Consider the following 56,379-nt stretch of genomic DNA (forward strand, 5'->3'; position numbering starts at 1 on the left):
GCGCAGGCGCTGGTCGCCCTGCTGCGCCACGGTCTCAGGCGCAACGTCGCCGAAACGCTCGAGGCGGAAACGCTGGCCCTGACGCTGGTTCGCCGCTCGCTCGGCGAGCGCACCTCGCATGCGGCCGGCGCCAGCCTCGGCCGGCAGAAACTCGTCGACCGGGCAAAGCTGGTGCTTTCCTCCGATCTCGCGCGACGCTGGACGCTCGCGGAAATCGCTTGGGAAGTCGGCGTTTCCCCTGTTTACCTCACCCAGGTCTTCCAGCAGGTCGAGGCCACGCCGCTCTATCGCTATCAGCTGAGGCTGCGGCTTGCCCGGGCGCTCGATCTGCTCGGCCAGTATGACGATCTGACCTCACTCGGCCTCGATCTCGGTTTTTCCAGCCACAGTCATTTCAGCGCTTCTTTCAAACAGGCCTTCGGTCAGACTCCGGCCGAATTTCAGCGCTCGGCGCAACTGCGGCGCCGACCCTAATCCCGATTGATCGCTAAAGTTTTCGACAGCGGTGATGCGGTCTTCGATGCTCTTATGACGCTGTCCCGATCCGGGGACGATCAATTGAGGATTACCCGATGAAGAAGACCACATGCGCTGCCTGCGACTGCGAACTCGGCGCCGAGACCATCACCGTCAAGCTCGGCGGCAAGACCGTCGAAGTCTGCTGTCAGGAATGCGCCGAGGCGCTCAACGAGGCGGAAGCGTCGACGTCGGCCGCTCAGAGCAGCAAGGAATAGAGGGCAATCGACAGAGGCCGCGCCAGGAAGCGCGGCTTCCACGTCTCAGGCGGGCAGAAGCCCGTATCGCCAGCCGCGGCGCCTGGCATTCTCAGACAGCACCAGCAGGGCAAGCACCACCATGCCTGCCTCGGCAAAAACAGGCACCATCCAGATTCCCTGCTCGCCGAAGACGAAGGGCAGCAGGAAGGTGAGAGGCAGGGTGAGAAGATAGGGTCGCGACAGACCGAAGATCGCCGCGCGCGGCGCATCGCCGATCGACTGGAAATAGGACGACAGGATCAGCATCTGCCCGAACAGAAAATAGGCGCCGATCGTCCAGGGCAGAATTCGCCTGACCTCGGCGATAATGGCGGGATCGCCGACGAAGGCGGCGCCGATGCGACCAGCCAGCAGTTCCACCGTGATCTCCACCAGGCTGCAATAGACCAGCGCCGAGAGCATGGCGATCTGCAGGCTGCGGCCGACGCGCAACCCAAGGCCGGCGCCGTGATTGTTGCCGGCGATCGTCTGCAGGGCGATGCTGAGACCAAGCAGCGGCAGATAGGTGAAGGTCAGGATACGGGTGATGATGCCGTAGGCGGCAATGGTGGCGGTATAATCACGCGTGCTCCAGAGCGAGACGTTGACCAGAATCGCGGCCGAGGCAAGCGATATGCCGATGAAACCGAGGCTCATGGGCGCGCCCAAGGCGACGATGCCGCGCCATTCGACAAGGGCGAATGTGGGAGAAGGCCTGAGCGTCGCCGGCCGGCGCCAGCGATAGACGAGCACGGCGGCGAGACAGACGAATTGCGAAGCGATGGAGCCTGCGGCCGAACCGAGCACGCCCCAATGCATCACTGCCATGAACAGCCAGTTGGCGAGGATGTTGAGCAGCGAGGCCGAGGCCGTGACCGCCGTCATGAAACCGATCCTGCCTTCACAGCGCAGCCCATCGAGATGCAGTGACAGGAGAAAACTCACTGGCGTCGAGGCGATCATCGCGCCCATGAAAAGCATGGCGCCCTCGGCCACGGCGGTGTTGCCGGCGGCGGCATCGATGATCCGCCCGCCGAGGCCCCAGTAGACTATGATGAGGATCACAATGACGGCGAGCGCCAGCGTATGGGCGCCGGAAAATACCCGGCGCGCGCCCTGGCGATCGCCGGCACCGAGCCGACGGGCGAGGATGCTTCCCATGCCGTTCGAGACGAGCGATTGCACGGCGACCAGCAGCATAAGCCCTGGGAAGATCAGGCTGACGGCTGAGAGCGCATCGGGGCCGACATAGGCGCCCAGGAAATAGGCGTCGACGACAGCAAAGAGGCCGTTGACGGTGGTGATCGCGACGATCGGCGCCGCAGTCCTGATGAATACGCCCGGCAGCCAGCCGGTGAGGAAAGCATTGCCTTTGGAAGGATTGGTCATGGGGAAATCCGTGCGATATCGGGCGACATCCGCTGCGGCTTGAACAAAGCGCATGCGGGCAGCCTGGAAAGGATGAGGAGCAAATCAGAGATCGAGCACCAGATGAGGCACGCCGTTCGAGGTCTTCCTGGGGGAGACGCCGTCGCCATCGATCTGCGCAGTCACGCGCCGCCGAAAGGCTGAAAAGCTCTCGAAGGTGACCACGTCAAGCGCTTCGTCGAAATGGATGGTGATCCGGTGGAGGCCGCCCGGCAGGGCCGAAAGCGAGATGATTTCGCCAGTGAACGGCTGATTGAGATAGCGGCCGCGAATATGGGCGCCGACGAAGAGCGGCGTCTTCGCAGCCGCATTGGGCTTTGCCGCCAGAGCGGCCAGCGTGTTCCAGTCACGCACGCCATGCTGGCGGGCGATCATTTCCAAGGCCGCACTGTGGGTCAGCGCGGTGCCGCGATCGTTCATCGCCTGGCGCAGGCGCTTAGCCTGGGCCTTCAGTTCTTCAATGCCGGGATAGGTCGTCATGGAGTGAGCCTTCGCAAGGCATGCTCTTCGACTGTCAATGGGAGCTCGCATTGCCGTCAGTCAGCATGCACAAGGGGCCGTGACCATGATCGCGAGGGCTTCACCATGGATTTTCATCCGCGAGCGGCCGGTGCCTCGAACCGGGGTTTTGTATGCGCGATCGCCGTCTGCATGTCAAGAATGACGCGGCTGCCCGCGGAATTGCGCGAATTTGGAGCAGATCTGGCCGAAATCGGTGCGATTTCCAGCGATTCTTGGCAACAGCCTTCAATCTTAGCGATGATCTTCAGCAATCGTCAGCACTCTTGCATTATTCTCTGCCTACGATGAGCGGAGGCTAAAAGGGCCTTTCAGATGCACCTCGACACAGAACACCCCAAGCCGGAACGTGCTTACCGGGAATTCAATCTCGACAGGCCGGGCAATATCATCTTCGTCGGCCACCACCTCAGCACCGGTACGCAGGTACGCTGCCTGATCCGCACGATCACACTTGCCGGCGCGGTGCTGGAAGTCAGTCCAAGCCTGGAGATGCCGAGTCATTTCTTTCTCGAGATACTCGGCATCCATGACGAAATCGGCGCCACCTTGGTCAAGCGCGAAGACGAACTGGTGACGATCAGCTTCAACATGCTGCTCAATCCGGAATTCCTCCACCACGTGCTACGACTGAGCTTCGAAAACTGAGGCCGCCTCCAGTTGCCGCCCGATCGGGGCGCAGCCTCCTCGTCTCGCCTCTTCTTGCCGAGAGATGCGCGATGATCGGTATGATCCAGAGAAGTCCGCGCCATTCCGGGCCATCGAGCGGATCGGCCATGGGATCGCGGCGCATCCGGTAATTGCGGGACGCGACTTCGTTGAAGAGAACTACCCAGTTGAGAAGCATTGCCTATCCTCCATCTATTGCTGGAGTAGTTGAGCTAGGCCTTCACGCGCCCGCTATGTAGAGGCATGGAGGAAAGGGGGTTTTCATCCATGAAAGAGGCGAGCTGGGACGATCTGCAGCTTTTCTTCCATGTCGCGACCGGCGGCGGGCTTTCGGCGGCGGCGGCGCGGACGGGGCTCAGTGCGCCGACGATCGGCCGGCGCATGCTGGGGCTCGAACGGGTGACCGGCCGGTCGCTGTTCAACCGCGGCCCCACAGGCTACCTGCTTGCCAAGGACGGCCAGGAGCTGCTCGATCGCGTCCGGCTGATGCAGGATGCGGCGCGGGCGATCTCCGACTGGCGCGGTGAGGTTCTGACGCTGCCGATTGTGTCGACGGTTGTCGACAGCTGGACGTCGCGCTTCATTGCCGACCACCTGGCCAGCGTCTGGACGCCGAAAGACTGCTTTCGCATGTGCTACAAGACCCGTGACGCGAGTGTCGATTTCACCTATCGCGAGGCGCATATCGCCATTCGCCACAGCCGGCCGGACAGCGGCAACGTCGCGATCCGCCGTTCAGTCAAGGTGGCGCATGCGGTTTATCAGGCGGCCGATTATGACGAGACAAATTGCAACTGGATCTCACTCGGAACGGACATCGCCATCACACCGGCGGACAAGTGGACTTTCGAACAGCCGGATTATTGGATCACCAGCTGGACCAACACGCCGCATATGCTCTTTTACCTGATCCGAGGCGGCGCCGGCCGCGGCGTGCTGCCCTGTTTCATCGGCGACCAGGAGCGCAAGCTCGTCCGCGCCGGGCCTGTCATCGATGAATTGACCTACGAGATGTGGATCGTCGCGCATGACGACGAGCGGCAAAGGCCGGAAGTCAGGACGGTCATCGATCGCCTGGCCACACTGTTTGCCGATCATGAAGATCTGTTTGCCGGAGAGAGACCGTCGGTCTGAAGCGCACAAGAAACGCGGGCCAACGGGCCCGCGTTAGCTCACCGGTTGGTTTCATCACGCGGCGAGATGCCGTTCGATCTCATCGATCGGCAGATTGGTATAGTCCTTCGCCAATTCCGCCGATATCGCCGCCTGCGTCTCGGCGCTCAGCGCCGGCCGGAGGGTGCCGAGCGCCTTCGGCGGCGCGATGAGGACGATACGGCGCGCGTCCTTTGCCTGGGTCAGCTCGTCCATTCGCTCCGCCACGTGCTTCAGAAATTGCGCTTCGGCCTGCTCCTGCCAGCTGGTCTCTTCGACAGCGCTGCGGCTCCATCCATCAGCGGCATGGCTGCGGCCAGGCTTGTCGGTGCCGAGCTCGCGATCGGGCTCGTTCGGCTGCGTCAGGGTTTCCAACACCTTCAGGTTCATCAGCTGGGCATCGCCGGCATTCTGCATGATCAGGGCCTTGGCTCCATTGCAGACTACGACCCATGATTTCCCGGGGATTCTGATGTCGGTCATCTTCAACTCCTCGCTGTCGTCATCGAAGCGCCCTCGCTTCATCGATCGAAAGCGCGTCGCAATCTTTCAGATTCGCTCCTTACGCTTTCGGTGTTTGTTTTTACGCATGTCATTACCGCAAAACCGCTGACACTTTTGCGCGACATGCTTCAGGCAGAACGCCCGGCCATTGAAAGAGTTCGGGAAAACTGCGCCGAAATCGGTCGGGGCACAGTCCGTAATGCGTTTTGGCAGCACAGTCTGCGTGCCGATTGTGAACGTTCGGCGTCCCGCATGGAAACAAAATTTGAACTCGTTAAAATTGTCTTTTTATATTTGACGAATGTGCAAAACATTCATGTGACCGTGGCTGAAGCAAGATCAGCTTGCTCCAGAGCAAGAACCCCCAATTGTGCCCTGCCTGACGGAGAATGTAAGATGACTATGCTCCGCGCCACACACCTTGCAACGGTCAAGTCCGCCATTTACGACCTGCGCTGGGAAGAGTTCAACGTCAAGCGCCCGGCCCGTATCGTCGCCGTCCGGCCGTGCCTCACCGGCGTCTCGATGCGAAGCGCCGAGATCATCGACATATCGCAAGGCGGTGCGACCTTCATCGTCTCGACCACCGCCGGTCTGCCGAAACATTATTATCTCAACATTCTCGGCCTGGCCTATCGCATCGGCTGTGCCGAGGTCTATCGCAATAAGGAACGCATCGGCGTAAGGTTCATCAACCTCCTGGACCCCGAGGTTCTGCGCCGCGTCGTGCGCGCCGATTTCCTTGTCGGCAATATGGAAGCGATCGACGCCCGGCGTGCACCGATGTTCCGCGAGACGAGGCCGGCGGCCAGTCTCGCATAAGTCGTCGATCGAAGACGAAATCAGGCGGAGATTCAAAGCGCTACGCCGTCCCTGCCGCGTTTGAATAGGCGGGCCGGGCTGCTGCGGTTGCGGAATAATCTTGCTTGCCTTGGCCGTGCCCGGGCCTATTGTTGCGCCTGATTTCAACATGTCCGGGAAACCCCTTTCGCATGTCCGCCTTCTCGCGCTTCACGCCCCTCATCAGCGCCCTGCCCTCCACAGTTCCCTTTGTCGGCCCCGAGGCCATCGAACGCCACCGCGGACGTGCCGTACTGGCGCGCATCGGCGCCAATGAGAACGGCTTCGGCCCGGCCCCCTCCGTGCTTGCCGCGATGCGCGAAGAGGCACGCGACATCTGGAAATACAACGACCCGGAAAATTTCGCGCTGAGGGAAGCGCTTGGCGCGCATCTTGGTGTGACGGCCGCCAATATCGCCATCGCCGGCGGCATTGACGAATTGCTCGGCCAGATCGTCCGGCTGGTGATCGAGCCGGGGGCGCCCGTCATTACCTCGCTCGGCGCCTATCCGACATTCAATTTCCATGTCGCCGGTTTTGGCGGCCGGCTGGTGACCGTCCCCTACGCAAACGACCGCGAGGATCTCGACGGGCTGCTCGACGCGGTCAGGCGCGAGAATGCGCCCCTCGTCTATTTCGCCAATCCCGACAATCCGATGGGAAGCTGGTGGGACGCCGACAGCATTGTCGCTTTCGCCCGGGCGCTGCCCGAGACCACGATGATGGTGCTGGACGAAGCCTATAGCGAAACCGGGCCGGCACATTCGCTGCCGTCGATCGCTTCGCTCATCGAGTTGCCGAACATCGTGCGCACCCGCACCTTTTCCAAGGCTTACGGGCTTGCCGGCTCCCGCACCGGCTACGTGATCTCGACCTCAGGCACGGCACAGGCCTTCGACAAGATCCGCAATCATTTCGGCATGAACCGGCTGGCGACGGCCGCAGCGCTGGCCGCGCTCAAGGACCAGGCCTATCTGGCCGAGGTGGTCGGGAAAATCCATGCAGCACGGGAGCGGATCGGCCGCATCGCCCGGGCAAACGGTCTTGAGCCGCTGCCCTCGGCGACGAATTTCGTGGCGATCGATACCGGCCGCGACGGCGCCCATGCGCGGGCGATCGTCGATGGCCTGATGGAGCACGGCATCTTCATCCGCATGCCGGGCGTTGCGCCGCTCAATCGCTGCATCCGCGTCAGCGTCGGACCGGAGGCTGAGATGGCGCTGTTCGAGGAAGCGCTGCCGCAGGTCCTGAAAACGCTCGCCTGAGGTTGTCATTCTGCCAGATCGCCGACATGGTCAGGTCTTCGGCATTTGCCTGCGTATTGCGTCAGCTGAGTTCCTGGGCGAGGCCGATCAGAATCCCTTCAGGTCCGCGGATATAGCAGAGCCGATAGGCGTCCTTATATTGAACGACCTCCCCTACGAGCTGCGCGCCGCGCCTGCGGAGCCTTTCAAGCGTCTCGTCAATGTCATCCACTGCGAACATGACGCGGAGGTAGCCGAGGGCGTTGACCGGAGCATTCCGGTGATCTGCGACGACATCAAGCGCCAGGAAGCGGGAGAGCTCGAGCCGGCTGTGGCCGTCCGGTGTGCGCATCATGGCAATCTCGACACGCTGATCGCCCAGTCCGGTGATACGTCCGGCCCATTCGCCTTCGACTGTTGCCCGTCCTTCGAACTCGAGGCCGAGTTCGCGAAAGAAATCAATCGCCTCTCCGAGGTCTTCGACGACGATTCCCACATTGTCCATTCGCTTGAGCGCCATGTTTTGATCCCCAAGGTGTCGTTGCAATCGACCAGGTCTTGCCTCGTCTAACGAAGGACGTCTGAGGCGTCCCAACACCGACAACCTCAGAAATTTGAATCATGGACCCGCTCAAATCGCCATTCCGATTTCGAACGTCTGTTGGAGCGCCGTGCGTCCTTGGACACGCGGCGCTCCAACACGTCGAGTTGAGGTATCGTTCTGTCCGGAATCGTTTCAGATTTTCGGTCGACGCGTTAGTGAACCGTCATCCATTCGCGGGCAGCGCGCAGTGCTTCCACGAGCTGCATCTTGTTCATAGCGGCGGCCACGTCGGCGCGAAGCTCGGCGGCGCGGTCGTTGCCCTTGATCGCGGCGATGTTCAGCCACTTGTGGGCGGCAACGAGATCGACGGCGCAGCCGCGGCCGGTTGCGTACATCAGACCCATTTCGCAGAAGACATCGGCGCTGTTGTTGTCGCCACCCATGGTGGCCGTTTCAGCATTGTGCATTTCAAAGCGTGCCATCGGTTTTATCCCTGTTAGCCTGTTTACGACTTACCCTGTTTTACCTTCGGACCCTGCCGTCTATCGCGGCTTTGCGGCCCTTCCGGTCCGGCGGGTTTGGCCCCGCTCGTCTGATGGCTTGACTATGCCAAAGGGCTTTCAAAAAACGCCTAAAATGCATGATTAATTTGAGACAAACAAACTGCAAACGCTTGGTAAAATTGGTTTTTTGTTAAACATCGGATTCCCTGGGATTTAAGCATCTTCGCTCAAATTTTACAAAAGATTCAGATTCCCAAGTAAACGGATCATTCATCATGAAATCAGCAGGTGACGGGTTTAAAAGCTCTACGGTCGGCTTTTCGGCTGCGTTCAGCTAGCGGCGAACGGACAGCCGGCTCTATTTACCTTTACGTTCGCGTCAGTTATTTTTGCGACCGGTCAGAGGACATCAAGGAGGAAAAGATGATCCGCAGTCTCATTCTTGCCGGCGCTATCGCCGTGATCGCGGGTACAGCCCATGCCGAGGAACCTATCGTCGGCAAGTGGAAGACGGCTTCCGGCGAAACGGCGGTGATTGCCGCCTGCGGCGGGAGTTATTGCGTGACGCTGAAAACCGGCAAATATACCGGCCGCAAGATCGGCACCCTCGCCGGGACCGGCGGCAGCTATGCCGGTGAGATCACCGACCCCGCCGCCGACAAGACCTATAGCGGCTCAGGAAAGATTTCCGGCAATTCACTGAAGATGCAGGGCTGCGTGATGAATATCCTCTGCAAGACGCAGACCTGGACGCGGCTCTGACGCGCTAAGGCCGACGCAACAATCATCCCAAACGTATAATCATGCCGGCCGAAATGCCGGCGTGCCTCAAAGCCTTCTCCGGCTTGCCGATCCTCACTGCAATCGCCCGAACTGCCCCGCAAGCTGAACGGCGGATGAACCGGCATCTCAGCACTCGTTCAGCCGAGGTGTGGCAAAACTCATGTCACGGTTAGGTTGCGTATCGGGGGCCTGGGATGAACTTCTATATTCTGGCAAGACGTTTCACCATCATCACGCTGTTCGCGGCGATCTTCGCCGTCACATTTTCGGCGGTCGTCGTGCACAATGGCGGCGGCGGCACGCAGTCGCATTTCGGTGCGAGCTATACCTGCCTGGAGAGAAGCGGAACCTTCTGCGCACCCACGGTGCGGTGACCGGCATCAGACTCGCGAGAAGATAAAAAATCGGATTCCGCCGGCGCGCGTCGTTTGCTTGTCAAAAACAACTCTCTATAATGCGTCATGAACAAACGAATCTCCCCTCTGTCGCCCCTCGACATATCCTCTCCGCCTCCTTTCCAGCCCGAGAGTTTCGATGATCCGGCCAAGGCCGTCGAGACGCTGACAGCGCTTTATGAACGCAATACGGCGTTCCTGATCCAGAGCTTCACCGACCTTGCCCAGGGCGCTCCGATCGCCTCGCGCTACCGCGCCTTCTATCCGCAGGTCAGCATCGAGACGACGAGCTTCGGCCATGTCGATTCGCGCCTCTCCTACGGCCATGTCACGGCGCCCGGCATCTACACGACGACGGTCACCCGGCCGAAGCTCTTCAAGCATTACCTGAAGGAGCAGCTGTCGCTTTTGATACGGAGCCACAATGTTCCGATCGTCGTCTCGGAATCCTCGACGCCCATTCCGCTGCACTTCGCCTTCGGCGAGGGCGCGCATGTCGAAGCATCGGCCTCAGCCTTCGTCGACGTTCCAATGCGCGATATCTTCGACACACCCGACCTCAACACCACCGACGACGAGATCGCCAACGGCGAATATATCCCGCCGCCGGGAGAGCCCTCGCCGCTTGCGCCATTCACCGCGCAGCGCATCGACTATTCCCTCGCCCGGCTGTCGCATTATACGGCGACGCATGCCGAGCATTTCCAAAATTTCGTTCTGTTTACGAACTACCAGTTCTATATCGACGAATTCTGCAGCTGGGCGCGCAAGCTGATGGCGGAGGGCGGCGATGGCTACACGGCCTTCGTCGAGCCCGGCAACATCGTCACCCTGCCCGGCTCGAGCGTGCCGCAAACGGATGCTACACTGACCCGCCTGCCGCAGATGCCAGCCTATCATCTGAAGAAAAAGGGCCATGCCGGGATCACCATGATCAATATCGGCGTCGGCCCCTCCAACGCCAAGACGATCACCGACCACGTCGCCGTGCTGCGCCCGCATGCCTGGCTGATGCTCGGCCACTGCGCCGGCCTGCGCAACAGCCAGCGGCTCGGCGATTACGTTCTCGCCCATGCCTATATGCGCGAGGACCATGTTCTCGACGACGACCTGCCGGTCTGGGTGCCGATTCCGGCGCTGGCCGAAGTGCAGGTGGCGCTGGAAGCGGCCGTGGCCGAAATCACCGGTTACGAGGGTTTCGAGCTGAAGCGCATCATGCGCACCGGCACAGTCGGCACGATCGACAACCGCAACTGGGAACTGCGCGACCAGCGCGGGCCGGTGAAGCGGCTCTCCCAGGCGCGCGCGATCGCGCTCGACATGGAATCGGCCACGATCGCCGCCAACGGCTTCCGCTTTCGTGTGCCCTACGGCACGCTGCTCTGCGTCTCCGACAAACCGCTGCACGGCGAGTTGAAGCTGCCTGGCATGGCGACGGCCTTCTACCGCACGCAGGTGAACCAGCATCTTCAGATCGGCATCCGTGCCGTCCAGAAGCTGGCCGCCATGCCGAAGGAAGCGCTGCATTCGCGCAAACTTCGCAGCTTTTTTGAAACGGCCTTCCAATAGGCCGTTTCTTCATCGGCCGGTCAGGGCAGGCGCCGAACTCTGGGCAGGCATTTGCGGCCTGCCGACAGCAACGTTCAGCCCTGCAATCAACATGGTAAAAGCGACGAAGACGAAAGCGACGCGCAGAAGGACCTTCAGCCCACCGCTTTCGTCGAATGCCAACGCGCGCTTCTCATGGCGTCGCGCCCAGATCTGGCTTGCCAGTGCGATTTCAAGAATACTCATTGCCATTCTCCTCGACAGGTTTCGACGAAGCCTTGTCGAGTGCTGTCTTGCGATTTCGACGCCGGACCGGCACAAAAGATTTTTTCCGCCGCTGTCGAAATGCGTGCGGCTCGGTCGTCCAGGGTTGTTGAACACGCACAAGGAGGCTGTCCGCGATGAAATATCTCTGTCAGGTCTGGTTCGATGGCGCAGTGCTCGGCGCCAGGACGAAAGAGGAAAAGGCCGAACTCGGCACGGCCTCACTCAACTATGACAAGGCGCTTGCCGAAAGCGGGCATCTGATCGTCGCCCATGCGCTGCAGCCGCCGACATCGGCGGTGACCGTCCGGGTACGAAGCGGTGAGACGTCAGTGACGGACGGTCCTTTCGCCGAGACGAAGGAAGCGCTCGGCGGCTTCATCCTGATCGAGGCCAAGGATCTCAATGAAGCAATCCTCGTTGCGGCCGGCATCCCGCTCGCTAAGCTCGGCGCTATCGAAGTGCGGCCAATACACGAATTCGGCTGAGGAGGTCATATCATGAAGTTTCTGGGTCAGATCTGGTTCGATACCGAAAAGAGCAAACGTGTCACCCGTGAGGAGTGGGAGGCCGTTACGCAGGAATGCATCGTCAGTGACGACCACTGGCGCGACAGCGGTCATATGTTGAGCGCGCTGGCGCTCTATGAGCCGGAACAGGCCGTGACGCTTAGGGTTCGCAACGGCTCCGTCGCCGCCACAGATGGTCCCTTCGCCGAAACCAAGGAGCATCTCGGCGGCTTCGTGGTGATCGAGGCCAAGAATATGGCGGAAGCACAGTCGATCATTTCCACCTTCCCGATCCTCAAATATGCATCGATCGAAATCCGGCCGGCCTATTCGATCAAGGATGGGAAATAGCCATGCGCTTCGTCTGCCTCATCTATAATCCCGCCGACGCGGACAGCACACTCAGCCAGGCCGAGGGCGATGAGCTCGTGAGGGCGCATTTCCGCTATGACGAGGAGCTCGAGCACAAAGGCATCATGATCCATTCCGATGCATTGGAAGGTCCTGACAGTGCCTCGGTGCTGAGAGTGCGCCATGGCATTCTGTCTTCGACCGACGGCCCCTATGTCGAGACAAAGGAACATCTGGCCGGCATCTACATCATCGAGGCCGCCGATCTCGAAGAGGCGCGCAAAGTCGTCGCGGGCATTCCAAGCGTCCGGGTCGGGGCGATCGAATTGCGGCCGGTGAGAACGCTCACCCTGCCACAGTGAGGATAGGCACTTGGAACGGGTGATCGAGGACCTCTATCGACAGCATTCGCGCCGGGTGCTGGCGACGCTAATCCGCCTGCTCGGAGATTTCGATCGGGCGGAGGAAGCGCTTCAGGATGCCTTTGCCGCGGCCGCCCGGACATGGCCGACGGATGGCATCCCCGGTAACCCGTTCGCCTGGCTCGTCTCAACGGGACGTTTCAAGGCGATCGACACCATCCGGCGGCGAGCGCGCTTCGATGCCTCGCAGCAGCACATCGAGGACAGCCTCTACAGCGTCGACGAAACGGAGATCGGCGATATGGAAGCGATCGAAGACGACATGCTGCGGCTGATTTTCACCTGCTGTCATCCCGCTATCCCCTCCGATGCCCAGATGGCGATGGCGCTTCGGGAAATCTGCGGATTGACCACCGAAGAGATCGCCCATGCCTTTCTCGTTCCGGCGCCGACGGTCGCCCAGCGGATCGTGCGCGCCAAGGACAGGATACGGTCGGCGAAGATCCCCTACGAAGTGCCGGACCGCGACGCACTGCCTCAGCGGCTCGATCAGGTGCTGCACGTCATCTATCTCGTCTTCAACGAGGGTTATTCCGCCTCGTCAGGTGGAGACGTGGTTCGCGCCGACCTGACCGCCGAGGCGATTAGGCTGGCGCGGCTGCTTCTGACGCTGCTGCCACATCCCGACGCAAGCGGTCTGCTGGCGCTGATGCTGCTGCAGGATTCCCGCCGCCTGGCACGCAGCAAGGAGCAGGGGTCGCTGGTGCTGCTTGCCGACCAGGACCGCTCGCTCTGGGACCGTGCTAAAATTGCGGAAGGCCTGGCGCTGCTCGCCGAGGCGATGCGGGCGGCAGAGATCGGCGCCTATACGGTGCAGGCAGCGATCGCTGCCGAGCACGCCAGGGCGCCGACCGCCGAAAAGACCAACTGGCGGCGGATCGCGTTCTACTACGATCTGCTGCTGGCGGCGCAGCCATCGCCGATCGTGGAACTCAACCGTGCCGTTGCAATCGCCATGGCGGAAGGGCCGGCAAAGGGACTGGATCTGATCGATGCCATTCTTGGGCGCCAGGAACTCAAGGCCTATCACCTCGTCCATTCGGCGCGCGCCGATTTCCTGCGCAGGCTCGATCGCACCGAAGAGGCGATCGCGGCCTATCAAACGGCGCTGTCGCTCTGCCGGCAGGAGCCGGAGCAGGTCTTTCTGCGAAAACGGATTTCAGAGCTTGCCGCGGCGCCCGAGCGGCAGTGAGATCGCCGTACCTGTCAGCGCCGATACGATGATCAAGAGATGCGCATTGACGCTTGCCTGCGCCAGCGCGGCCAGAGCCATCCGCTCGCTCGAGGCTCCGAGCGCAATGGCGCCGGCGGTGATGCCGGCCGGATAGGTGCCGACGCCGCCCGGCGCGTGCACCGGCAGAACGGAGGAGAGTTCGCCGCCGAGCGCGCCGCCGAAGCTTGCCGCCATCGGCAGCACCCCCATCAGGCCGAGCGCCCATGCGAGCACGATCACTTTCACCAGCCAATTGACGATGGTCATCACCCAGGCGCGCGCAAAGGCCGCGGCATCGAGCGGCAGACCGTTTTCGATCTCGACGACAAATTTCTGCGCCTTATCAGGCAACAGCCTGGCGGCGAGCCGGAACAGCGGCTTGCGCGCGGCGAAAGCTGCGACCGGCAGCAGCAGGAAGACTGCCCAAAGCGACCATGCGACAAGTGCATCGGCCGCGGCGAGCGCAAAGCCGATACCCGCGGCAGCCAGCAGGGCGTGCAGGTCGAGCAGCCGCATCACCAGGAGCGCCGAGGTTCCGCGGGTCAGCGGGATGCCGAACTCGGTGCGCATCAGCAGCGGAAAGCTGGTCTCGCCGGTGCGGAAGGGCAGCATGATGTTCAGGAGATTGTGGATCTGCGTGACGCGAAAGAGGGTCGCGAACCGGCCCGCAGTTTCCTTGGGAAAATAGTCGTAGATGCGCCAGGTGCGCAGGAAATAGGTGCTCGTCAACGCCACGAGCGCGCCGATCACCGGGCCTGCCCCGACATCGGCCCATTGGCTGATGATGACGGGCCAACCCCAGAACCATTGCACGAAGAGCGCATAGGCTGCGACAATTACGACCGTCAGCGCCGTCATGCGATTGCGCATAAACTGGGACTGCTGGCTTTCAACGATCGAACTCTTCATGTAGTAGGCAATCCTCGCTTGGCGTCGGCATGAGCCTCGGCTCCATTGCCAGGCGTTTTAGGAGAAATGAAGGTTGGGCACAACGGCGGAGTTGAAGCGACGGCGGCGAGATCGCTTTAAAGGCAGACAACCGCCGCGGCAGACCGACAGATCACGGCGCCTTGCCGGCTTGACTTGGAGATCGATGTTGGAGCGCATTACCAGAAACATCACGAGCGCGAGCATTTTTCTGGCAGTCTATTTCCTGCTGAACATCGTGCTCCGCATCGCATTGCCCCATACGCTCGATCTCGACGAGGCGGAACAATCGTTCTACTCGCAATATCTTCTGGCCGGCTACGGCCCGCAGCCGCCCTTCTACAACTGGATCCAATACGCCATCGTCTCGGTCACCGGGATCACGATGTGGGCGCTCTCGGTTCCGAAGAACATCATTCTCTTCGGCTGCTATCTGTTCTATGGGCTGGCTGCCCGCGAGGTGCTGAAGAGCCGTCTGCTCCCGCCCATCGCCATGCTGAGCCTGATTACCCTGCCACAGGTCGGGCTGATGGCGCAGCGCGAACTGACGCACACCGTTGCCCTGCTGTTTGCGACCTCGCTCTTCCTCTTCGGCTTTTTTCGCATACTTCGGCAGCCGACGATCGGCAGCTATCTCGTCATCGGCATCGCCACCGGCATCGGCCTCATCTCCAAATATAATTTCGCCATTCTGCCGTTTGCCGCCTTCGTCGCAGTCCTGGTGGACCGAAAGTGGCGCAGCCGTCTGATGGACTGGCGTCTGCTGCCGGCGTTCGCAATCGCCATTCTGATCGTTCTGCCGCACGCGCTCTGGCTGCCCGATAATCTCGTCAGTGCTTCGGCCCCGACCATGGAGCGGATGACCGCCGAGCACGAGGCCGCCGCTGGACTTCCCCGTATCGGACAGGGGCTGTTGTCCCTCGTCATCGCCGTCCTCGGCTTCGTCGCGTTGCCGATCGTTCTCTTCGCGGCAGCCTTCCGACGGGATTTCTTCCATGCGCTTTCCGCGTCCAGCCCGATGATCCGGGTCATCGAGCGGATGATGATCGTCAGCCTGCTTGCCTTCGTCGGTGTCGTCATCGTCGCCGGCGCAAGCGATATCCACGAGCGCTGGCTCGACCCCTGCCTGCTCGTCCTGCTGATCTATCTGTTCCTGAAGCTGGAAACTGCAGGCTTCGATCTTTCCGCCGGCCTTGCACGCTTCCGGCCTGTGGTGCCGGTCTTCATGGTCGTCATCCTGGCGATCCTTCTGCTGCGGATCGTCGCCATGCAATATACCGGCGTTTATACGAGAACGAACGTGCCCTTCTCCGGCTACGTGGCCGAACTGACCGCCACCCGCAAGCCGGTGCTCATCGTGGCGGGAACCAAGTTCGTGGCCGGCAACATGAAGCTGGAATTCCCCGACGTTCCCGTCGTGATCCCGTTCTTTCCAGGCCCCGGGGTGCCTGAATATGCGGCTGCGAAGGGTCCTGTGCTCGTCGTCTGGCGCGGAGAAACCGCAAATGACCCCACCATTTCTCCCGACTTTGCCGATGATCTCGTGAAATCGGGTATTCATCTGCAGGAGGTGAAGACGCTGACCCTTCCCTATCTTTTCGGTGACGGCAAACATACCTTCTCGATTGGTTATTCCTGGGTGGAAGGCGGCGCGAAGTAGCATTGCGGTAAGTCAGCCGATTGCGGGGAAAGCGGCATTGCCCGCTGGCAACGGCCGGACACTTCATGTAGTAGGCTTCCGCAAGCGCGGTGGCGGCAGTAAGATTGCAAGGCCGCCCGGCCTTTTGGAGATGCAAAGTTGCAGACAACGGTAGAGCCCATTCGCGGCACGAATGATCCGGTACAATCGCTCGAGCTGTCGCTGGTCGTGCCCGTTTTCAACGAAGAGGAAAGCGTCGGCCCGCTGGTCGAGCGCATCGTTGCGGCGATGGCCGACTATCCGCATCGCTGGGAACTGATCCTCGTCGACGACGGCAGCACGGATGCGACGCTCGTCAACGCCCGCAGATTCGTCGGCCGCGAGGGCCTGGCGCTCCGGATCGTCGAGCTGCAGCGCAACTTCGGCCAGACCGCCGCCATGCAGGCCGGCATCGATACCGCCCGCGGCCGGCTGATCGCGACGATGGACGGCGATCTGCAGAACGACCCGAAGGATATCCCTGCGATGGTCTCCGAGCTGGAGCGGCGCCAACTCGACCTCCTGGTCGGCTGGCGCAAGAACCGCAAGGACGGCCTGTTCCTACGCAAGATTCCGTCATGGTGCGCCAACTACCTGATCGGCCGCATCACCGGCGTCAAGCTGCATGATTACGGCTGCAGCCTGAAGATCTACCGGGCCTCGATCATCAAGCAGGTGAAGCTGATGGGTGAAATGCACCGCTTCATCCCGGCCTGGGTCGCCGGTGTCGTGCCGAGCTCACGCATCGGCGAGATGGCCGTCACCCACCATGCCCGCGAGCACGGCGTTTCGAAATACGGCATCTCGCGCACCTTCCGCGTCATCCTCGACCTGCTGTCGGTCATGTTCTTCATGCGCTACAAGGCGAGGCCCGGCCATTTCTTCGGCTCGCTCGGTCTCGGTCTCGGCGCGGTTGCCTTGTTGATCCTAATCTATCTCGGCTTCGATAAGTTCATCCTGGGCAACGATATCGGCACACGCCCGATGCTGATGGTCGGCGTCGTGCTGCTGCTTTCGTCGGTGCAGATGATCACCACCGGCATTCTGGCGGAAATGATCGCGCGCACCTATTATCGTGACGACGCCTCCCCGAACTATATCGTGCGGCAGATCTTCGACGATCAAAGCCAAGCGTAAGCCGGCAGCATGATGCTGGACCGCGCGACGAGGACGATCAGAACCGCGGCGCTGCTGCTTGCAGCCTATTTCGTGCTGAACATAGCGCTGCGATTGGCGCTTCCGCATTCGCTGGAGCTCGACGAGGCCGAGCAGTCCTTCTTCTCGCAATATTTGCTGGCGGGCTACGGTCCGCAGCCGCCCTTCTACAACTGGATGCAATATGCCGTCGTTTCGGTGACCGGCTTGTCGATGGGCGCGCTTATCATCCCGAAGAACATCCTGCTCTTCCTGTGTTACCTCTTTTACGGCCTTGCCGGGCGCGAGGCACTGAAGGACCAGAAGCTTGCAGCCGTCGGGATGATGGCGCTGATCACCCTGCCCCAGGTCTCCTATATGGCGCAGCAGGATCTGACCCATACGACGGCGCTGCTCTTTGCAAGCTCGCTCTTCCTCTACGGCTTCTTCCGAACGCTCGAGCGACCCGGCATCGGCAGCTACCTCCTGCTCGGACTCGCCACGGGCATCGGGCTGATCTCGAAATATAATTTTGCGCTGATGCCCGCCGTGGCGCTGATCGCCATCCTGCCCGATGCCGAATGGCGGCGCAGGGCGCTGGACTGGCGTATCCTGGCGGCGATCGCCGTCGCGCTCGTCATCGTGCTGCCGCATGCGATCTGGCTGCGGAGCAACCTCGAATTCGCCTCCTCCGATACTCTGGTCAAGATGGCCGCGGGCAATGAACCGGCCGACGCCTTGCGAATCGGCAAAGGCATTCTTGCCTTTCTCATCGCCATCATCGCCTTTGCAGCGCTGCCCGTCGCCATTTTCGCCGCCGCCTTCCGCCGCGATTTCCTCCGGGCGCTCTCATCCGGAAACCGCTGGACGGGGATGCTGGAGCGAATGATGCTCGCGAGCCTCGCCGGCATTCTTCTGATCGTGCTGTTCACCGGCTCCACGACGGTGCGTGAACGCTGGCTCGACCCGTTCCTGCTCGTGCTGCCGATCTACTTCCTGGCAAAGATGCAGGCGGCCGGGCTCGACCTTTCCGCCGGGCTGCGCCGCTTCCGGCCCGTCGTGCCGGTGCTGATGGCCTGCGTCCTGGTCGCGCTCGGCTTCCGCGTCGTCGGCGCCGGGCTGATCGGCACCTACAGCAGGCCTAATGTGCCGATGGCCGATCTCGCGCACGATATGACGCGGCAGGCCGAACCTGCGCTGGTGATCGCCTCGGATACCTATGTCGGCGGCAACATGCGCCTGCAGTTTCCTGACTTGCCCGTGGTGATCCCGGATTTCCCCGCACCCGGCATTCCGGCCTATGCGACATCGGACGGGCCGGTGCTCATCGTCTGGCGCGGCAAGAAGACGGCGACGGCCGCGGATGCGGTCATGCCGGAGCGATTTTCGTCGGCGCTGGCGGCGGCCGATATCGCACCGCAGGAGATCGGCGCCTTGTCGCTTCCCTATCATTTCGGCCGCCAGGGCGATAATTTCGCACTCGGTTATGCCTGGGTTCGGCCGGGAGCGAGATAGATGAGCGAGACGAGCCTTCGTGACGTCAGGTGGATTTTCATCTTGCTGGCCGCCTATTTCGTCCTTCAGATCGGTGTGAGGCTGGCGACATCGCATTCGCTCGATCTCGACGAGGCCGAGCAGGCCTTTCGCTCGCAATGGCTCGCCGCCGGTTATGGCCCGCAGCCGCCCTTCTACAATTGGCTGCAATATGCCGTCTTCCAGTTTGCCGGCGTCTCGCTTGCCGCCCTGTCCGTCGTCAAGAACCTTCTGCTGTTCACCTCCTATCTGCTGTATGGCCTGACGGCGCGGCTCGTCCTGCGCGACAAGGCGCTCGTGGCGATCGCAACACTCGGGCTGCTCACAATCCCGCAGATGGTTTTCGAGATGCAGCGGGACCTGACGCACACGGTCGCCGTCTTCTTTTCAGCCAGCATCTTCTTCTACGGCTTCGTCCGCAGCCTGAAGCAGCCAAGCCTCGCCTCCTATCTGATTGCAGGTATCGGCATCGGTTTCGGCCTGCTTGCCAAGTATAATTTCGCCATCCTGCCGGCGGCGGCCCTGATTGCCGCGCTGGCTGATGCACGCCTGCGGCCGCGGATCTTCGACCGGCGGCTAGCGCTGACCGCGGTCGTGGCGCTCGTCATCATCCTGCCGCATCTCTTCTGGCTCAAGGACAATCTCCATTTCGCAACCGCGCGCACGCTGGAGAAGATGACCGCGAGCGGCCATGCGAGTTATTCCATGCAGGTCGCCATGGGCATCGGCTCGCTCGCTCTCGCGGTCATCAGCTTCGCTGGATTGACCGTGGCGGTGTTCGCGATTGTCTTCGGCAAGAAGCTTCGCGCAGCGTTCGCCGCTCGATCGGAATGGACCGGGCTTCTCGAGCGGATGATGCTTGTCTTCGTCATCGGCATTTTGTTTTTGATCGTCTTCGGCGGCGCGGCCGGCATCAAGGATCGCTGGCTGGTGCCGATGCTCTTCATCGTGCCGCTCTATTTCTGCCTGAAGATCGAGGCCGCAGGCGTCGCGACCGGCGAGGCTTTCCGGCGTTTCATGGCGATCGTCGGCATCATCATGATCGGCGTGCCGGCGGCCCTTTACGGCAGCGTCGCGGCAGCACGCTTCACCGGTCATTACGAACGATTGAACAGACCCTATGCCACGATGCTGGAAAGCTTACGCAAACAGGCGGAACCGGCTGCGATCCTTGCCGGTGACAGCCTGCTTGCCGGCAATCTGAGGCAGGATATTCCCGGGGTGCCGGTCCTCTCCGTCGATTATCCTGGCTTCCATCCGGATCTGACCGGCCGGCGACCGCTTCTCCTTGTCTGGCTGATACCGCCGAAGGGAGGCAGCGAAGCGCTCCCGCCTGATATGGCGCAATGGCTCCAGGCCAATCTCGGCGCCTCCGCGCCTGGGACGTCGGTGATCGACGTTCCCTATTTCTACGGCCGCGGCAAGGACAGCTATCGTTTCGGCTATGCCTGGATCAACCGGCCGGGCTGAACGAAATCAGGGTTTCAGCTCCTTCCAGGCCGCATCCAACGCCAGCCTGGTGATTCTCGCCATCTCGTCCACCTGAGCGTGGCTGATGACAAGCGGTGGCGAGGCGAGCATACGATCGCCGGTGGCGCGCAGCACGAGGCCGTTCGCCAGTGCGTGGTTGCGCACGAGCGCGCCGACCTGATCGGGCTTTTCATAACGGGTGCGCGTGCTCTTGTCGGCAGTAAGCTGCAGGCCGCCCATGAGGCCGATGCTGACGGCCTCGCCGACGAGATCGTGTTCGGCGAGCGCTGCCCAGGCCTTGCCGAAATAGGGACCGATATCGTCGCGCACGCGCTCGACCAGCCTTTCCTCCTCGATGATGCGCAGATTTTCGAGAGCGGCGGCGGCGCAGACCGGATGGCCGGAATAGGTGAAGCCGTGGTTGAAGTCGCCGACCTCATTGATCAGCACATCGGCGATGCGGCCGCTGACGAGCACGCCGCCGATCGGCAGATAGCCGGAAGACAGTCCCTTGGCGATCGGCGCGAGATCGGGCTCGACGCCGAAATGCTGGTGGCCGAACCAGGCGCCGAGACGGCCGAAACCGCAGATCACCTCGTCGGTCACCAGCAGGATATTGCGCGCCTTGCAGATGCGGTCGATCTCCGGCCAATAGGTCTCGGGCGGGATGATGACGCCGGCAGCGCCCTGCACCGGTTCGGCGACGAAGGCGGCGACATTCTCCTCGCCGAGCTCGTCGATCTTCGCTTCCAGCTCACGAGCGACTTTGAGACCGAATTCGGCCGGCGAGAGATCGCCGCCCTCGCCGTACCAGTAGGGCTGGCCGATATGGACGATGCCTGGGATCGGCAGGTCGCCCTGCTCATGCATGTATTTCATGCCGCCGAGGCTGGCGCCGGCAACGGTCGAGCCGTGATAGCCGTTCTTCCTCGCGATCACGATCTTCTTCGACGGCTTGCCGACAGCGCTCCAATAGACACGGGCCATGCGGAACCAGGTGTCGTTCGCTTCCGAACCGGAGCCGGTGAAGAAGATATGGTTGAACCGTTCGCCGGCATGCGACGTAACCTTCTGCGCCAGCAGTGTCGCCGGCGTCGAGCTCGTGCCGAAGAAGGTGTTGTAATAGGGCAGCTCATTCATCTGCCTTGCGACGACCTCAGCAATCTCCCTGCGGCCGTAACCGATATTGACGCACCAGAGACCGGCGAAGCCGTCGAGATATTTCCTGCCTTGACTATCGAAGATATAGACGCCCTCACCGCGCTGAATGATGCGCGCTCCCTCGGCATTCAGCTTCTTCATGTCGGCGAAGGGGTGCAGGTGGTGCGCGGCGTCGATCGCGGCAAGGTTGGAGGGCGGGTAAGTATCGGGCATGACTGGTAAAAAACCCTCGCGGATTGAAAGGCTGCTTTCGATGAGATAGGAGCTTGGCCTTGTCCCGGAGGATTTTCAAGGTCATGGCGAGCGACAGGATGGACGGCAAGGCCGATGCGGATCCGCGTTTCGAGATCCTGATCGTCGGCATGAATGGCGAGCTGCGCGGCAAACAGCTTCCATCCGGCGCCGACGGCAAGGTCTGGGCCGGCGAGATACGCCTGCCGACCTCGACGCAATCGCTCGACATCTGGGGCGACGACAATGACGACATCACCGGTCTTTCGCTGACGATCGGCGATCCCGACGGCATGGTCGTTGCCGACCGCCGCAGCCTCGCGCCGATCCCCTGGGCGCCGGAGGGCTCCATGCAGGTGCTGGCCACCATGTGCGAATTCGACGGCACCCCAAGCTTCATGGATCCGCGCGCCATCCTTGCCTCTGTGGTCGAGCGCTACAGGCTGCGCGGGCTGACGCCGGTCGTCGCGACCGAGCTGGAATTCTACGTGATGTCGGGAGACTGGCGCGAGACCAGGCGCCCTTCTCCGCCCGAAAGCCTCACCTATCGCGGCGAACCGAACGGTTTCCAGCTCTACGACATGAGCGCCGTCGATGCGCTCGACGCCTATCTGCAGACGCTGAGGGCCTATGCGAAGGCGCAGGGGCTGCCGGCGGTTGCGACGACAGCGGAATTCGGGCCTGGTCAGTTCGAGGTCAACCTCATGCACCGCGCCAATGCGCTGGCGGCGGCCGACGACTGCCTCTATTTGAAGCGCATTGCCGAACAGGCGGCGCGCCGCCACGGGTTGAAATCGACCTGCATGGCCAAGCCCTATACCGACCATGCCGGTTCCGGCCTGCATGTGCATGTAAGCGTCATCGACGAACAGGGCCGCAACATTCTCGACGCCAAAGGCGGCGAGCCGAAGCTGCTGAAATCGGTCACCGCAGGCCTGCTCGACAGCATGCGCGAGGCGCAGTTGGTCTTCGCCCCCTTCGCTAATTCCTACCGGCGCTTTCAGCCGGGTTCCTTCGCGCCCGTCGATCTGACTTGGGGCAGCGGCCATCGCGGCACGGCGATCCGGATCCCGGACAAGGATGGGCCGGCCGCGCGTATCGAGCATCGCGTCGCCGGCGCCGACGCCAATCCTTATCTGCTGCTGGCGGCGATCCTTGGCGGCATGCTCAGAGGGCTCGACCACGACCTCGATCCCGGCGAAGAGACGACGCCGGCGCATGCGCCCGCAAATACGACCCGGCTGACACATGATTTCCTGAGTGCCGTCGACACCTTCCGCGCCTCGCCCTTCGTCGCCGATATCTTCGGCACCCGTTATCAGACGCTTTATGGCGACACCAAGCGCAAGGAAGCGCTGGCTCATCTGCGCACGGTCTCCGATTTCGACTATCGCACTTATCTGCCGCGTCTCTGAAGTCTTCGGCCCTTACGCCGCGGGTTCGCGGCGTTCGTCGGCATCGACCTGAGCCGCCAGACCCTGCTTGACGAGAACCTTCAGTTCACCGGGATGCAGGCGGATCAAGACGTCGCGTTCGAGCGGCAGCAGCTCGCCGTCCATGACGCAGTTGGCCTTGGAGCGCAGTTTCGGGAAATGCAGGCGCACTTCGGCCGGGTGCATGACCATGACATCGGCATTCTCGCGGACCTTGCCGCGCAGCATGTCGATGGCGAGGCGGGCGACACCGAGCGGTTTCAGCGGATTTGCCGTATAGAAGCCGAGCTCGCCGCTTCTCAGATTATCGGCATAAAGCAGCGCATTCTGGCCGAAGGGATTATTGGAGACAGAGACCGCAGAAACCCTGCGGCGCTCGCGCCTGCCGGCCGCTTCGAACTCGACCTCGAATTCGGGCGGGTTGAAGATCACGCCGAGAGCCGCCTTCGTGCTCGCCCTGATCTTGCCTAGCCGTGAGCGATAGCTGTAGGCGTTGCGATAGCGCACCATGCGGGCATGCAAGCCGGCGGAAAACTGGTGGATGAAGGGGCGGCCGTTGGCGCTGGCGATATCGACATTGTCGATCTCGCCTGATGCAAGCACGTCGAGCGCCTGCCAGATGTCGAGCGGCACCCGCAGCGAACGGGCAAAAAGGTTCATGGTGCCGGCCGGCACGACGCCGAGCGCGATGCCGTTTTTCCAGGCGATGGAAGCCGCTGCCGAAATCGTGCCGTCGCCGCCACCAGCGACGATGCCGTCGATATCGTCACGCTTGGCCGCCCGCTCCATGGCGGGAATGATTTCCTTGCCGGAGAAAACGATCGCGTCGAAATCGTGGCCGGCGTCGCGGAAGGCTTCCTCGGCCCGCTTCTCGTAGGCCTGCATATCGGTGGTCTTGAAGGTACCGCCGTCGCGATTGAAAAAGCCTACAAGCTTCATGAGGGCTCCCGTTCCTGGCGCGGAAATGGTCCTGCCTTGCTCCTGAGATGGTTGCGGCACCGGCGATTTCAAGCGCCGCCTCTTCACGGCAGGAAATGACAGAAAAGCAAATATAGCAGCGGACATATGCACATAACAGGACGCTGCACTGCGAAAATTGCACTCGACGCCCGCCGCCGCGTTGCGGATAGATCGGATATCGGAGAGATCGTCTCCACTTCCCGCCACTTCCCAATCGCCTCGCGGCCGACGTCAGAAGTCATTGCCAAGCAGAAAACCTTTCCACGGAGCTCTCATGAGTGAGATCGCCATCAGTGATTCCATTGGAACCCGGCCGGATGACGAACTGCCATCGGCAACGACCGTGGCTTTGGTTCAGCTCGCGCTCGCTTGCGGCGGCTTCGGCATCGGCACCGGCGAATTCGCAATCATGGGGCTGCTGCCCAATGTCGCCGATACCTTCTCGGTGACGACGCCGCAGGCGGGGTACGTCATCAGCGCCTATGCGCTCGGCGTCGTCGTCGGCGCACCCGTCATCGCCGTTCTTGCCGCGAAGATGGCGCGCCGCACGCTGCTTTTGACGCTGATGCTGGTCTTTGCCATCGGCAATATATCGAGCGCCATGGCGCCGACCTTCGAGGCCTTCACCATGCTGCGCTTCATCACCGGCCTGCCGCATGGCGCCTATTTCGGTGTCGCCGCGCTTGTGGCCGCCTCGATGGTGCCGGTTCATCGGCGGGCACGCGCTGTCGGACGCGTCATGCTCGGACTGACTGTCGCCACGCTTCTCGGCACGCCGCTGACGACGTTTTTCGGCCAATCGCTCGACTGGCAGGTGGCGTTCCTGTCGGTCGGCGTCGTCGGCCTGCTGACAGTGGTCTTGATCTGGGTCTACGTGCCAAAGGACAGGGTTTCCGAAGAGGCGAGTTTCTCACGCGAACTCGGCGCGTTCCGCCGACCGCAGGTCTGGCTGACGCTCGGCATCGCCGCCGTCGGCTATGGCGGCATGTTTGCAATGTTCAGCTATATCGCCGCGACGACGACCGAGGTGGCGATGTTGCCGGAAACAGCCGTTCCGATCATGCTGGTGCTCTTCGGCGTCGGCATGAATGCCGGCAATTTCATCGGCTCGTGGCTCGCCGACAAATCGCTGCTCGGCACGATCGGCGGCTCGCTCGTTTACAATATCGTCGTGCTGACCACCTTCTCGCTGACCGCCGCCAACCCCTATATGCTTGGCCTCTCGGTCTTCCTCGTCGGCTGCGGTTTTGCCGCCGGGCCGGCGCTGCAGACGCGGCTGATGGATGTCGCCGCCGATGCGCAGACGCTGGCCGCGGCTTCCAACCATTCGGCCTTCAACATCGCCAATGCGATCGGCGCCTGGCTCGGCGGCCTCGTCATCGCCTGGGGTTACGGTTTTGCGGCCACCGGCTATGTCGGCGCAGCATTGTCCTTCCTTGGCCTCTTCGTCTTCGCCGCCTCCGCCCGCTTGGAGCGTCGCAGCACGCAGATGGCGTAGCGATCTCCGCCTGCAACGCGCGCAGGTGCGACATTCTGGCGTTAAGCATTTAGCCGGCTTGACTTTTTCCGCGCTCGGGAACACCTAGCATACACGTGGACGGCACCTGTCGGCCACGGATTTCAACGGAGTCATCTTAGCGATGCCAAGCGACAGTAGCAGTCGATTGCCTTTGCCGTACGCGGCCGCCCTCGTGCGCTGACCGACTCCTGTCGGCTCGCCCGATCGGACGCTACGGCGGATCGACGGAAAGGCGAGCCTCATGAATATCAATCGCTTCCCTCTTCGGGCAGGCCATGCCGCCCGCTCCTTCATCAACAACAGCCGCGGCGCAACGATCGCCGAACGCGTCGACGCGTTGAACGCGCTCAGCATTCAGGACGCCGGGCGGGTGCTGTCGGGCATGCCGCTCGACTATGCCGTCAACATTCTCGACCGGCCGGAGCTTCGCAACGCCGCTGAGATCCTCGCGCTGGTCAGCGCCGAGGACGCCGCACGGCTGCTGCACGGCATGTCCAACGACCGCGTCGCCGACGTGCTGCTGGAACTCGACGGCGAGACCCGCGCCCGGCTGTTCTCCAGCCTCGACGAGCCGGTGCGCGTCGCCATCCAGCACCTGATGGGCTATCCGCCGCGCACGGCCGGCGGCATCATGACCACGGAATTCGTCAGCGTGCCGGATAGCTGGACCGTTGCCCAGACGCTCGATCATGTGCGCCAGGTGGAACGTTCGCGCGAGACCGTCTACGCCATCTACGTGCTCGATGAGATCAGCCATGCGCTGATGCACGTGGTGACGCTGCGTCGCCTGATCACCGGCGAGCCGGATGCCTCCATCCTCACGGTCGCTCAGAAAGGCGCTCCAGTTTCGGCCGATCCGCTGATGAAGCAGGAGGACGTCGCCCGGCTGATCCGCAAGCACGACCTGCTTGCCCTGCCGGTGACTGACGAACATGGGCAGGTGCTCGGCATCGTCACGGTCGACGACGTCATTGATACGATGATCTCGGACACCACGGAAGCGGCCCAGAGGTTCGGCGGCATGGAGGCGCTCGGTCAGCCCTATATGAAGATCGGCTTCGCCGGCATGATCCGCAAGCGGGCCGGCTGGCTCGCCGCCCTGTTTCTCGGCGAGATGCTGACGGCGAGCGCCATGCAGCATTTCGAAGGCGAGCTGGAAAAGGCCGTGGTGCTGACGCTGTTCATCCCGCTGATCATGAGCTCGGGCGGCAATTCCGGTTCGCAGGCGACGTCACTGATCATCCGGGCCTTAGCCCTCGGCGAGCTGAAGCTTTCGGACTGGTGGAAAGTGCTGTTCCGCGAACTGCCGACCGGCATCGTGCTCGGCGCGATCCTCGGCCTCGTCGGCTTCATCCGCATCGTCTTCTGGCAGTCGGCCGGGCTCTACAATTACGGCCCGCACTGGCCGATGGTCGCCGTCACAGTGTTTGCCGCGCTGATCGGCATCGTCACCTTCGGCTCGATCTGCGGCTCGATGCTGCCCTTCGTGCTGCAGAAACTCCGACTTGACCCGGCCAGCGCCTCGGCCCCGTTCGTCGCCACGCTGGTCGATGTCACCGGCCTCGTCATCTATTTCTCGGTGGCGCTGCTCATCCTTAGCGGGACGCTGCTGTAGCGGCTAAGACCCCTCCCCAACCCCTCCCCACAAGGGGGAGGGACTTAAACTGCCGCACCCGCATTCCAAATATCTGACCTTTCGGGAGGAGCGAGACGGTGCCCCAGGTTAGTCCCTCCCCCTTGTGGGGAGGGGTTGGGGAGGGGTTTTACCAGCCGAGAAAAAGCATTGGAAATCATCTTCCCTCGGGCAGCTTCAGCGGCCCATGCGTCTTGATGCTGCGGATGGCGAAGTTCGAGCGAATGTCGCTGACGTTCGGCAAGGTCAGCAGCGTTTCTGTCAAGAGCCGCTCATAGGCAGCGAGATCCTCCACCACCACTTCGGCCAGGAAGTCGGCCGTACCTGAGATCAGAAAGCAGGAGACGATCTCGGGAATGGCGAGCAGCGCCTTCTGTTGCGCCTCGGAATTTTCGCGGCTGTGATGCACCACCTTGAATTCGACGAAGACCGTCAGGCCGAGACCGACCTCCTTGCGGTCAATATCGGCGGTGTAGCCGCGGATGATGCCCGAACGTTCGAGATTGCGGATACGGCGCAGGCAGGGCGACGGCGAGAGGTTCACCTTCTCGGCGATCTCGACATTGGTGGCGCGGGCATCCTCCTGCAGGCATTTCAGGATGGCAATATCGAATTTATCGAGATTTGGCATATTCGGAATTTCCATCAGCATGATTTGGCAGAAGATTGCGTTTATCATGATTTTCAAGCCACAGATAGCAAGGACATGCCCCTGCTTCCGGCGCTAATCTCTTCCTCAACCGGACAGGATCCGGATGGAGGAAAGGATTGGAACGATGAGCACGATCGCATTTTCAAACGACAAATCACCATCTCAGAGCCTCGGTTATGCCGCCGGCACCATCACCGTACTGATCTGGGCGACCTGGTTTCTGGCGACCCGCCACAGCGCCGCGACCTCACTCGGCTCGATCGATATCGGCCTCATCCGCTTCGGCATCCCGGCGCTGGCACTTTCGCCCGTCTGGCTTCGCATCGGTCTGCTGCCGAAAGGCGTGCCGCTCCATCTGCTGGCGATCATGGTCGCCGGCTGCGGCGCAGTCTTCTTTCTGGTGACGACGCTTGCCATCCACTCCACACCGGCCGCATCCTCCGGCATCCTGCTCGGCGGCTCCATGCCGCTTGCCACCGCATTGATCGGCATTCTCTTGTTTCGGGAGCGGCCGGATGCCACGCGCATTGCCGGGCTGGCCGCCATCGTCGGCGGCGTGATGATCCTGCTCGCCCGCAGCCTTGCCGATGCCTCCCTGCCCTGGACAAGTTTTGTCATGCTGCCGGCCGGCGCCGTTCTCTGGGCAAGCTACACCCATGCCTTCCGCCGCTCGGGGCTGACGGCCATTCAGGCGAGCGCGCTGATTGCCGCCTGGTCCTTCCTGATCATGGCCGTGCTCGCCCTCGTCTTCGGCATCTCGCTGCCGCAGGCCCCGCTTGCCGAAATCGGCCTGCAGGTGTTGAGCCAGGGCATTCTGTCAGGCCTCGTCGCCATGGTCGCCTATGGCACGGCGGTCCGCATCCTCGGCGGAACCCAGGCCGCCGCCTTTACCGCATTGACGCCTGTTCTTGCGACGCTCGGCGGCGGTTTCCTGCTTGGCGAAACGATCGGTCTTGCCGAAATCAGTGCCGCAGTGATCACCGGCATCGGTGTCGCACTTTCGACGGGGATTGCCGCGCGACGCTGACCATCAGCCGCGACCGACAATATGAAGCCGCCGACAGCCATTGCTGCGGCGGCTTTTCAGTGTGCTCTCGGTCGTTCAGGCCTGGATGACGACGACCCTGGCGCCGACCTCGACGCGGCTATAGAGGTCGATCACATCGTGATTCATCATGCGGATACAGCCGCTCGACATGGCAAGGCCGATCGATTCCGGCTGATTGGTGCCATGAATGCGGAAATGCGTGTCGTTACCGCCGCGATAGAGATACATCGCCCGCGCCCCGAGCGGGTTGTTCAGGCCCCCCGGCATGCCGCCGGCAAGCCTGCGATAGCGTTCCTCGCGGCGCTGCATGTTTTCCGTCGGCGTCCAGCTCGGCCACTCGGCCTTGCGCCCGATATAGGCGTTGCCGGCAAATGCCAGTCCCTCGCGACCGACACCGACGCCGTATCGCATCGCCCTGCCGTCGCCGAGGACGTAGTAGGCGCGACGCGCCGGCGTGTCGATGACGATCGTGCCCGGCGCATGCGCGCTTTCATAGGCGACTTCCTGGCGGCGAAGTTCCGGCTTGATCTTGTCGATCGGCACCTGCCTCAGCGGAAACTTTTCATCCGGGAGCGCGGCATAATTCGTCTGGCTGTTCAAGCCGGTCGAGGAGCAGCCGGCGACAAAAAGCGGCAGAGCGATCAGAAAACCCCGGCGGGAGATCGTCATGAATGTGTCCTTAGTGCGTCAACAAGATGTCGCAAGCTAAGGAATTTATGGTTAACGAACGGCTAACGGCCGCCGTCGAAAGGCGATCACGAAGACGTCACCGGTCGAAATCACCGCCGATGTCGGCGATGCGCCTCACATATTCGGATAGACCGGCCCCTCGCCGCCCTGCGGCGGTACCCAGTTGATGTTCTGGTTGGGGTCCTTGATGTCGCAGGTCTTGCAGTGCACGCAGTTCTGGGCGTTGATGACGAAGGTCTTGTCGCCATCCTTCTCCACCCATTCGTAGACGCCGGCCGGACAGTAGCGCGTCGACGGGCCGGCATAGATGCCGAGCTCGGAACTCTTCTGCAGCGCCATGTCCTTGACCTGCAGATGCACCGGCTGATCCTCCTCGTGATTGGTGTTCGACAGGAACACCGAGGACAGACGGTCGAAGGTCACGACGCCATCCGGTTTCGGATAAGCGATCGGCTTGTGGTTTGCGGCCGGCTCCAGCGACTGCGCATCCGTCTTGCCATGCTTCAGCGTGCCGAAGAAGGAGAAGCCGAACAGCGTGTTCACCCACATATCGAGACCGCCGAGCGCCACGCCGACGGCAGTGCCGAACTTCGACCACAGCGGCTTGACGTTTCGCACCCGCTTCAGGTCGCGGCCGATGTCGGTGGCGCGCCATTCATTCTCGATCTCGACCACCTCGTCATGGCTGCGGCCCGATGCAATCGCCGCCGCCAGCTTCTCAGCCGCCAGCATGCCCGACAGCACCGCATTGTGGCTGCCCTTGATGCGCGGCACGTTGACGAGACCGGCCGAACAGCCGATCAGAGCCCCGCCGGGGAAGGAAAGCTTCGGCACCGACTGATAGCCGCCCTCGGTGATCGCGCGCGCGCCATAGGACAGCCGCTTGCCGCCCTCGAAAGTTCCGCGGATCGCCGGATGGGTCTTGAAGCGCTGGAACTCCTCGAAGGGGTAGAGATAGGGGTTCTTGTAGTTCAGGTGGACAACGAAGCCGACGGCCACCAGATTGTCTTCGAGGTGATAGAGGAAGGAGCCGCCGCCGGTTTTCATGCCGAGCGGCCAGCCGAAGGAATGCTGCACCAGACCGGGCTTGTGATTCTCCGGCTTGACCTGCCAGAGCTCCTTGATGCCGATGCCGAACTTCTGCGGCTCGCGGTCCTTCTGCAGATCGAACTTGGCGATCAGTTGCTTGGCGAGTGAACCGCGCACCCCTTCGCCGATCAGCGTGTATTTGCCGCGCAGCTCCATGCCGCGGGTATAGTTCGGGCCGGGCTCGCCATTCTTCTCGATGCCCATGTCGCCGGTGGCAACGCCGATCACCGCGCCTTTGTCATCGTACAGCACTTCGACGGCAGCAAAACCCGGATAGATCTCGACGCCGAGTTCCTCGGCCTTCGTCGCCAGCCAGCGACAGACATTGCCGAGCGAGACGATGTAGTTGCCGTGATTGTTCATCAAGGGCGGCATCAGCACATTCGGCAGACGGATCGAGCCGGCGGGACCGAGGACAAGGAAGTGATCTGCCGTCACCTCCGTCTTGAACGGATGGTCGGCATCCTTGCGCCAGCCCGGCAGCAGCCTGTCGATGCCAATAGGATCGACGACGGCGCCGGAGAGGATATGGGCGCCGACCTCGGCCCCCTTCTCCAGCACCACGACGGACAGTTCCGGATTGACCTGCTTCAGCCGGATCGCCGCCGCCAGACCGGCAGGACCGGCGCCGACGATTACAACGTCGAATTCCATGCTCTCGCGTTCGGGCAGCTCAGTCGTCTCGGTCATTCACTCGTCTCCGCTTGGCCAGTGGCCATCATCCCATGGCCACTGTCTTGTCAAAACCGCGAAGCATTGTCGAGCCGGGATGCGACAGCCAATCCTCAATTCGCACAAAGACATTTCAGCCGATGCGAGACTTACAGTACCGCTTACGTTAACGTCAATTGTGAAACCTGCGAGACCACGGCCCCTCCCTTTTCTTTTTTGTCACCCGCGCCTTATACATCCCTCGAAGACATTCGGAGGAAATCATGGATCTCGGCATCAAGGGCAAACGGGCGCTCGTTCTCGCCTCCTCGCGTGGACTTGGCCTTGGCATCGCCGCAGCACTCGCGCGCGAAGGCGCAAACGTGCTGTTGTGCGGGCGCAGTGGCGAACAGCTGGAGGCCAATTGCGCGGCGATCAACAACGAAGGCAATGGCCGGGCCGACTGGATCTGGGCCGATCTTGGCGATGAGCGCTTCGTCGAGACGGCAACGGCGGCGGTGAAGGAGAAGTTCGGCGGCATTGACATCCTCGTCAACAATACCGGCGGACCAACGCCCGGCACGACGGAGGAGATGACGGCCGAAAAGCTCGAAACCTATTTCCTCTCCATGGTCGCGCGGGTGATCACCCTCACCAATGCGCTGCTGCCTGATATGAAGGCGCAAGGCTGGGGCCGCATCCTGACGGTCGCCTCATCAGGCGTGATCGAACCGATCGCCAATCTGGCGCTGTCGAACACGCTGCGCCCGGCGCTTGCCGGCTGGAGCAAGACGCTTGCCTCCGAAGTGGCGAGCTTCGGCATCACCACCAACCTGCTTCTGCCGGGCAGCATCCTGACGAGGCGGCTCGACGACCTCGACGGCGCCGCGGCAAAGCGGACGGGCAAAAGCCTCGAGGAAATTCGCGCCGACAAGGAGGCGCGCATTCCCGTCGGCCGCTATGGCAGGGTCGAGGAATTTGCCGCAACGGCCGCCTTCCTGTGCAGCCAGCCGGCAAGCTACATTACCGGCTCGCTGATCCGCTGCGACGGCGGCGCCGCACGGTCCGTCTGAAGCCGCTCAGGCCGCACGGGCCGCCGCGGCGGCCCAGGTCGCCGCGCTCCGGATCATCTGTTCGACATTGGCCGGATCGTCGGCAAGTTCGGCCAGTTCGGAAAGCCGATGGAAGCCCGTCAGGATCGCAATGCGCCGCCGGTCAAGCCTGCGTCCGGTCAGGATTTCATAGGCCGAGACAATGCGCGCGGTCAGATCGGGCGAGATGAAGTTCGAATAGATGAACTCCTGATGCAACGGACCGAAACCTGAATCGGCGAAATCGTAAATGCCGTTCAGCCTGCGTTGCCGATAGTCGAAGGCCATGTTCCAGCCGTGGCCGTCGAAGAAGCCGTAGACGTTGCCGTAGGGATCCGGCGGCAAGGCTTCGAAATCCGAGACGACGGCCTCGGCAAAACGCTTGATATCGGGCGGCAGCAGCGGCAAAGCCTTCGTCCGCACTGCCTCCGGCGATTGCCATGGCTGGATTGCTTCGGCGCCGGCCGACCGTAGGCGATCGGCATCGAGCGCGTGCAGTTCGGCGTAGAAACGCGCGAGGTCCTCCGCCAGGTGCTGGCGGTCGCCCTGCCCGAGCGCATCGTAATCTTCGGCAATGAGATGTTCTCCCTCGAGCTTGGCGTGGCTGGAGAAGATCGGCGGCCCGTCGTGAATGCGCATGTCGGGTACCGCCATCGACAGCGAGGGTCGAACGATATCGAGCAAGGCGGCTTCCTTCACGAGCGCTCTTTCGGCGCCGAGATGGCGGGGAAACTTGAAGATCAGCGTGTCGTCGACGTCGACCGCCATCGAATCCCAGCCCTTTGCCGCGAGCTTGAAAACGGAGGCCGTCAGTTCCGGAAATACACTTGTGATGAGAGAACGAAATTCGCTGACGTTCAACTCTGTCATGACGACCTGCCTTTTCTGTTTTCACCTGTTCTTTGGGTGCAGCCGAGCAGCATCGGCCCATCGGGAACCGCCGGCGTGCAGCCGCCGAAGCCGCGCCACGTGGCACCCGCACTATATTAGTATAATTTGAATATTACGGAATATTCATTACAAAAATTTAAGCCGTTATAACCACTTAGTGATCGCGACACCGGAATTATGTCTTTTTTGCGCCGCAATATAAGCGGCTCAATCAAAGCATAAATTTGCACCCTTGCTCAAACCCCGGTCTCACCCATGAAGAAATTTTGGATCACCGTCAGCTTTGTCGCAATCGCCGCGGTCGGCGTTTGGCAATTCGGGAATCTGGTCCCTTATGCCGCGCGCATTCCCTACCTCTCCGAGCTCATCAAGCAGCCGGCCGGCGGCAATGGGGGCAGCAGGCAGGCACAGGGCGATCAGACGCAGGCCAATCAGGCCGAGAATGGCGGGCAACACCAGGGTGGCGGGCGCAGACGCGGCGGCGGTCCAACTGTCGTCAAAACAGTCGCTGCGGTGAAAACGACGCTGCCGACGGATGTCACCGCGTCCGGCTGGGCCGATGCCGACGACAATACGACCATGGCCGCACAGGAACAGGGCCTGATCGTCAGCATCAATGCGCAGGACGGAGCCACCGTCAAAGCCGGCGACCTGATCGCCAAGCTGGACGACCGGACGGCGAAGGCGGCGGTCGACAAGGACAATGCGATGATCGTCCGGGATACGGCGACGCTTTCGGAAGCGGAGACGGCGCTGGTTCGCGCACAGGACCTGTTCGACCAGAAGGCCGGCACCCAGCAGAGCCTCGACCAGGCAAGAGCTGCCCGCGACACCGCCGCGGCCACGGTCGAGGCCGACAAGGCCACCCTCGCCTCGGATCAAGTCATCCTCGAGAATACGGATATCCGGGCGCCCTTCGACGGCCGGCTCGGCGATATTGCCGTCAGCAAGGGCGCCTTCCTCAATGCCGGCTCGGCAATCGTCACCATCGCGAAATACGATCCGATCTATGTGAAATTTCACCTGCAGGAACGTTATCTGCGCGTCCTGAAGAAGGCGCTGGCAGTCGGTCCGGTCGAAGTCAGCACAGTTCCCGCTTCCACCAAAGGGCAAGTCCGCAAGGGCGAAATCAGCTTCTACGACAACACGGTCGACACCGCCTCGGGCACGATCTTGGCCAAGGCAAAGTTCGAGAATGCCTCCGGTGCGCTCTGGCCCGGCCAATCGGTCAATATCATCGTGCATTTCAACAACGACCAACAGCAGGTGGTGGTGCCTACGGTTGCCGTCAGTCCCGGCCCGGACGGTTTCTTCGCCTTTGTCGTCAAGGACGGCAAATCGCATCTGACGCCGGTCACCGTCGCCCGCGCCAATGGCGCCTTCACCGCTATCGAATCGGGTCTTCAGCCGGGCGACCATGTCGTCATCGAAGGCCAGGGCCAGCTCAGCGACCAGCAGGCGATCAACGAGCAATTCGACGAAAAGACTCTTGATGTCGCCGCCGCCGAAGAGCCTCGGCAACCGCAGCAGTCCGAGACGATCGCGGTGGGAGCTCAGCAATGATCCCGAATTTCTGTATCCAGCGCCCTGTCGCGACGACGCTGCTTGCCATCGGCGTCATTCTAGCAGGCCTTGCCGGCTACCGGCTCGTGCCGGTTGCAGCCCTGCCGCAGGTTGATTTTCCGACGATCAACGTTTCGGCCCAGCTGAGCGGCGCCTCGCCGCAGACCATGGCGACCTCGGTTGCCACGCCGCTGATCAAGCAGTTCGAGACCATTCCCGGGATCAGCGAAATCAGCGCCTCGAGCTCGCTCGGCAGCACCAGCATCGTGCTGCAGTTCGACCTCAACCGCGATATCGACGCGGCTGCTGCCGACGTGCAGGCGGCGATCTCGCACGCGACGCGGCAGCTGCCCGACAACCTGACGACACCACCGAGCTATCGCAAGACCAACCCGGCCGATGCGCCTGTGATGCTGCTCTCCGTGCAGAGCAACACCATGCCGCGCAGCAAGCTCGACGAGATCGCCGAGGACATCATCTCGCCGTCGCTTTCCACCCTCCCCGGCGTCGCCCAGGTCAGCGTTTACGGCGCGCAGACCTATGCCGTGCGTGTCGAGGTCGACCCCAACAAACTGCTCACCCGCGGCATCGGCATCGATACCGTCAACAAGGCGCTCTCTGCCGCCAACAGCCAGCAGCCAGTCGGCACGCTGCAGAACAATTCGCAGAGCATGACCATCACCGCGAATACGCAACGCACCAATGCCGACCAATTCCGGTCACTCGTCATCGCCAATCCAAACGGAGCGCCGATCCATCTAGGCGATGTCGCCGATGTGGAGGATGGGGTCGAGAACCAGTATACCGGCAGCTGGTATGACGGTCACCGCGGCATCATCCTCGCCATTCAGCGTCAACCCGATGCCAATACGGTCGATGTCGTCGATGCGATCAACGCCAAGCTGCCGCAGCTGCACGCCGAAATTCCGGCCTCGGTGACGACCGTGGTCATGAACGACGCCGCAAAACCCATTCGCGCCGCCATTGCCGACGTGAAGTTCACACTGTTCCTGACGATCGGCCTCGTCGTCCTCGTCATCTACCTTTTCACCGGTCATGCGACCGCGACGATCATTCCGGGACTTGCCGTTCCGCTGTCTCTGATCTCGACCTTCGGGATGATGTATGTGCTCGGCTACAGCATCGACAATATCTCGCTGTTGGGGCTGACGCTCGCGGTGGGTCTGGTGGTGGACGATGCGATCGTCATGCTGGAAAACATCCTGCGCCACGTCGAAGAAGGCATGCCGGTACGCGAAGCGGCGATCAAGGGGGCGGGCGAAGTCAGCTACACCATCATTTCCATGTCGGTTTCGCTAATCGCCGTCTTCATCCCGATCCTGCTGATGGGCGGCGTCGTCGGCCGCGTGTTCAACGAATTCGGCATGGTCGTTGCCATCGCCATCATATCGTCGGCGATCGTCTCGCTGACGGTGACGCCGATGCTCGGCTCGCGCCTGTCGAACAATCACGGCCGCCCGCCGCTCCTCATTCGCTTCTTCGATGCCGGCTTCGAGCGGACGCTCAACGGTTACGACATGGCAGTCGGCTGGTGCCTTCGCCATCGTCTGACGATCCTCGGCATCTTCCTGGGCTCCGTCGCACTGACGTTCTATTTCTTCATGACGCTGCCGACCAGCTTCTTCCCGCAGGAGGATATCGGCCGCCTGTCGATCAGCACGCAGGCCCGGCAGGACATTTCCTATTCCGCCATGGAGGCGCTGCAGCAGCAGGCGGCAGCCGTCGTCAAGGCGAACCCGGCGGTCAACCACGTGATGTCGACGATCGGCGGCAACCCGAACAAACCGCAGAACAACGGCTCGATGTTCGTCGAACTCAAGGACAAGAAGGAGCGTCCGCCGCTTGACCAGACGCTGCGCGAGCTGCGCACCGCGATCAACAAGATCCCCGGATTGCAGGCGTTCGTGACGCCGAACCAGAGCCTGCGCTTCGGCGGCCGCCAGACCGCCAGCCAATATCAGCTGGTCATCCAAGCGCTGAGCGCCGACCAGACCAACCTCTGGGCCGGCAAGATCCAGGCGGCGATGCGTGGTGACCGCGGGCTGTTCACCGATGTGACATCGGATGCCCAGAACAACGCCCTGCAGGCCAATATCGTCATTGATACCGAGCGGGCAGCCGCTTACGGCATCGACAATGATACGCTGCGCACGACACTGCAGGAATCCTTCAGCGGATATGCGGCTGCGGAAATCCAGTCAACCGGCGACAGCTACGACGTCATCGTCGAATACGACACCAGCAAACCCTGGGACGACCAGAAACTGTCGGAGATCCGCGTCGCCTCCTCCAATGGCAGCCTGGTGCCGCTATCGAACTTCGCCCATGTTCAACGCACCACCGGCCCGGTGACGATCAACCAGACCGGCCAATTGGTGTCGACCACCGTTTCCTTCAACCTGCCTGAAGGCGTTTCGCTCAGCAATGCAACGGCGGCAATCGATCAGATCAAGAAGGAGATCGGCCTGCCGACCGACGTCTTCACCTCCTATGGCGGCACGGCCGAGATCTTCCAGCAGTCGCAGGGCAACACGCCCTACCTGATCCTGGCGGCCATTCTGACCATCTATGTCGTGCTCGGCGTGCTCTATGAAAGCTTCATCCATCCGCTCACCATCCTCTCCGGCCTGCCGGCGGCAGCCTTCGGTGCGCTGTTGGCGCTAAAGATCATGGGCTTCGACCTGTCGATCATCGCGCTCATCGGCCTGCTGATGCTGATCGGCATCGTCAAGAAGAACGCGATCATGATGATCGACGTGGCGGTGGAGACCATGCGCACGACTGGCGAAAAGGCGACGGCAGCGATCCACGAGGCCTGTGTGCGACGCTTCCGGCCGATCATGATGACGACGTTTTGCGCCCTGCTCGGCGCGCTGCCGATCGCGCTCGGCACCGGCGCCAGCTCGGAGCTGCGCCAGCCGCTCGGCATCGCCGTCGTCGGCGGCCTCGTCGTGTCGCAGCTGCTGACGCTGTTCATCACCCCTGTCATCTTCGTCGAGATGGACCGGTTCGGCCATTTCCTCGGCCGGCTGATGGGCCAGAAGAAGGTCGAGGAGCCGGTGCTGCAGGAGACAAGGGCGCTGGCTGCCGAGTAAGGCGTTCTGACGATACCGGGCCCTCCTGTCCGCTTCTTGCCCCCGAGCGGCGAAGAAGCGGACGCGGCAACGCGTCTCGATCTTCAATCCACTTGAATGTGTCACGCCCCTGTGGCATCAACCGCCCTCCTTGATCCGGGCGTCCTTACGCCCTTGCGGAGCGCTGCTCCGTCTCCAGCAACAATCGGCATGAAGAGGTGCGGGCATGGCTCAGGCGCTGGGTTTCGACTTCGGCACGACGAATACGGTTCTCGCCATGGCGGATGGCGGGGCAACGGGCTCGATGACTTTCACGAGTACGGCGGGCACGGCCGACAGCATGCGGACGGCACTCTCCTTCATGAAGGACGCCCAGCTTGGCGCCTCGGCGCTGAAGGTAGAGGCCGGCCATGCGGCGATCCGGCAGTTCATCGACAATCCCGGCGAGTGCCGTTTCCTGCAGTCGATCAAGACCTTTGCGGCAAGCGCACTGTTCCAGGGCACGCTGATCTTCGCCAAGCGGCACAATTTCGAGGACCTGATGGAGGTCTTCGTGCGGCGCATGCGCAACTATGCCGGCGACAGCTGGCCCTCGGATGTCAGCCGCATCGTCACCGGCCGTCCGGTGCATTTCGCCGGCGCCAGCCCCGATCCGGCGCTCGCGACCGAACGTTACAACGAAGCGCTGTCGCGCTTCGGCTTTCCCGAAATCCACTATGTCTACGAGCCGGTCGCCGCCGCCTTCTATTTCGCGCAAAACCTGAAACAGGATGCGACGGTGCTGGTTGCCGATTTCGGTGGCGGCACGACCGACTATTCGCTGATCCGCTTCGAAACCGTCGCCGGCAGGCTGACGGCAACGCCGATCGGCCATTCCGGCGTCGGCGTCGCCGGCGATCATTTCGACTATCGGATGATCGACAACATCGTTGCGCCACTGATCGGGAAGGGAAGCCATTTCAAGAGCTTCGACAAGATTCTCGAAGTGCCGTCCAACTACTATTCCAGCTTCGGCCGCTGGAACCAGCTGTCGATCTTCAAGACCACGCGGGAATTCGAGGATCTGAAGAAACTGGTGCGCACCAGCCTTGAGCCGGAAAAGCTCGAAATCTTCATCGACCTCATCGACCATGACGAAGGCTATCCGCTCTACCAGGCGGTGTCGGCGACGAAGATGGCGCTCTCGGCTGCCGACGAGGCGCCTTTCGAATTCGCGCCGCTTGGCCGCGGCGGACAGCGCAGCATTAAGCGCCGCGACTTCGAAAGCTGGATCGCCGAGGATCTCGCCCGCATCGAAGGCGCGCTCGACGAGGTGCTTGTCAAGACCGAGACGAAGACTGCTGACATCGACAAGGTGTTCCTGACCGGCGGCACCTCCTTCGTGCCGGCGGTGCGCCGCATCTTCACCGAACGCTTCGAGCGCGACCGGATCGAAAGCGGCGGTGAACTGCTGTCGATCGCCCATGGGCTGGCGCTGATCGGCGAACGCGACGACATCGCGCAATGGACTGTGCAATAAAGCGGGCAAGCGCGGCCAATGTGCCGCCCGCCCTTTCAATGCCACGATCTCTTCGCTAGATTTGCCGCATGATCTCCGCCAACGACCTTTCCCCCGCCGAGCTTGCAGCACTTCTGCATTTTCATGCGGATGCCGGTGTGGAATGGCTGCTGGAAGAAGAGGCGGTGGACCGCTTCGCCGAATTCGAGGCAATGAAGGCTGCGCGCCGTCCGCCCGCGCAAACGCAGCAGGAACCATCTCCCGCTGAGCAACGTCCGTCGCCTGGGCAGCGCCAGACATCGCCTCGTCCGATTGCAGCAGCACGTCCGGCCCCGGCCTCCGGGCCGCAGCCGGCGATCCCGGACGGCGAGGCCGTGCAGCAGGCGCGTTTCGTCGCCGAAGCCGCGCGGTCGCTCAGCGAGCTGAAGACCGCGATCGAAGCCTTCAACGGCTGCAATCTCAAGCACAGCGCCCGTTCGACCATCTCTGCCAGCGGCAAGGCCGAAAGCGGCATCATGGTCATCGGCTCGGCACCGAGCGCCGAAGACGATCGGGAGGGCACGCCGTTCTCGGGGAAATCCGGCCAGCTGTTCGACAAGATGCTGGCGGCGATCGGGCTTGACCGTTCCAGCGTCCTGCTGACGCAGGTCATTCCCTGGCGGCCGCCCGGCAACCGTCCGGCGTCGCCGGCCGAAATGGATATCTGCCGACCCTTCATCGAGCGGCAGATTGCGCTCGCCGAACCGCAGGCGATCCTGCTGCTCGGCAATTTCGCGGCGCGGTTCTTCTTCGGAGAAAACGATACAATCCACGGGCTGCGCGGCCGCTGGAGAGAAATTGCCGTCGCCGGGCGCGTCATCCCCGCCATCGCCAGCCTGCATCCTCAGGATCTGTTAACCGCACCGGTCAACAAGCGGCTGGCCTGGAACGACCTGCTGGTCTTTCAAGCTAAGCTTAATGCACTCTCCTTGCTTAGAAATTAGCCGAAGTTAAATAATTCATGAAGTGATCCATGCGTTTTTCGCATGGCTGCATCGCGTCACGATGCATTGCAGAATCGATGTTGCACTGCAATATAAAGGCGTGTCTTGGGAGGAATTACAGGAACCAAGGCCATGAACAAGCGATTTCGTCCTATCCATTGCGGGTTTGAAACCCTTCGCCTCGCCGGCGACCAGATTCGTTCCACGCACGGCTATAGCCGTTTTGGCTTTGCCGCGAACGAGCAGATGGTTGCCCGCGGCACCGGCATCAACGGCCGCACGGCGCGTCCGAACGCGATTTTTTCCGACTTCCAGCAATATTGAGCGGCAGGTGCTGCAGCCCCGTGCGTCTTTTCGGAGGCGCAAGGGCTCCGATTTAAAGAATCGTGCAGCTGCCTGCCCTTCATGTCAGAGTAAGCCACCATGTCGACGATCCTGCTATCGCTTCTGCGCAACATCGAAACCTTCGAACATATCCGCGTCGCGGTCTGCGCCGCGGGAATATGAGCGCGAGCTGTCGGTCAGGCCTGCCGATTCCGCCTCGGATCTTGGCGCGGGTGCAGCGGCGATCGTTCTCTGATCAGACTGCCATCTCTTCGATCCGGGCTTTCGCCCATTCGAAGGCTTCGTCGACATAGGCGAACTTGACGGCCTGCCAGGCGCAATATTCTTCGACAAAATCCCGCGATATCCAGAGCCGCGTCTTGCGCGGCTCGTCATGCCAGCCGACGCAGCCGCGCTGCGCCGCCTTTGCCAAGAGCCTCTGCAGGTGCGTGCGCGACATCATGAAATCGGCGGCGAGCGCGCGGGTTTCGACGCGGCCGACGACAAACCTGTCGGACTCGGTGTTCTCGATATCCATTCGGCTGATGAAGTTGTCGACGACGAGGCCGCCGGCTTCCGTCCAGAGAAACTGTGCCACCTGCTCCGGCGGCTCCCGCCAGGCGGCATCTTCCAGGCAATGGCGGGCAATGCGCGGCTGAACGAGCTTCATCAATGCTGGATTTGCCTGGAAAAAGGTCGCCCTTTCGCCGCCATCGAGCAGGTCGAGAGCGGCCAGATTGGCGTGGATCCAGCCAAACATCGCCTGGTGGCTGACATTGGCCGGTTCGAAATGTCGTGGCCGGCGCCGCTCGTCACCAGGCGTGTGGGTGATGAAGCGGTAGGTATAGAGTTCTTCGATGAAGGCGAGCACGGTGTTACGGCTCGCCACCTTGTGTGCGGTGATGCGACCGGTCAGCCGAACGGCGGTGAAACCCGACGTCGGGTCGCGCGGATCATATTCCAGGTGAAGCGCATAGGCGGTCTGAGTCAGGAGCCAGCGCTGATGGGAGGCGAGCAGTCGCGCCAAACGCGGACCGGCGTCGAACATGCCGCGCGTCTGCCCAGCCAGAAAGCGGATGCTCATCAAAAAGGAGCAGTTCCCCGCCAATTGCTCCGCCGTGAACGCCATTATGCTTTTCTCCATCTCCGCTCGCAGGCCAGCGTTCGGAGCAGTAATATCGAAGCCGCAAACCGGCTCATTCAGACATGCATAGCATTGAATAAATGATAGTTTCTCATGTTCAACAACCACATTCCGCAGGTCGACGCCATCCCAAGAATTCGCCATTCTTTTCGCTCACCGGAAGCAAGCCGCGCACGACGGCAATCTCTGCGTTAAATAGGCCGGTCGGAACCTCAGGCTTGCGGCGTCGTCGCCTTGCGCGCCTCTCGCTGTTCGATGCCCAGCTGATGCTCGCGATAAATGATGAAGATACCGGCAGCAACGACGATGACGGTACCGATCAGCATGGTGACGGTCGGCACATCGCCGAACACGAAGTAGCCGACGATACCGCCGAGCAGGATCGAGGTATATTCGAACGGCGCGATGGTGGAGACATCGGCATGGCGGTAGCTTTCCGTCAGCAGAATCTGGGCAACGCCACCGCAAAAGCCGGCAGCGACCAGATAAAGCGCCGACGACCATGGCAGGACGAGCCAGCCGAAAGGAAGGGAAGCCAGCGAGAAGACCGACGCGGTGAGCGAAAAATACAAAACGATCGTCGCAGTCTTCTCCTCCTCGACGAGACGACGCACCTGGATCATCGCCATGCCGCCGAGAACGGCCGAGAGCAGCACGCAAAGCGCGCCGAGGGCCTGTTCGGCTTGCATGCCGCCGTCGCGCAACAGCGTCAGTTTCGGCCAGGAGACGATAGCGACACCGACGATGCCGACGAGGACGGCGCTCCAGCGATAGATGCGCACGGTCTCGCCGAGAAAAACCGCAGCGAAGATAACGGCGACGAGCGGCAAGGCGTAGCCGAGCGCGATCGCCTCCGGCAGCGGCAGATGCAGCAGTCCGTAAAAACCGAAAGCCATCGACAGGATGCCGATCGTGCCGCGCTTCAGGTGGCCGACCGGGTTGGCGGTGTGGAAGGCGGCGCGCAGCTGGCCGATATAGGCGAGATAGGCCATGATCGGGAAGAGCGCGAAGAAGGACCTGCAGAAGGTGACCTGGCCCGGCGGGATATCCGGGCCGGCCAGCTTGATGAAGGTCTGCATGGCCAGGAAGACCACGACCGACGAGACTTTCAGCGCAATGCCTCTCATCGGGTTTCTGAGAACCGAGTGCATGATCCTGGCTCTGATGCTGACTTAACAGGACGGGGAGACGCGTCCGACTCGGGGACGCGGCGAGTGACGTCTGTCATCGTAGCTAAAGAAAATCGAGATGGGCGAAAATTTATCGCTTTTCGCATCCAATCCGACCGGTCAGGCGGGAGAGCGGCGCTTGCGGCGCTCGATCCGATATAGCGCCTTTCGGCCGACAGCCACGTCTATCCGCTTATATTTTGCCTGCGAACTTCGCGTTTGCCAGCAGTTTGCTTTAACTTTAGTTCAGACTTTAATGTAATCATGCCCGGCAATTTAGGCAGAGTGCGCCCGCCTCTGTATCCGCGGTTGTCAAATAACGGTCTTCAGGAAACACCATGCGAACAGATACCGGCCAGGTCATTCATCTGGCAGATTACCGTCCCACCGACTTCGTGCTGGAACGCGTGGACCTGACATTCGAACTTGATCCGACGGAGACGAAGGTCGAAGCGCGTCTCATCTTTCATCGGCGTCCGGGCGCCGACATTGCCGCGCCGATCGTGCTTGACGGCGACGAGCTGACGCTGGCGGGGCTGCTGTTCGACCAGGTGGAGCTTGACCCTTCACGTTATGACGCGACGCCGGAAAGCCTGACGGTGCGCGACCTGCCGGAGAGCGCTCCTTTCGAGCTGACGATCACCACGATCATCAATCCTGAAGCCAATACCCAGCTGATGGGCCTTTACCGCACCGGCGACATCTACTGCACGCAGTGCGAGGCGGAGGGCTTCCGCCGCATCACCTATTTCCCCGACCGGCCCGACGTGCTTGCTCCGTTCACGGTCAACATCATCGCCGAGAAGGACGCCAACCCGCTGCTGCTGTCGAACGGCAACTTCCTCGGCGGCGCCGGCTACGGCCCCGGCAAGCATTTCGCCGCCTGGTTCGATCCGCATCCGAAGCCAAGCTATCTCTTTGCGCTGGTCGCCGGCGATCTCGGCGTCGTCGAAGATACCTTCACCACCATGTCCGGCCGCGAAGTGGTGCTGAAGATCTATGTCGAACACGGCAAGGAGCCCCGCGCAGCCTATGCTATGGATGCGCTGAAGCGCTCGATGAAGTGGGACGAAGAGCGGTTCGGGCGCGAATATGATCTCGACATCTTCATGATCGTCGCCGTCTCCGACTTCAACATGGGGGCGATGGAGAACAAGGGGCTCAACGTCTTCAACGACAGATATGTCCTTGCCGATCCCGAGACCGCGACCGATGCCGACTACGCCAATATCGAAGCGGTCATAGCGCATGAATATTTCCACAATTGGACCGGCAACCGCATCACCTGCCGCGACTGGTTCCAGCTGTGCCTCAAGGAAGGCCTGACGGTCTATCGCGACCAGGAATTTTCCTCCGATCAGCGCTCGCGCCCGGTCAAGCGCATCGCCGATGTGCGCCACCTGAAATCCGAGCAGTTTCCGGAGGATGGCGGCCCTCTGGCCCATCCGGTGCGGCCGACGACATATCGCGAGATCAACAATTTCTACACGCGGACTGTCTACGAAAAGGGCAGCGAAGTCACGCGGATGATCGCGACGCTCATCGGCAAAGACGACTTCAATAAGGGCATGGACCTCTATTTCGACCGCCATGACGGCCAGGCCGTGACGATCGAGGATTTCGTCAAATGTTTCGAGGATGCGAGCGGGCGCGACCTCACGCAATTCTCGCTCTGGTACCATCAGGCCGGCACGCCGCTCGTCACCGCATCGGGCGGCTATGATCCGGCTGCCGGCACCTTCACCCTGTCGCTCGAGCAGATGGTCCCGGCAACACCCGGCCAGTCGAGCAAGGAACCGATGCATATTCCGCTCAGCCTCGCACTCTTCGGCGAAAACGGCGGCAAGATCGAGCCGAGCTCGGTCAGCGGAGCGGAATATTCCGGCGAGGTGCTGCACCTCACCGACCGCGCACAGACGGCGATATTCCACGGCATCGGCTCGCGCCCGGTCGTCTCGATCAACCGCAGCTTCTCGGCGCCGATCAACCTGCATTTCGATCAGAGCCCGGCCGATCTTGCCCGCCTCGCCCGTTATGAGACGGATCACTTCGCCCGCTGGCAGGCGCTGACCGATCTGGCGCTGCCGAACCTTCTCAAAGCTGCCCGCGATGCGCGTGAGGGCAAGCCTGTCGCCTGCGAGGCGACCTTCGTCGAGACGCTGATTGCGGCTGCCGCCGACGAGAGCCTCGAGCCCGCCTTCCGCGCCCAGGCGCTGGCTCTGCCGAGCGAATCCGATATTGCCCGCGAACTCGGCGGCAATAACGATCCCGACGCCATCCATGCCGGCCGGCAGGCGATCCTGAAACAGATCGCCGATGCCGGAAAGAGCATCTTTGCCGACCTCTACGCTGCAATGACGAGATCAGGCAATTTCAGCCCGGATGCCAAAAGCGCCGGCCTGCGCGCGCTGCGCAATAGCGCCCTCACCTACCTCTCCTATGCCGAGCAGACACCGGTTCGCGCCAAGGCCGCCTTCGACGCGGCCAACAATATGACCGATCTCAGCCATGCGCTGACGCTTCTCGCTCATCATTTTCCCGAGAGTGCCGAGACGGGTCAGGCGCTTGCCGCCTTCCGCGACCGCTTCGCAGAAAACGCGCTCGTCATCGACAAATGGTTCTCCATTCAGGCCGGCATTCCAGGCGCCAAGACCCTGGAACGGGTGCGCGCCCTGATGGAGAATTCGCTCTTCAGGCGGACCAATCCGAACAGAATGCGGGCGCTGGTCGGCACTTTTGCCTTTGCCAATCCGACGGGCTTCGGCCGTGCCGACGGCGAAGGCTATCATTTCCTCGCGGGCGAAATTCTCGAAATCGACGAGCGCAACCCCCAGCTTGCCGCCCGCATTCTGACCTCGATGCGCTCCTGGCGCTCGCTGGAGCCGACGCGCGCCAATCACGCCCGCGCCGCATTGAGCAGGATCGAACAGGCGCCCAACCTTTCCACTGACGTCCGCGATATCGTCGAGCGCACGCTTAAAGGGTGATTTGCCGAACCGGCCGCCGCGCAGGACGTGACGGCCGGCCGGACCGCTGATTCGAATAGCGCAAAAAATACAGAAATTTAGATAGTTAACGGATTTTTACCTTTGCCTCTGGACAAGGCGAATCACCCGTGATTCTCTATGTCAGGTTCGAGCGAGCGGCGCGCGAATCACACGAGGGACAAGGCGAAGAGATGATGAACGTGCGGCGGGCAACCGTGGCCGGAGGACGGCTGCGTGTCGATTTTGACGGGCTGAAAGCCTGGCGAAACAGCCTTTCCGGTCATGCGACATCGGAACCGCTCCTTCGTCATCTGCCGAAGGCGGAGCTCGTCTTGAAGCGCACCATTCCGGCGCTGATCATTGCCTTCCTCTCCGTCGTCGCCGCCTCGCATTTCTTCGGCATGATGAATGAATATGCCCGGCTGGAGGCTTCCGCCCGCCATGCCACAGCGCTCTCGGCGGCGACTGCCTCGGCCGTGTTTGCCGATGCGGCCCAGATCTTCGACAGCGGCGATATCGGCCAGGCGCAGACGCGCCTCACCAAGTACCTGCCGCAGGACCGGCTGGACAGTGGCGCTTTCGTGCTGCTGGTGCAGGCCAGCGGCAAGGTTTTCGCCGCAACGACCGCCGGGCTTTCGCATGTCGGCAGCAATGTCGGCGATTTTTTCCCGGAGGTTTCGGCGATCCGGCGTTTCGGCGATCGGGCCGGCGTCATCGAGACCACGATCGGCGGCGTGCCGCACTATGCCGAGATCACTTTGATGGGCAATGCCGGGGGCTATATCGTTGCCGCCACCTCGCTTGAGGAGATCAGCCAGGTCTGGCGCGAGGAACTGGCGCTCAACGTCACGCTGTTTGCGGGCATATCGTCGATCCTGCTCGTCATCCTCTACGCCTATTACACCCAGGTGAAACGCGCCCGCGACGCCGACGATATCTTCCTGGAATCGAACCTGCGCGTCGAGACGGCGCTGTCGCGCGGCCGCTGCGGCCTCTGGGATTTCGACTTCGAGAACCGCGAATTCTTCTGGTCGCGCTCGATGTACGACATGCTCGGCCTGCCGGGTTCGGACAAGACGCTGGGCTTCGGCGAAGCCGCGCGGCTGATGCATCCGGATGATGGCGGTCTCTACGAGATCGCACGCGCCATCGCCAACGGCCATTCCGGCCAGGTCGACCAGATCTTCCGCATGCGCCATGCCGGCGGCCACTATGTCTGGATGCGCGCCCGCGCCCAGGTGATCCGCAGCAATTCCGGCCGCATGCACCTGATCGGCATCGCCATGGATGTCACCGAACAACACCGGCTCGCCCAGCGCTATGCCGAAGCCGACCAGCGGCTCGCCGACGCCATCGAATGCACCTCGGAAGCCTTCGTGCTCTGGGACAAGAACGACCGGCTCGTCATGTGTAACACGCATTTCCAGGAAGCCTACGGCCTGCCGGACAGCGTGCTGGTGCCCGGCACCGAACGCTCGATCGTCAATGCCGCCGCCGCCCGCCCGGTCATCGAGCGGCGGGTCGCCGATGCCGACGGCTCGGGGCGCACGACGGAGGTGCAGCTTGCCGACGAGCGCTGGCTACAGATCAATGAACGGCGCACGCGCGACGGCGGCCGCGTTTCGGTGGGTACCGATATCACGCTGATGAAACGGCATCAGGAGCGGCTGCGGGAATCCGAACGCCGGCTGATGGCGACGATCGGCGATCTCTCCGCCTCGCGCCAGACGCTGGAGCTCCAGAAGGCCGAGCTCTCGACGGCCAACGCCAATTATCAGGCGGAGAAGGAACGCGCCGAGGCCGCCAACAAGGCGAAGTCGGAATTCCTCGCCAACATGTCGCATGAGCTGCGCACCCCGCTCAACGCCATCCTCGGCTTCTCCGAGATTCTGCAGAACCAGATGTTCGGGCCGCTCGGCTCGCTGAAATACGACGAATATGCCCGCGATATCCATGACAGCGGCAAACATCTGCTCAACGTCATCAGTGACATTCTCGACATGTCGAAGATCGAGGCCGGCCACCTGAAGCTGCACCGCGAGCGCATCGACCTCGTGCCGCTGATCGAGGAAAGCCTGCGTTTCACCGCCATTCCGGCGGCCGAAAAGAACATCGTCATCGAACAGCGCATCTCGTCGGGCCTGACGCTGACGGCCGACCGCCGGGCGATGAAACAGGTGCTGCTCAACCTGCTCTCCAATGCGGTGAAATTCACCGACGATGGCGGCCGCATCGCCTTGCGCACGCGCCGCGTCGACGGCGCCGTCGTCGTCACCATCGCCGATACAGGCATCGGCATCCCGCGCTCGGCGCTGTCGAAGATCGGTCAGCCCTTCGAGCAGGTGCAGAGCCAGTACGCCAAGAGCAAGGGCGGCTCCGGCCTCGGACTTGCCATCTCCCGCTCACTGACTTCGCTGCATGGTGGGCGCATGAAGATCCGCTCACGCGAAGCAGTCGGGACAGTGATCTCGCTGCGTATTCCGGATGATGTCTAAGCTTTCACGGTATTGACGAATATCTTTCTCACTGCTTTCGAAAGCCGCTTCACCTCTCCCTCAAGTGTTCTGATGTCAGGGCAGTCGCCGGCACGGCAGACGAGCTCGATGAGGCCAGCAGGCGCGTCGTTCGGGTCGAAGTCGCTCTCGATGCAGAGCCGGATCAGCTGTGAAAGACTGGTGTAGAGCGCGAAGGCTTCGAGGCATGTGTCGAGGTCAGCTGCCGACATCAGCCGGTCGCCGAGCAGCTTAAGAGCCTCGCCGGTGCTCTTGCCGTTCAAGGCAATGCCGACGCCCCTGGTTGGCGCGATCAACGCCAGATATTGGGCAATGAATTCGAGATCGATGACGCCGCCGGGGATCTGCTTCAAGTCCCATGGGCCGGAGGGCGGCTTTTCCTTGTCGATCAGTTCGCGCATCTCGGCGACGTCATGCGCCACCTTGGCGATGTCGCGATCTGAAGTCAGCACCTCGCGGATGATATGTTCCGCCTCGGCGATCAGGCTTTCATCGCCCGAAATCAGCCGGGCGCGGCTGAGCGCCATATGCTCCCAGGTCCAGGCCTCCTCGCGCTGGTACTTGCCGAAGGCATTGATGCGGGTGGCGACCGGGCCCTTGTTGCCGGACGGGCGCAGCCGCATGTCGACCTCATAAAGCACGCCCTCGGCGGTCGGCGCCGACAACGCGGCGATCAGTCGCTGGGTAATGCGGGTGAAATAACGCGTCGCATCGAGCGGCTTCGGCCCATCGGATTCCGACGCCGCGTCGTCATAATCATAGAGCAGGATCAGATCGATGTCGGAACCTGCCGTCAGCTCGAAGCTGCCGAGCTTGCCCATGCCTGATATGGCGATGCGGCCGCCGGGATAATCGCCATGTGCGGCCCGCATCTCGCTCGTCACGGCATCGAGTGCGGCTGCGATGATGAGGTCGGCGAGATGGGTGAAGGCGCGAGCGGCCATTGCCCCATTGATTGCGCCGGTGAGCAGGCGGATGCCGATCAGGAAGCGCTGTTCGGCGGCGAAGATGCGCAGCCGGTCGAGCACCTCCTCATAATGGCGCGCCTGGACGAGCGAGCCCTTCAGGCGTTCGCCGAGATAGTCGCGCGTCGGCAGCTCGGCCATCAGGCCGGGGTCGAGCATGCCGTCGAAGACATGCGGCCTGGCGGCGATCACCTCGGCCAAGCGGGGTGCTGAGGACATGATGTTGACGATCAGCGACAGGAGCGCCGGATTGCTGCCGAGCAGTGAGAAGAGCTGGATGCCGGCGGGAAGGCCCGAGATGAAGCTGTCGAAGCGCAGCAGCGCCTCATCGGCGCGCTTGCTTTCGCCGAAGACGCGCAGCAGCTCGGGCGTCAGCTCCGTCAGCCTTTCGCGCGCCTCCACCGATTGCGTCGCGCGATAGCGACCATAATGCCAGGTGCGGATGACCCGGGAAATGTCGGATGGCCTGGTGAAACCAAGCTTCTTCAGCGTCTCCAGCGTGTCCGGGTCGTCGCCCTGGCCGGTGAAGACGAGGTTTCCGGTTTCGGTCGAAAGCCTGGTCTCCTGTTCGAAAAGGCGAGCATAACGACGCTCCACCGTCTTCAGCACGCCGACCAGCCTTTCGGAGAAGGTCGGCATGTCGGAAAAGCCCATCATGAATGCGATGCGCTTCAGGTCGGCATCGGTCTCCGGCAGAAGGTGAGTCTGCTCGTCGCGGACCATCTGGATGCGATGCTCGACGTCACGCAGGAACCAATAGGCCTCCGTCAACTCGTCGCGTGTCTGCTCATCGATCCATTTCGCCTTGGTGAGTTCGCCGAGCGTCTCCTCCGTCGCCCGGCCGCGCAGCGCCGGCATGCGGCCGCCGGCGATCAGCTGCTGCGTCTGGACAAAGAATTCGATCTCGCGGATTCCGCCGCGGCCGAGCTTGACATTATGGCCCTTGACCGCGATCGCACCATGGCCCTTGTGAGCGTGGATCTGCCGCTTGATCGAATGGATATCGGCGATTGCCGCGTAATCGAGATATTTGCGGAAGACGAAAGGACCGAGCCCGCGCAGGAACTCGCCGCCGGCCGCAAGGTCTCCGGCCACGGCGCGCGCCTTGATGAAGGCCGCCCGTTCCCAGTTCTGGCCCCTGCCCTCGTAATAGATCATCGCCGCGTCGACGGAGATCGCCAGCGGCGTCGAGCCGGGATCCGGGCGCAATCTGAGATCGGTGCGGAAGACGTAACCGTCCGCGGTACGCTCCTGCAGGATGCGCACCAGCCGGCGCATCATCCTGGGAAAGATCTCGATCGCATCACCCGGGTCGGGCACGATTCCGGCTTCTTCGTCGAAGAAGACGACGAGATCGATATCGGAGGAATAGTTGAGTTCGGACGCGCCGAGCTTGCCCATGCCGAGCACGATCAGGCCCGAGCCCTCGCTTGGCTGCGCCGGATCGCGCAGCCTGAGCTTGCCGCCCTCATGCGCCGAAAGCAGCAGATGGTCGATCGCGGCCGCGACCGACGCTTCGGCAAGCCTGCTGAGAAAGGCCGTCGTCGCTCGTCCGTCGAAGATGCGCGAGAGATCGGCAACGGCAACGAGGAAAGCAGCCTTGCGCTTGATGATGCGCAGCCTGCTCATCACCACAGATTCCGCGGGTGCGGCGCCCTCGCTGTCCGGCCGCCAGCAGCCCCGCGCCTCGGCGATCAGCGCCTCGATCTGCGGCTCCAACGGTTCACTGATGGCGCCGGCGAGGATGGCGGGATCGAGATTGACAATTTCACGCAGGTAGGGCGACAGCGACAGCACGGCGGCGATGAAATCGCGCAGCCGCCCTTCCGTCTTCAGCATCGCCGCAACCGACGGTTCGCTTTTGCCCGCCTCCTGAAGATCGGTCAGCGCCAGCTTCAGCTCGGTCTGGCTCAACGGACGCAGCAGCCCTTCGGCGACATCCTTCAGGCCATGCGTCGATTTCGTCAGCATGCGCTCTCCCTGGCTCGGCAAAAGAAGTGGCGATCACCGGAATCGCGGTCACTGCCTTCGTTCCGAGTTTAACTTAGGGTCCTGGCGGAAAACCGCCAATACGCGATTCAGCCTATCGTAATTCGGGACTTCAGGCAGCCTTGGTCGGGAAGATCATGCTGACGGTCAGTCCGCGCTGTTCGGGCTTTTCGGGATTGGTGTCGGAGAGCTCCAGCCGGCCGTTATGCAGCTCCATCACTGCTTCCACCAGCGAAAGTCCAAGCCCTGTGCCTGGCTTCGAACGGCTCTCGTCGAGGCGAACGAAGCGCTTCACCACATCGTCGCGCCGGTCGGCCGGAATGCCAGGCCCGTGGTCGGCCACCGACAGGCAGATGCCGTCCGGATGGCGGGCAAGCTTGAGCGACACTTCGCCCGCCCCTGCCGTATCGGAGGAATATTTGATCGCATTGTCGAGCAGATTGAAGATCGCCTGGCCGATCAACTCGCGATTGCCCTGCACCTCGATGCCCGGCTCGACGCTGGCGCTGAGGCCGAGACCGGCCTCCTCCGCCGCCGGTTCGTAAAGCTCGGCGCTGTCGGAAACGATGGCCGAAAGCTCGACCGGCGACATCTCCGCCGCGACCGACCCGGCCTCCACGCGGGAGATCATCAGCAGGGCGTTGAAGGTGCGGATCAGCTGATCCGATTCGCTAATAATGCCTTCGAGGGCGACGCGACGCGTATCGCCATCCGTCATATCAAGCGCATCGGCGGCCTTGTTGCGCAGCCGTGTCAGCGGGGTCTTGAGATCATGGGCGATGTTGTCGGAAACCTGCCGCAAGCCTTCATTCAGCTTCTCTATGCGTTCGAGCATGGTGTTCAGCGACATAGACAGCCGGTCGAATTCGTCGCCCGATCCGCCGACCGGCAGACGCTGCGACAGATCGCCTGCCATGATCTTCTTGCTCGCATCCGACATGCGGTCGATCCGTTTCAGTGCGTTGCGGCCGATGCCGAACCAGATGATGATCGCGCCGAGCCCCATGATCGCCAAAGCCACCATCAACGCCTGGCGTACTAGCAGGCGGAAACGCTCGGGATCGCCGAGGTCTCGGCCGACCAGAATTCTTAAGCCGTTGTCGAGCACGAAAATGTTGGCGATCGCCTTGTGCCGGCGCTCGACGCCGCCACCGTCTGTATAACGCTGATAAGCGAAGGGAGCCGAGGTCCAGCCGACCTCCTCGAAGACACCCGGCTGCACCGAGGCGACGTTGCCGGCGAGGATATCCCCCGAGGGACCGGCGATGATATAGAGATTGGCCCCGGGCTGGCGGGCACGCCGCTCCATCGTGCGCAGCAGGAGGTTCATGCCGCCGGTGTCATAGGCGCGCTGCACCTGCTCCACCTCCTGCCGGACGGCGTCGCGAATCTGGCCTGTCAGCAGCCGTTCCGACATCGCCGTCACATAAAAGACGAGCGTCGCGGCGCAGATGGCGAATAGCAGAATGTAGAGTGCCGAGAGGCGGACTGCAGTGGACTTGAAGAGAACCCTGAAGCGGCTCATCCCTCATCCTTGATCATATACCCCGCACCCCGGATGGTTTTGAGGAGCGGCTGGCTGAAGTCCTTCTCGATCTTCGAGCGCAGGCGCGAGACATGGACGTCGATGACGTTGGTCTGCGGGTCGAAGTGATAGTCCCAGACATTTTCGAGCAGCATCGTGCGGGTGACCACCTGGCCGGCATTCTTCATCAGATATTCGAGCAGGCGGAACTCGCGCGGCTGTAGCGGGATTTCCTTGCCGCCGCGTCGGACCTCGTGGGAGAGCCGGTCGAGTTCCAGGTCGCCGACGCGATAGACGACGTCCTGTTCCGGCGTGCCCTTGCGGCGGCCGAGCACTTCGACGCGCGCCAGCAACTCACTGAAGGCATAGGGCTTCGGCAGGTAATCGTCGCCGCCGGCACGAAGGCCGGTGACACGGTCATCGACCTGGCCGAGCGCCGAAAGGATGAGGACCGGCGTATGGATGCCCTTGCGGCGCAATTCGCTGATGACCGAAAGTCCGTCCCGGCGCGGCAGCATGCGGTCGATGACGATAACGTCGTAGGTGTTCTCCGATCCCATGAACAAGCCGGCCTCGCCGTCGCTGGCGTGATCGGCGACGATGCCCGCCTCGCGAAAGGCTTTCGTGAGGTAGGCCGCGGCTTCGAGATCATCTTCGATGATGAGAATCTTCATGCGGCCGACATTACCCACCGGCTGCGTTTCGGCAAGGCTCAAAGCATCTTGCTGCGGGGCGGCGCTCATCGCGATCATCCTTGAAAGGTCAGAAGAAACGAGCCGCGCGGACCTTGGTCCGCACGGCTCCGATTTTCTTTGCGGATCAGCCCTGGCCGTTGATCGGAAGCGCGACGAAACGGCTTCCTTCGCTGGACTGGATCTGGAACAGGGCGCGGGTGCGGCCGTCCTTCTTGGCCTGGTTCAGCACCTTAACGACATCGGCGGCGGTGGAGACCTCCTGATTGTTGACCGAGGTGATCTTTTCGCCTTCCTTGATGCCCTTGTCGGCGGCATCGGAGTCGGGATCGATGCCGGTGATCGCCAGGCCCTTGCCGTCATCGGATGGGCCGACGGTCAGACCGAGATCGGCAAGCGCCTTCTCGGAAGCCGGTGCCTCAGGCTGCTGCGGCTGATTGTTGTTGTCATCGGCATTGGCATCCTTCTGATCGGCCGGCAGCGTGCCGAGTTCGACCGTGAGCGACTGGGCCTTGCCGGCGCGCCAGACCGAAAGCTCGGCCTTGCTGCCCGGCTGCATCGCACCGATGCGGCGGCTGAGCTCACGGGCATCCTTGATGGTTTCGCCATTCAGTGCCGTGACGACGTCACCGGCCTTCATGCCGGCTTTGTCACCCGGCGAGCCGGGCTGCGGGGCGACAACGAGAGCGCCGCTCGGCTCCGAAAGGCCGATGGACTCGGCGATATCCTTGGTCACCGGCTGGATCTGGACGCCCAACCAGCCGCGGGATACCTGGCCATCCTTCATCAGGTCGGCGACGACATCCTTGGCAGTCGAGGCCGGAATGGCGAAGGCGATACCGACGCTGCCGCCCGACGGCGAGAAGATCGCGGTATTGATGCCGACGACTTCGCCATTGAGGTTGAAAGTCGGACCGCCGGAGTTGCCGCGGTTCACGGCCGCATCCACCTGCAGGTAATCGTCATAGGGACCGGAACCGATATCGCGGCCGCGGGCCGAGATGATGCCGGCGGTGACGGTGCCGCCGAGACCGAAGGGGTTGCCGACGGCGACGACCCAGTCGCCGACCCGGACATTGTTGTCGTCGGCCCAGTTGACATAGGTGAACTTCTTGCCCTTGCCGTCGACCTTCAGCACGGCGAGGTCGGTGCGCGGATCCTTGCCGATCAGCTTGGCGTCGAGTTCGGTGCCGTCATTCATGACGGCGACGAAGGCCTGGCCGTCGGAAACAACATGGTTGTTGGTGACGATGTAGCCATCCTCGGAGATGAAGAACCCGGAGCCTTGCGCGACCGGACGCAGACGGCCCTTGCCGCCCGGACCGTTCGGCCCGCCCGGACCACCGGGGCCGTTCTGGCCGAAGCGGCGCTGGTGGCCCTGCTGGTCGTTCGGATCCTGGCCAAACTGACGGAAGAATCGCTTCAGCGGGTGATCATCGGGCAGATCGTCGAAGCCGCGGCCATTGAAATCGAAGGAGAAGCCGTCATTGTTGTCGGCAACGGGATTGACGCGGTTTTCGACGCGAACGGAAACGACGGCGGGCGAAACGGCATCGACGACATTGGCGAAGCTCGGGACGGCGGGGGCCTGAACCTTGACCGCTTCAGCGTAAGACCGGGTAATTTCGAGCGGAACGCCGGTTGCGAGCACAGCGGCTGCGATACCAGCGACGGTAGAAGCCTTGAGCACAGTGGCGAGGGACGGACGTCCGTTGAAATTCTTCAGCATTGGAGCACCTTCTCTTGTTCTTAGATCTTCAGACCGGCGACGCCGGATCAGTCGATGACTTAAGATATAGGACGCCGCACCTTACTGCGAACTGTCCGGCCAATGAAAAGTTGGTAATGTTTGTGATCTCTGCTTGCGCGAGCCCGAGCCATCGCGACGAACGATCGCTATTCAGACGTTACTTATCCAGAAGCTCGCTCAACCGCGCCTGCTCTTCCGGCGTCAGCTTGCTTCCGGTCGGCAGGCCTGTCCTCTTGCGCGCAAAAACGAGCAGCGACACGCCGCCGGCAAGGACCAGCAGCACCGGGGCGCCCCAGAGCAATACCGTCCTCACGCTGAGCCGAGGCTTCAGAAGCACGAATTCGCCGTAGCGCGAGACGATATAGTTGAGCACCGCCTCATCGCTGTCGCCGTTGCTGATGCGCTCGCGCACAAGCATGCGGAGATCCTTGGCGAGCTCGGCATTGGAATCGTCGATCGACTGATTCTGGCAGACCATGCAGCGCAGTTCGGCCGACAGGGCGCGGGCGCGGGCCTCCAGCACCGGATCGGCCAGCACCTCATCGGGATTGACGGCGAAGGCCTGGACTGGCGCGAAGAGGAGGAAGAGAATGACGAGAAGCCTGGAGAGAAGCGGCATCCCTCTTCTCCCCTCGGGGAGAAGGTGCCCGACAGGGCGGATGAGGGGGCGATCCCTCGCAGCAATAACGACCTTTCGCTTGCGCTCAAAATCCTCGCGGCTCTGGCGCTCGGCCCCCTCATCTGCCCT

General features: G+C 62.1%; 51 protein-coding genes (1 of these 51 running past the window's edge). 29 read left to right on the forward strand and 22 right to left on the reverse strand.

Annotated elements, in window-relative coordinates; translation table 11 throughout:
- Together QWJ46_RS06935 and QWJ46_RS06940 are read left to right on the forward strand one after the other, a co-directional pair.
- Window positions 1-474, forward strand: the 3' portion of a protein-coding gene (locus tag QWJ46_RS06935; protein WP_302750041.1) for a helix-turn-helix transcriptional regulator. The gene continues 366 nt to the left of window position 1, outside the view; 474 of the gene's 840 nt are visible here — the last part of the coding sequence; the start codon falls outside the window, past its left edge; the stop codon is at window positions 472-474.
- 98 nt (window positions 475-572) lie between these two features.
- A complete protein-coding gene (locus tag QWJ46_RS06940) occupies window positions 573-734 on the forward strand; it encodes a hypothetical protein (protein WP_302750042.1) in 162 nt (53 codons plus the stop codon).
- Between the two features lie 45 nt (window positions 735-779).
- Here QWJ46_RS06940 and QWJ46_RS06945 read toward each other — a convergent pair whose 3' ends face one another.
- The 3 genes from QWJ46_RS06945 to QWJ46_RS06955 all read right to left on the reverse strand — a co-directional run bounded on the left by QWJ46_RS06945 (window position 780) and on the right by QWJ46_RS06955 (window position 2,956).
- On the reverse strand, window positions 780-2,144 hold the full coding sequence (locus QWJ46_RS06945) for an MATE family efflux transporter (RefSeq protein ID WP_302750044.1): 1,365 nt from the start codon (window positions 2,142-2,144) through the stop codon (window positions 780-782).
- 84 nt (window positions 2,145-2,228) lie between these two features.
- Window positions 2,229-2,663 (reverse strand): glyoxalase superfamily protein, encoded by a 435-nt coding sequence (locus QWJ46_RS06950; protein ID WP_302750046.1) that lies wholly within the window; start codon window positions 2,661-2,663, stop codon window positions 2,229-2,231.
- A gap of 113 nt (window positions 2,664-2,776) precedes the next feature.
- The gene (locus QWJ46_RS06955) at window positions 2,777-2,956 is read right to left on the reverse strand and encodes a hypothetical protein (RefSeq protein ID WP_302750047.1); all 180 of its coding nucleotides are present in this window, start codon (window positions 2,954-2,956) and stop codon (window positions 2,777-2,779) included.
- A gap of 61 nt (window positions 2,957-3,017) precedes the next feature.
- On the opposite strand from QWJ46_RS06955, the gene QWJ46_RS06960 reads away from it, so the two are divergent.
- Window positions 3,018-3,350, forward strand: a complete 333-nt coding sequence (locus QWJ46_RS06960) for a hypothetical protein (RefSeq protein WP_302750049.1) — start codon at window positions 3,018-3,020, stop codon at window positions 3,348-3,350.
- Here the strand turns inward: QWJ46_RS06960 and QWJ46_RS06965 are convergent.
- Complete coding sequence (locus QWJ46_RS06965; protein ID WP_302750051.1) at window positions 3,301-3,549, reverse strand: hypothetical protein; 249 nt, start codon at window positions 3,547-3,549, stop codon at window positions 3,301-3,303. The two genes, QWJ46_RS06960 and QWJ46_RS06965, sit on opposite strands and share 50 nt — an antisense overlap.
- Window positions 3,550-3,638: 89 nt before the next feature.
- Here QWJ46_RS06965 and QWJ46_RS06970 point away from each other — a divergent pair, with 89 nt between their 5' ends.
- Complete coding sequence (locus tag QWJ46_RS06970) at window positions 3,639-4,505, forward strand: LysR family transcriptional regulator (RefSeq protein WP_302750052.1); 867 nt, start codon at window positions 3,639-3,641, stop codon at window positions 4,503-4,505.
- Between the two features lie 54 nt (window positions 4,506-4,559).
- Here QWJ46_RS06970 and QWJ46_RS06975 read toward each other — a convergent pair whose 3' ends face one another.
- Entirely contained in the window at window positions 4,560-5,006 is a 447-nt protein-coding gene (locus QWJ46_RS06975) for a host attachment protein (protein WP_064806044.1), read from the reverse strand.
- A 417-nt stretch (window positions 5,007-5,423) separates the two neighbouring features.
- Between QWJ46_RS06975 and QWJ46_RS06980 the strand changes: the two genes are divergently transcribed.
- A complete protein-coding gene (locus QWJ46_RS06980) occupies window positions 5,424-5,849 on the forward strand; it encodes a PilZ domain-containing protein (RefSeq protein WP_184453433.1) in 426 nt (141 codons plus the stop codon).
- Window positions 5,850-6,019: 170 nt separating this feature from the next.
- The gene (locus QWJ46_RS06985; RefSeq protein ID WP_302750056.1) at window positions 6,020-7,132 is read left to right on the forward strand and encodes a pyridoxal phosphate-dependent aminotransferase; all 1,113 of its coding nucleotides are present in this window, start codon (window positions 6,020-6,022) and stop codon (window positions 7,130-7,132) included.
- A 61-nt stretch (window positions 7,133-7,193) separates the two neighbouring features.
- On the opposite strand, the gene QWJ46_RS06990 is transcribed toward QWJ46_RS06985, so the two are convergent.
- Window positions 7,194-7,631: a VOC family protein gene (locus QWJ46_RS06990; RefSeq protein WP_302750058.1), complete on the reverse strand. Its 438-nt coding sequence runs from the start codon at window positions 7,629-7,631 to the stop codon at window positions 7,194-7,196.
- Between the two features lie 236 nt (window positions 7,632-7,867).
- Complete coding sequence (locus QWJ46_RS06995) at window positions 7,868-8,137, reverse strand: sel1 repeat family protein (RefSeq protein ID WP_011424668.1); 270 nt, start codon at window positions 8,135-8,137, stop codon at window positions 7,868-7,870.
- Window positions 8,138-8,581: 444 nt separating this feature from the next.
- Between QWJ46_RS06995 and QWJ46_RS07000 the strand changes: the two genes are divergently transcribed.
- The 3 genes from QWJ46_RS07000 to amn all read left to right on the forward strand — a co-directional run bounded on the left by QWJ46_RS07000 (window position 8,582) and on the right by amn (window position 10,905).
- Window positions 8,582-8,920, forward strand: a complete 339-nt coding sequence (locus tag QWJ46_RS07000; RefSeq protein WP_085858965.1) for a DUF2147 domain-containing protein — start codon at window positions 8,582-8,584, stop codon at window positions 8,918-8,920.
- A 215-nt stretch (window positions 8,921-9,135) separates the two neighbouring features.
- Window positions 9,136-9,315 carry a hypothetical protein gene (locus QWJ46_RS07005; RefSeq protein WP_064809967.1) on the forward strand — a complete coding sequence of 60 codons (180 nt, stop codon included), beginning with the start codon at window positions 9,136-9,138 and terminating at the stop codon, window positions 9,313-9,315.
- A gap of 87 nt (window positions 9,316-9,402) precedes the next feature.
- The gene (gene amn / locus QWJ46_RS07010) at window positions 9,403-10,905 is read left to right on the forward strand and encodes an AMP nucleosidase (RefSeq protein WP_302750064.1); all 1,503 of its coding nucleotides are present in this window, start codon (window positions 9,403-9,405) and stop codon (window positions 10,903-10,905) included.
- A gap of 9 nt (window positions 10,906-10,914) precedes the next feature.
- On the opposite strand, the gene QWJ46_RS07015 is transcribed toward amn, so the two are convergent.
- Window positions 10,915-11,130 (reverse strand): hypothetical protein, encoded by a 216-nt coding sequence (locus QWJ46_RS07015; protein WP_302750066.1) that lies wholly within the window; start codon window positions 11,128-11,130, stop codon window positions 10,915-10,917.
- A gap of 155 nt (window positions 11,131-11,285) precedes the next feature.
- Between QWJ46_RS07015 and QWJ46_RS07020 the strand changes: the two genes are divergently transcribed.
- From QWJ46_RS07020 to QWJ46_RS07035, 4 genes are read left to right on the forward strand one after another with little or no spacing between them, the layout of a single operon-like run.
- Window positions 11,286-11,636, forward strand: coding sequence for a YciI family protein (locus QWJ46_RS07020; RefSeq protein WP_302750068.1), 351 nt, complete (start codon window positions 11,286-11,288; stop codon window positions 11,634-11,636).
- 12 nt (window positions 11,637-11,648) lie between these two features.
- The gene (locus QWJ46_RS07025) at window positions 11,649-12,008 is read left to right on the forward strand and encodes a YciI family protein (RefSeq protein WP_184453445.1); all 360 of its coding nucleotides are present in this window, start codon (window positions 11,649-11,651) and stop codon (window positions 12,006-12,008) included.
- 2 nt (window positions 12,009-12,010) lie between these two features.
- Window positions 12,011-12,370, forward strand: a complete 360-nt coding sequence (locus QWJ46_RS07030; RefSeq protein WP_184453447.1) for a YciI family protein — start codon at window positions 12,011-12,013, stop codon at window positions 12,368-12,370.
- A gap of 10 nt (window positions 12,371-12,380) precedes the next feature.
- Window positions 12,381-13,622: an RNA polymerase sigma factor gene (locus QWJ46_RS07035; protein ID WP_302750070.1), complete on the forward strand. Its 1,242-nt coding sequence runs from the start codon at window positions 12,381-12,383 to the stop codon at window positions 13,620-13,622.
- Here the strand turns inward: QWJ46_RS07035 and QWJ46_RS07040 are convergent.
- Window positions 13,590-14,552 (reverse strand): lysylphosphatidylglycerol synthase domain-containing protein, encoded by a 963-nt coding sequence (locus QWJ46_RS07040; protein WP_302750072.1) that lies wholly within the window; start codon window positions 14,550-14,552, stop codon window positions 13,590-13,592. The genes QWJ46_RS07035 and QWJ46_RS07040 overlap by 33 nt on opposite strands.
- A gap of 184 nt (window positions 14,553-14,736) precedes the next feature.
- Between QWJ46_RS07040 and QWJ46_RS07045 the strand changes: the two genes are divergently transcribed.
- The 4 genes from QWJ46_RS07045 (at window position 14,737) to QWJ46_RS07060 (ending at window position 20,385) form a co-directional block, all read left to right on the forward strand.
- Window positions 14,737-16,230, forward strand: coding sequence for a glycosyltransferase family 39 protein (locus tag QWJ46_RS07045; RefSeq protein ID WP_302750074.1), 1,494 nt, complete (start codon window positions 14,737-14,739; stop codon window positions 16,228-16,230).
- 138 nt (window positions 16,231-16,368) lie between these two features.
- The gene (locus tag QWJ46_RS07050) at window positions 16,369-17,385 is read left to right on the forward strand and encodes a glycosyltransferase family 2 protein (RefSeq protein WP_302750076.1); all 1,017 of its coding nucleotides are present in this window, start codon (window positions 16,369-16,371) and stop codon (window positions 17,383-17,385) included.
- Window positions 17,386-17,397: 12 nt separating this feature from the next.
- Window positions 17,398-18,897 carry a glycosyltransferase family 39 protein gene (locus QWJ46_RS07055; RefSeq protein ID WP_302750272.1) on the forward strand — a complete coding sequence of 500 codons (1,500 nt, stop codon included), beginning with the start codon at window positions 17,398-17,400 and terminating at the stop codon, window positions 18,895-18,897.
- Complete coding sequence (locus QWJ46_RS07060) at window positions 18,898-20,385, forward strand: glycosyltransferase family 39 protein (RefSeq protein WP_302750078.1); 1,488 nt, start codon at window positions 18,898-18,900, stop codon at window positions 20,383-20,385.
- A 6-nt stretch (window positions 20,386-20,391) separates the two neighbouring features.
- Here the strand turns inward: QWJ46_RS07060 and QWJ46_RS07065 are convergent, their stop codons facing one another.
- Window positions 20,392-21,759, reverse strand: coding sequence for an aspartate aminotransferase family protein (locus QWJ46_RS07065; RefSeq protein WP_302750080.1), 1,368 nt, complete (start codon window positions 21,757-21,759; stop codon window positions 20,392-20,394).
- Window positions 21,760-21,842: 83 nt separating this feature from the next.
- Here QWJ46_RS07065 and QWJ46_RS07070 point away from each other — a divergent pair, with 83 nt between their 5' ends.
- Window positions 21,843-23,192 carry a glutamine synthetase family protein gene (locus tag QWJ46_RS07070; protein ID WP_302750273.1) on the forward strand — a complete coding sequence of 450 codons (1,350 nt, stop codon included), beginning with the start codon at window positions 21,843-21,845 and terminating at the stop codon, window positions 23,190-23,192.
- Between the two features lie 12 nt (window positions 23,193-23,204).
- Here the strand turns inward: QWJ46_RS07070 and QWJ46_RS07075 are convergent, their stop codons facing one another.
- On the reverse strand, window positions 23,205-24,149 hold the full coding sequence (locus QWJ46_RS07075) for a diacylglycerol kinase family protein (RefSeq protein ID WP_302750082.1): 945 nt from the start codon (window positions 24,147-24,149) through the stop codon (window positions 23,205-23,207).
- A 295-nt stretch (window positions 24,150-24,444) separates the two neighbouring features.
- On the opposite strand from QWJ46_RS07075, the gene QWJ46_RS07080 reads away from it, so the two are divergent.
- Together QWJ46_RS07080 and mgtE are read left to right on the forward strand one after the other, a co-directional pair.
- Window positions 24,445-25,668 (forward strand): MFS transporter, encoded by a 1,224-nt coding sequence (locus QWJ46_RS07080; RefSeq protein WP_302750084.1) that lies wholly within the window; start codon window positions 24,445-24,447, stop codon window positions 25,666-25,668.
- A 262-nt stretch (window positions 25,669-25,930) separates the two neighbouring features.
- Window positions 25,931-27,304, forward strand: a complete 1,374-nt coding sequence (gene mgtE, locus QWJ46_RS07085; RefSeq protein WP_302750086.1) for a magnesium transporter — start codon at window positions 25,931-25,933, stop codon at window positions 27,302-27,304.
- Between the two features lie 175 nt (window positions 27,305-27,479).
- Here the strand turns inward: mgtE and QWJ46_RS07090 are convergent, their stop codons facing one another.
- Window positions 27,480-28,001 carry an Lrp/AsnC family transcriptional regulator gene (locus QWJ46_RS07090; protein ID WP_302750088.1) on the reverse strand — a complete coding sequence of 174 codons (522 nt, stop codon included), beginning with the start codon at window positions 27,999-28,001 and terminating at the stop codon, window positions 27,480-27,482.
- A gap of 97 nt (window positions 28,002-28,098) precedes the next feature.
- Between QWJ46_RS07090 and QWJ46_RS07095 the strand changes: the two genes are divergently transcribed.
- On the forward strand, window positions 28,099-29,001 hold the full coding sequence (locus QWJ46_RS07095; protein WP_184458757.1) for a DMT family transporter: 903 nt from the start codon (window positions 28,099-28,101) through the stop codon (window positions 28,999-29,001).
- Between the two features lie 75 nt (window positions 29,002-29,076).
- On the opposite strand, the gene QWJ46_RS07100 is transcribed toward QWJ46_RS07095, so the two are convergent.
- Together QWJ46_RS07100 and QWJ46_RS07105 are read right to left on the reverse strand one after the other, a co-directional pair.
- Window positions 29,077-29,691, reverse strand: coding sequence for a L,D-transpeptidase (locus QWJ46_RS07100; RefSeq protein ID WP_184458758.1), 615 nt, complete (start codon window positions 29,689-29,691; stop codon window positions 29,077-29,079).
- Window positions 29,692-29,826: 135 nt separating this feature from the next.
- A complete protein-coding gene (locus QWJ46_RS07105; RefSeq protein ID WP_302750092.1) occupies window positions 29,827-31,491 on the reverse strand; it encodes an electron transfer flavoprotein-ubiquinone oxidoreductase in 1,665 nt (554 codons plus the stop codon).
- A gap of 245 nt (window positions 31,492-31,736) precedes the next feature.
- On the opposite strand from QWJ46_RS07105, the gene QWJ46_RS07110 reads away from it, so the two are divergent.
- The gene (locus QWJ46_RS07110) at window positions 31,737-32,525 is read left to right on the forward strand and encodes an SDR family oxidoreductase (protein WP_302750094.1); all 789 of its coding nucleotides are present in this window, start codon (window positions 31,737-31,739) and stop codon (window positions 32,523-32,525) included.
- 6 nt (window positions 32,526-32,531) lie between these two features.
- On the opposite strand, the gene QWJ46_RS07115 is transcribed toward QWJ46_RS07110, so the two are convergent.
- Entirely contained in the window at window positions 32,532-33,413 is an 882-nt protein-coding gene (locus QWJ46_RS07115) for a phosphotransferase family protein (protein WP_184458761.1), read from the reverse strand.
- 276 nt (window positions 33,414-33,689) lie between these two features.
- On the opposite strand from QWJ46_RS07115, the gene QWJ46_RS07120 reads away from it, so the two are divergent.
- From QWJ46_RS07120 to QWJ46_RS07140, 5 genes are all read left to right on the forward strand, one after another.
- Window positions 33,690-34,997, forward strand: coding sequence for an efflux RND transporter periplasmic adaptor subunit (locus QWJ46_RS07120; protein WP_302750096.1), 1,308 nt, complete (start codon window positions 33,690-33,692; stop codon window positions 34,995-34,997).
- Window positions 34,994-38,113, forward strand: coding sequence for an efflux RND transporter permease subunit (locus QWJ46_RS07125; RefSeq protein ID WP_302750097.1), 3,120 nt, complete (start codon window positions 34,994-34,996; stop codon window positions 38,111-38,113). Before QWJ46_RS07120 ends, QWJ46_RS07125 begins: the two co-directional genes overlap by 4 nt.
- A 205-nt stretch (window positions 38,114-38,318) precedes the next feature.
- On the forward strand, window positions 38,319-39,611 hold the full coding sequence (locus QWJ46_RS07130) for an Hsp70 family protein (protein WP_302750098.1): 1,293 nt from the start codon (window positions 38,319-38,321) through the stop codon (window positions 39,609-39,611).
- 68 nt (window positions 39,612-39,679) lie between these two features.
- Window positions 39,680-40,573, forward strand: coding sequence for a uracil-DNA glycosylase family protein (locus QWJ46_RS07135; RefSeq protein WP_302750099.1), 894 nt, complete (start codon window positions 39,680-39,682; stop codon window positions 40,571-40,573).
- A 132-nt stretch (window positions 40,574-40,705) separates the two neighbouring features.
- Window positions 40,706-40,897, forward strand: coding sequence for a hypothetical protein (locus QWJ46_RS07140; RefSeq protein WP_011424640.1), 192 nt, complete (start codon window positions 40,706-40,708; stop codon window positions 40,895-40,897).
- 256 nt (window positions 40,898-41,153) lie between these two features.
- On the opposite strand, the gene QWJ46_RS07145 is transcribed toward QWJ46_RS07140, so the two are convergent.
- Both QWJ46_RS07145 and QWJ46_RS07150 read right to left on the reverse strand, forming a co-directional pair.
- On the reverse strand, window positions 41,154-42,026 hold the full coding sequence (locus QWJ46_RS07145) for a hypothetical protein (RefSeq protein WP_302750101.1): 873 nt from the start codon (window positions 42,024-42,026) through the stop codon (window positions 41,154-41,156).
- Window positions 42,027-42,253: 227 nt separating this feature from the next.
- Window positions 42,254-43,192 carry a DMT family transporter gene (locus QWJ46_RS07150; protein ID WP_184458769.1) on the reverse strand — a complete coding sequence of 313 codons (939 nt, stop codon included), beginning with the start codon at window positions 43,190-43,192 and terminating at the stop codon, window positions 42,254-42,256.
- 356 nt (window positions 43,193-43,548) lie between these two features.
- Between QWJ46_RS07150 and pepN the strand changes: the two genes are divergently transcribed.
- Window positions 43,549-46,197 carry an aminopeptidase N gene (pepN, locus tag QWJ46_RS07155; RefSeq protein WP_302750104.1) on the forward strand — a complete coding sequence of 883 codons (2,649 nt, stop codon included), beginning with the start codon at window positions 43,549-43,551 and terminating at the stop codon, window positions 46,195-46,197.
- 191 nt (window positions 46,198-46,388) lie between these two features.
- A complete protein-coding gene (locus QWJ46_RS07160; RefSeq protein ID WP_184458771.1) occupies window positions 46,389-48,692 on the forward strand; it encodes a PAS domain-containing sensor histidine kinase in 2,304 nt (767 codons plus the stop codon).
- On the opposite strand, the gene QWJ46_RS07165 is transcribed toward QWJ46_RS07160, so the two are convergent.
- From QWJ46_RS07165 to QWJ46_RS07185, 5 genes are all read right to left on the reverse strand, one after another.
- On the reverse strand, window positions 48,689-51,646 hold the full coding sequence (locus tag QWJ46_RS07165; RefSeq protein ID WP_302750107.1) for a bifunctional [glutamine synthetase] adenylyltransferase/[glutamine synthetase]-adenylyl-L-tyrosine phosphorylase: 2,958 nt from the start codon (window positions 51,644-51,646) through the stop codon (window positions 48,689-48,691). The genes QWJ46_RS07160 and QWJ46_RS07165 overlap by 4 nt on opposite strands.
- 130 nt (window positions 51,647-51,776) lie before the next feature.
- A complete protein-coding gene (locus tag QWJ46_RS07170; protein WP_302750109.1) occupies window positions 51,777-53,189 on the reverse strand; it encodes a HAMP domain-containing sensor histidine kinase in 1,413 nt (470 codons plus the stop codon).
- Complete coding sequence (locus tag QWJ46_RS07175; RefSeq protein WP_064706671.1) at window positions 53,186-53,932, reverse strand: response regulator transcription factor; 747 nt, start codon at window positions 53,930-53,932, stop codon at window positions 53,186-53,188. Before QWJ46_RS07175 ends, QWJ46_RS07170 begins: the two co-directional genes overlap by 4 nt.
- Window positions 53,933-54,008: 76 nt before the next feature.
- On the reverse strand, window positions 54,009-55,610 hold the full coding sequence (locus QWJ46_RS07180; protein ID WP_302750112.1) for a Do family serine endopeptidase: 1,602 nt from the start codon (window positions 55,608-55,610) through the stop codon (window positions 54,009-54,011).
- Between the two features lie 178 nt (window positions 55,611-55,788).
- Complete coding sequence (locus tag QWJ46_RS07185; RefSeq protein ID WP_302750113.1) at window positions 55,789-56,250, reverse strand: cytochrome c-type biogenesis protein; 462 nt, start codon at window positions 56,248-56,250, stop codon at window positions 55,789-55,791.
- Window positions 56,251-56,379 lie beyond the last annotated feature (129 nt).

It is taken from the genome of Rhizobium sp. CBN3, from assembly GCF_030518245.1.
Taxonomy (GTDB): Bacteria; Pseudomonadota; Alphaproteobacteria; order Rhizobiales; family Rhizobiaceae; genus Rhizobium; species Rhizobium aethiopicum_A.

Excerpts from the sequence above, each read along its gene's own strand:
- QWJ46_RS07000 (WP_085858965.1), top strand. The coding sequence starts at position 8,582 with ATGATCCGCAGTCTCATTCTTGCCGGCGCTATCGCCGTGATCGCGGGT.
- QWJ46_RS06970 (WP_302750052.1), top strand. The coding sequence starts at position 3,639 with ATGAAAGAGGCGAGCTGGGACGATCTGCAGCTTTTCTTCCATGTCGCG.
- QWJ46_RS07005 (WP_064809967.1), top strand. The coding sequence starts at position 9,136 with ATGAACTTCTATATTCTGGCAAGACGTTTCACCATCATCACGCTGTTC.
- QWJ46_RS07135 (WP_302750099.1), top strand. The coding sequence starts at position 39,680 with ATGATCTCCGCCAACGACCTTTCCCCCGCCGAGCTTGCAGCACTTCTG.
- QWJ46_RS07170 (WP_302750109.1), bottom strand. The coding sequence starts at position 53,189 with ATGAGCCGCTTCAGGGTTCTCTTCAAGTCCACTGCAGTCCGCCTCTCG.
- QWJ46_RS07070 (WP_302750273.1), top strand. The coding sequence starts at position 21,843 with ATGGCGAGCGACAGGATGGACGGCAAGGCCGATGCGGATCCGCGTTTC.
- QWJ46_RS07180 (WP_302750112.1), bottom strand. The coding sequence starts at position 55,610 with ATGCTGAAGAATTTCAACGGACGTCCGTCCCTCGCCACTGTGCTCAAG.
- QWJ46_RS06995 (WP_011424668.1), bottom strand. The coding sequence starts at position 8,137 with ATGGCACGCTTTGAAATGCACAATGCTGAAACGGCCACCATGGGTGGC.
- QWJ46_RS07125 (WP_302750097.1), top strand. The coding sequence starts at position 34,994 with ATGATCCCGAATTTCTGTATCCAGCGCCCTGTCGCGACGACGCTGCTT.
- QWJ46_RS07095 (WP_184458757.1), top strand. The coding sequence starts at position 28,099 with ATGAGCACGATCGCATTTTCAAACGACAAATCACCATCTCAGAGCCTC.
- QWJ46_RS07060 (WP_302750078.1), top strand. The coding sequence starts at position 18,898 with ATGAGCGAGACGAGCCTTCGTGACGTCAGGTGGATTTTCATCTTGCTG.
- QWJ46_RS06980 (WP_184453433.1), top strand. The coding sequence starts at position 5,424 with ATGACTATGCTCCGCGCCACACACCTTGCAACGGTCAAGTCCGCCATT.
- QWJ46_RS07160 (WP_184458771.1), top strand. The coding sequence starts at position 46,389 with ATGATGAACGTGCGGCGGGCAACCGTGGCCGGAGGACGGCTGCGTGTC.
- QWJ46_RS07115 (WP_184458761.1), bottom strand. The coding sequence starts at position 33,413 with ATGACAGAGTTGAACGTCAGCGAATTTCGTTCTCTCATCACAAGTGTA.
- QWJ46_RS06960 (WP_302750049.1), top strand. The coding sequence starts at position 3,018 with ATGCACCTCGACACAGAACACCCCAAGCCGGAACGTGCTTACCGGGAA.
- QWJ46_RS07100 (WP_184458758.1), bottom strand. The coding sequence starts at position 29,691 with ATGACGATCTCCCGCCGGGGTTTTCTGATCGCTCTGCCGCTTTTTGTC.
- QWJ46_RS07045 (WP_302750074.1), top strand. The coding sequence starts at position 14,737 with ATGTTGGAGCGCATTACCAGAAACATCACGAGCGCGAGCATTTTTCTG.
- QWJ46_RS07025 (WP_184453445.1), top strand. The coding sequence starts at position 11,649 with ATGAAGTTTCTGGGTCAGATCTGGTTCGATACCGAAAAGAGCAAACGT.
- QWJ46_RS07150 (WP_184458769.1), bottom strand. The coding sequence starts at position 43,192 with ATGCACTCGGTTCTCAGAAACCCGATGAGAGGCATTGCGCTGAAAGTC.
- QWJ46_RS07030 (WP_184453447.1), top strand. The coding sequence starts at position 12,011 with ATGCGCTTCGTCTGCCTCATCTATAATCCCGCCGACGCGGACAGCACA.
- QWJ46_RS07145 (WP_302750101.1), bottom strand. The coding sequence starts at position 42,026 with ATGGCGTTCACGGCGGAGCAATTGGCGGGGAACTGCTCCTTTTTGATG.
- QWJ46_RS07105 (WP_302750092.1), bottom strand. The coding sequence starts at position 31,491 with ATGACCGAGACGACTGAGCTGCCCGAACGCGAGAGCATGGAATTCGAC.
- QWJ46_RS07165 (WP_302750107.1), bottom strand. The coding sequence starts at position 51,646 with ATGCTGACGAAATCGACGCATGGCCTGAAGGATGTCGCCGAAGGGCTG.
- QWJ46_RS07020 (WP_302750068.1), top strand. The coding sequence starts at position 11,286 with ATGAAATATCTCTGTCAGGTCTGGTTCGATGGCGCAGTGCTCGGCGCC.
- QWJ46_RS06945 (WP_302750044.1), bottom strand. The coding sequence starts at position 2,144 with ATGACCAATCCTTCCAAAGGCAATGCTTTCCTCACCGGCTGGCTGCCG.
- QWJ46_RS07065 (WP_302750080.1), bottom strand. The coding sequence starts at position 21,759 with ATGCCCGATACTTACCCGCCCTCCAACCTTGCCGCGATCGACGCCGCG.
- QWJ46_RS06940 (WP_302750042.1), top strand. The coding sequence starts at position 573 with ATGAAGAAGACCACATGCGCTGCCTGCGACTGCGAACTCGGCGCCGAG.
- amn (WP_302750064.1), top strand. The coding sequence starts at position 9,403 with ATGAACAAACGAATCTCCCCTCTGTCGCCCCTCGACATATCCTCTCCG.
- QWJ46_RS06975 (WP_064806044.1), bottom strand. The coding sequence starts at position 5,006 with ATGACCGACATCAGAATCCCCGGGAAATCATGGGTCGTAGTCTGCAAT.
- QWJ46_RS06965 (WP_302750051.1), bottom strand. The coding sequence starts at position 3,549 with ATGCTTCTCAACTGGGTAGTTCTCTTCAACGAAGTCGCGTCCCGCAAT.
- QWJ46_RS07040 (WP_302750072.1), bottom strand. The coding sequence starts at position 14,552 with ATGAAGAGTTCGATCGTTGAAAGCCAGCAGTCCCAGTTTATGCGCAAT.
- mgtE (WP_302750086.1), top strand. The coding sequence starts at position 25,931 with ATGAATATCAATCGCTTCCCTCTTCGGGCAGGCCATGCCGCCCGCTCC.
- QWJ46_RS07015 (WP_302750066.1), bottom strand. The coding sequence starts at position 11,130 with ATGAGTATTCTTGAAATCGCACTGGCAAGCCAGATCTGGGCGCGACGC.
- pepN (WP_302750104.1), top strand. The coding sequence starts at position 43,549 with ATGCGAACAGATACCGGCCAGGTCATTCATCTGGCAGATTACCGTCCC.
- QWJ46_RS06985 (WP_302750056.1), top strand. The coding sequence starts at position 6,020 with ATGTCCGCCTTCTCGCGCTTCACGCCCCTCATCAGCGCCCTGCCCTCC.
- QWJ46_RS06950 (WP_302750046.1), bottom strand. The coding sequence starts at position 2,663 with ATGACGACCTATCCCGGCATTGAAGAACTGAAGGCCCAGGCTAAGCGC.
- QWJ46_RS07140 (WP_011424640.1), top strand. The coding sequence starts at position 40,706 with ATGAACAAGCGATTTCGTCCTATCCATTGCGGGTTTGAAACCCTTCGC.
- QWJ46_RS07080 (WP_302750084.1), top strand. The coding sequence starts at position 24,445 with ATGAGTGAGATCGCCATCAGTGATTCCATTGGAACCCGGCCGGATGAC.
- QWJ46_RS07130 (WP_302750098.1), top strand. The coding sequence starts at position 38,319 with ATGGCTCAGGCGCTGGGTTTCGACTTCGGCACGACGAATACGGTTCTC.
- QWJ46_RS07055 (WP_302750272.1), top strand. The coding sequence starts at position 17,398 with ATGCTGGACCGCGCGACGAGGACGATCAGAACCGCGGCGCTGCTGCTT.
- QWJ46_RS07075 (WP_302750082.1), bottom strand. The coding sequence starts at position 24,149 with ATGAAGCTTGTAGGCTTTTTCAATCGCGACGGCGGTACCTTCAAGACC.
- QWJ46_RS07090 (WP_302750088.1), bottom strand. The coding sequence starts at position 28,001 with ATGATAAACGCAATCTTCTGCCAAATCATGCTGATGGAAATTCCGAAT.
- QWJ46_RS07175 (WP_064706671.1), bottom strand. The coding sequence starts at position 53,932 with ATGAGCGCCGCCCCGCAGCAAGATGCTTTGAGCCTTGCCGAAACGCAG.
- QWJ46_RS07110 (WP_302750094.1), top strand. The coding sequence starts at position 31,737 with ATGGATCTCGGCATCAAGGGCAAACGGGCGCTCGTTCTCGCCTCCTCG.
- QWJ46_RS07120 (WP_302750096.1), top strand. The coding sequence starts at position 33,690 with ATGAAGAAATTTTGGATCACCGTCAGCTTTGTCGCAATCGCCGCGGTC.
- QWJ46_RS06990 (WP_302750058.1), bottom strand. The coding sequence starts at position 7,631 with ATGGCGCTCAAGCGAATGGACAATGTGGGAATCGTCGTCGAAGACCTC.
- QWJ46_RS07185 (WP_302750113.1), bottom strand. The coding sequence starts at position 56,250 with ATGCCGCTTCTCTCCAGGCTTCTCGTCATTCTCTTCCTCCTCTTCGCG.